Raw genomic sequence first — 55317 nt, 5'->3', positions numbered from 1 at the left:
GCGGTCGCCGATGAAGTACTCCACGGCCTTGACGTCGTGCACGGTCACGGCCTCGTACTCGGCGAGCTGGCGGATCGACTCGGCGTCGAACCCGGTGACCAGCTCCCGCAGGCCCTCCTTCTGCCGGTCCTCGAGGGGGGAGAGGCCGGGCAGCACCGAGCGCTCGCACAGGTAGATGAACCACTCGACCTCCACGTGCACGCGGTCGCGGTTCAGCGCGGCCTCGGAGAGGTAGTCCACCAGCGGGGCCGTCTGGGCCTGGTAGCGCCCGTCCAGCGGGCCGAGGGCGATCGCCGGCGACGCGGAGGCGAGGCTCAGCCGGCCGTTGGGGAGGGTCTGAGGGGGCGCGGTGGTGCTCTGTGAAGTGTGGGCCATGGGAACATTGTGACACGTCGCACCGGCGGCCTCCGAGCACGGGGGCCGAGGCGGCCGGCGGGGGAGGAGCAGGAGCATGGTCCAGACGCTCGAGGGGTGGGGGCGCCCCCTCGCGGGAGTGGCGGCCGCCGGCGGGTCCGCCCTGCGGCAGCTGCGCGCGCGGGGCATCGGGACGGTGCGCCTCGTGGGATTCGGGCGCGTGCCGCTGGAGTCGGCCGAGGACCCGGAGGCGCCCTTCCCCGTCCGGGCGGAGCCCACGGTCCGGTTCCTGGCGGGCGGCATCGACGCCGTCGACCGGGCCGACGACCGGCTGGACGCCGCCGGCGCGCGAGCCGACTCCACGGCCCACCTCTCCGTGGCGATCGCGACGGCCCCGGACGGCGCGCGGAGCATGGTGGTCTCGATCCCGGGCACCGACTTCGCCAGCCTGGGGAACCTCGCCGAGCCGAACGGCCTGGCCACCGTCGTGGACAACTTCGCCGTGGCCCCGGAGGTCCCGCTCGCGCAGACCTCGGCGCTCATGCAGATGGTCGACGCCGCCCTCCTCGCGGCCGGCTCGGACGGGAGCGCCCCGGTGCTGCTGGCGGGATTCAGCCAGGGCGGGATGGCGGCGCTGGCGCTGGCGGGGAACCGGGAGTTCCTCGCGCGGCACCGGCTGGCCGGGGTCCTGACGCTGGGGGCGCCCTCGCGCCACTACTCCGGCACGCCGGAGGTCCTGCCGATCCTCGACGTGGCGGACCGAGAGGACCCGGTCGCGGGGCTGGACGCCCGCGGGCCGGCGGGGGATGCGCAGGCGATTCTGCTGCGCACCGACGTCGGCGCGGGGATCCTGCGGGCGCACTCGATCAGGACCTACCTCCGGGCCGCGGAGGAGGCCGACGAGCGGCTGGGCGGGGAGCGCGGAGGCCCCGAGTACATCGCGATGCTCAAGGCGCTGCTGCCCCGGGACGCGCCGCTGGAGGTCCGGGTCTACGGCTCGAGCTCGCAGATCCGGGTGGGCGAGGAGCCGGTGGGGGAGGCCCACCGGCACGCGCCGGGGGAGGCCCACTCCGAGGAGGAGTGAGCCCGGGGTCGGCGGGCGAGCCCGCCGCCAGGCGCCCGGCCTCGGGCGGAGGGGACGGCTGCGGGCGGGGCAGGGCGGAGCCGGAAGCGGACCCCGGCCGCTGGGCCGGTCAGCGCCCCGGGCGCCCTCCGCCGGTCAGGAGGTGACGGTCTCACCGGTGGAGGCGTCGACGCGCACCTTCTCGGCGTCCGCGCCCTGGGCGTCGTCGAGGTCGAGCGACCAGATCAGCGTGCCGTCGTGACGGTCCAGCTCGGCCTCGTCCAGCACGCGGTCCGTGCGGCCGTCCAGGGCCGTGGTGATCGCGTCGGAGGCGCTGACCTGGGCCTCCCGGGCCTCGGCGACGTCCTCGGCGTCGTCGTCGGTGTCGGTCTGGCGGACCTCGCCGCCCCCGCTGGAGGCCTCGAGCTCGAGGACGGCCTCGCCCTCCACCAGGTCGATGTCGTACGTCATCCCGGCGTCGTCCCGGTCCACGGAGATCACGGTGGCGTCGGGGTGCTCGGCCAGCGCGGCGTCGATCGAGGCGAAGGCGGGGTCGTTCTCACCCGTCCCGCTGGCCGAGGCCGAGGGCGAGCCGGAGGCGGATCCGGAGCCGGACGCCGAAGCGGAGGCAGAGCCGGAACCGGATGCAGAGGCCGAGCCGGAGGCCTCCTCCGAGGGCTCGGCACTCCCGCCACCCGCCTCCGGGCTGGCGCTCCCGCTGTCCTCGCTCGAGGCGGATTCGGAGGGCGCGGAGGACTCCTCGCCGCCCCCGCCCCCGTCCCCGCCCTGCGCGCAGCCGCCCAGAGCCAGCAGCGCCGCTGCCGCCGTCCCCAGGACCAGCCACTTGCCGTTCCTCAGCCTGTCAGAGCTCGTGATGTGTTCCATGTCACCACTCTTGCACACCTCGAGGGCCCCCGGGAGGGGCGAGGGGACGAATCTCGCCGTTAGGCTGGATCCATGACCGATCAGCAGCCTCACCACCCCGACGCCCCGGAGGCCGAGCCCGGGCGTCCCATCCCCGCCCGGCACGTGTTCGGAGGCCTGCCGACGTACGCGGCCGGAAAGCCCCCGCGCGTCGTGGAGGGGCTGCGCCAGTTCAAGCTCTCCTCGAACGAGAACCCGCTCGGTCCGGTTCCCTCCGTCCGCAGGGCGCTGGAGGAGTTCGACGCCGCGACGCACCTCTACCCGGACCCGCTCGCCACCCGCCTGCGCACGGCCCTGGCCGGATCGCTGGGGGTGCCGGCGGAGGACATCGTCGCCGGCGCCGGCAGCTACGGGGCCCTGACCCAGATCATCAGCACCTTCGCCGGGCAGGCGGAGTCGGGGGAGCCGGACGAGGTGGTCTACGCCTGGCGGTCCTTCGAGGCCTACCCCATCATCGTGGGCCTCGGCGGCGCCAGGAGCGTCCAGGTGCCGTTCACCCCGGAGGGTGAGCACGACCTGGACGCGATGGCGGCGGCCGTCACCGAGCGCACCCGGGTGATCCTGCTGTGCAGCCCCAACAACCCCACCGGACCCGCGCTGACCGCCGACCGCGTGGAGGCCTTCATGTCCCGGGTGCCGGACGACGTCGTCGTGGTGCTGGACGAGGCGTACCTGGAGTTCTGCGAGGCCTCCGAGCTCACCGAGCGGGAGCGCGCCGAGGGCGGGCTGGCCGAGGGCGTGGCCCTCTACCGCCGCCACCCCAACCTGGTGGTGCTGCGGACCTTCTCCAAGGCGGCGGGCCTGGCCGGTCTGCGCGTCGGGTACTCGATCTCCCACCCCGCCATCACCCGGACGCTGCGGGTCGCGGCGACGCCGTTCTCCGTCAGCTCCCTGGCGGAGGAGTGCGCCGTGGCCGCGGTCGAGCACCCCGGGGAGATCCGGGAGCAGGTCTCCTGGATCGTCGCCGAGCGGGAGCGGGTCGTGGCCGGCCTGCGGCGGATCGGCTGGGAGGTCCCGGTCACCCGCGCCAACTTCGTGTGGCTCGCCCTGGGGGAGCGCACGGCCGAGTTCGCCGCCTTCGCGGAGGAGAACGCGCTCTCGGTGCGGGCCTTCCATCCCGACGGCGTGCGGGCCAGCATCGGCGAGGAGGAGGCCAACACGCGCCTGCTGGAGCTGTGCGAGCGTTTCGCCTCCCGGGCTGGGGGACAGGGCCCGGCGGGCAGGTAATGTTGTAGTGCGCGCGCGGGGCCCCGCCCCGCGTGCGCCCCGATGACCATTCACACTGGAGGAACGATGGCTGAGCAGCCGGAAACTCAGCACCCTGGGGCGGGCGCCGGACGCCTGCGCCGGGTGAGCATCCTGGGCGAGGACGGACGGCGGGGCTCGGACCCCGACTTCGACGCCTACCTCGAGGACGTGACCCTCGAGGATCTCAAGGCGTCCTATCGCAGCATGCTCACGGTCCGCCGCTTCGACGACGAGGTCACGGCCCTCCAGCGCCAGGGGAAGCTCGCCCTGTGGGCTCCGGCCCGCGGCCAGGAGGCCGCGCAGGTCGGGGCCGCCCTGGCGATGCTGCCCCAGGACCAGGTGTTCCCCTCCTACCGGGAGCACGCCCTCGCCTACGAGCGCGGCGTGGACCTGAAGGAGATGCTGAGCGTCTTCCGCGGCTACTCCGGAGGCGGCTGGGACCCGACCGCCCACAACTTCCACCTCTACACCTTCGTCCTCGCCGCGCAGATCCCGCAGGCCGTCGGCTACGCCATGGGCCAGCGGTTGGACGCGCGCCTGGGCCTCGGCCAGGATCCCGCGGAGGGCTCGGAGCCCCCGGCGACGATCGTCTGCTTCGGCGACGGCTCCTCCACCCAGGGCGAGGCCCACGAGTCGATGGTCTTCGCGGCCTCCTATGACGCCCCGGTCCTGTTCTTCGTCCAGAACAACCAGTGGGCGATCTCGGTCCCGTTCTCCACCCAGTCCCGGCTGCCCCTGGCCGAGCGCGCGGCGGGCTACGGCTTCGAGGGGATCCGCGTGGACGGCAACGACCTGCTGGCGGTCCGCGCGGTCACCGCTTACGCGCTGGAGAAGATCCGGCGCGGCGAGGGCCCCGTCCTCATCGAGGCCGAGACCTACCGCCTCGGCGCCCACACCACCGCGGACGACCCCACCAAGTACCGCACCCGCGAGGAGGAGGATGGCTGGGCGGCCAAGGACCCGCTGGTCCGCCTCGAGCGGCACCTCCGCGCGGAAGAGGTCGAGGACGCGTTCTTCGAGGCGGCGTCGGAGGCGGCCCAGGAGTACGGCCGCGAGGTCCGCGACGCCGTGCTGGCCATGGAGCCGCCGGAGTTCGCCGAGTACTTCGACACCGTCTACGCCGAGGCCAACACGCTGGTCGAGCAGGACCGGGCGTGGTTCCAGCAGTACGAGGCGGGATTCGACGACGCCGCCCAGGAGGATCCCCGATGAGCACCCACGAGATCGAGAACCTGCCGATCGCCAAGGCCCTGAACGCTGCGATGGACGACGCATTGGCCGCGGACCCCACGGTGCTGATGATGGGCGAGGACATCGGCACCCTGGGAGGCGTCTTCCGCGTCACCCAGGGGCTGAAGGAGACCTACGGGGCGGACCGGGTGATGGACACCCCGCTCGGGGAGGCCGGCATCGTCGGCACCGCGATCGGGCTGGCGATGCGCGGGTACCGCCCGGTGTGCGAGATCCAGTTCGACGGCTTCGTGTATCCCTCCTTCAACCAGATCACCTCCCAGCTGGCGAAGATCCATTTCCGCTCGGACGGCCGGATCAGCCTGCCGGTGGTCATCCGCATCCCCTACGGCGGGAACATCGGCTCCATCGAGCACCACTCGGAGTCCCCGGAGGCCCTCTTCGCCCACACGGCCGGCCTGCGGGTCATGACCCCCTCCAACGCCCAGGACGCGTACTCGATGCTCCGCGAGGCCATCGCCTCGTCGGACCCGGTGATCTTCCTCGAGCCCAAGCGCCGCTACTGGCTCAAGGGCGAGGTGGACCGCTCCGCCTCCACGACCGACACGCAGCGGGCCCAGGTGGTCCGCGAGGGGCAGGACCTCACGCTCGCCGCCTACGGGGCCCTCGTCCCGGTCGCCCTGGCCGCGGCCGAGGCCGCCCAGGAGGACGGCCGCAGCGTCGAGGTCGTCGACCTGCGCTCGATCTCCCCGCTGGACGTCGCGACCGTCGAGGCCTCGGTCAGCAGGACCGGCCGCCTCGTGGTCACCCACGAGGCCCCCACCTTCGGGGGCATGGGCGGGGAGCTCGCCGCGGAGATCGGCACCCGGTGCTTCTACCGCCTCGAGGCGCCCGTGATCCGGGTGGGCGGCTACCACATGCCCTACCCCGTGGCTGCCGTCGAGGAGGACTACCTGCCCAACATCGACCGCCTCCTCGAGGCCATCGACCGTTCCCTCAGCCACTAGCCGGCCCGCCCAGCACGAGGAGAAGCCACATGTCATCGATTTTCAACCTCCCCGACGTCGGCGAAGGCCTGACCGAGGCGGAGATCCTGGCCTGGAAGGTCGGCCCCGGCAGCACGGTGGCGGTCAACGATGTCCTCCTGGAGATCGAGACCGCCAAGTCCGTGGTCGAGCTGCCCTCGCCCTTCGAGGGCACCGTCGAGCAGCTCCTCGCCGAGGAGGGCGCCACGGTCGAGGTGGGGCAGCCGCTCGTCGCCGTCGCGGTGGCGGGGGAGCCCTCCGGGACAGCTGAGGCCGCCCCGGCTGGTGAGGAGGGAGCGCCGCCCGAGGCGTCCCGCCCCGCCCCCGAGGGGGCCGCGCCGGAGATCTCCACCCCCGCCCCCGAGGAGCCGGAGGGCCAGGCGGCGCGCAGCGGCTCCGAGGGCGGGTCGGAGACCGCGGCCCTGGTGGGCAGCGGACCCAAGGCCGACCCGGTCAAGCGCCGGGCCCGCAGGCGCACGACGTCGTCCCCCGCAGCAGCTGCTCCCCCCGCCGCCCAGCCGGCCGCCACCGCCCCGGCAGGGCCCGCCGCCACCGGCCTGGCCGGCCGCCTCGGCGGCGGAGGGCTCGGGGCGAACCTCGCCGAGCGCGCCCGGCGCCTCGCCGAGGGCGGTCGCGACGCGCTGAATCGCCTGCCGGGCCGTGCGGCGGAGGAGCCGATGCCCACCGCCTCGGCCCACCGCACCGTGCCCTCCGAGCCGCCCCGGCGCCCCGCGCTGGCCAAGCCGCCGGTGCGCAAGGCCGCCAAGGAGATGGGAGTCGACCTCGCCCACGTCCCCGCCACGGGCGCCCAGGGCCAGGTCACGCACCGCGACCTGCTCAACTACACCGCCCACTCCCAGGACCTCGGCGAGGCCAAGCCCGGCGACTTCTGGGTCTCCGCCTCGCAGCAGGCCGGGGACCGAATCGAGCGGATCCCGGTCAAGGGGGTGCGGAAGGCCACCGCGAAGGCGGTGAGCAAGTCGGCCTTCGAGGCGCCGCACGTGTCGATCTTCGTCGACGTCGACGCCTCCCGGACCATGGAGTTCGTCAAGCGGCTCAAGGCCTCCCCGAGCTTCGAGGGCGTCAAGGTCACGCCGCTGCTGATCCTCGCCAAGGCGGTCATCTGGGCGACGGCCCGGAACCCCCAGGTGAACTCGGCGTGGACCGAGTCCGAGATCCTCATCAAGCGCTACATCAACCTCGGGATCGCGGCGGCCACCCCGCGCGGCCTGCTGGTGCCGAACATCAAGGACGCGCAGGACCTCTCCCTCAAGGAGCTGGCGATCGCCCTGGACTCGCTGACCAAGATCGCGCGGGAGGGCAAGACCCAGCCCGCCGACATGACCGGCGGGACGATGACGGTCACCAACATCGGCGCCCTGGGCATCGACACCGGCACGCCGATCATCAACGCCGGCGAGGCCGCGATCATCGCCTTCGGCACGATCAAGCAGAAGCCGTGGGTCGTGGACGGCGAGGTCATCCCGCGCTGGGTCACCACGCTCGGCGGGTCCTTCGACCACAGGATCCTCGACGGCGACCTCTCGGCCCGGTTCATGGCCGACGTCGCCGCCGTGATGGAGGAGCCGGCGCTGCTGCTGGACATGTAGCGGCTCCGGCCGCGCGGCCGGACAGGGCCGCCCCGCTGTGAGGGGCCGTCCCTTCCCCGTCGGGGCCCGTCCCTCCCCGCCGGGGAGGGGCGGCCGTCCCCGAGGCGGGTTGGAGAGGCCCGCCGCCCAAGCGGCCGGGACGACGGAAGGACGCCGCCCCAGGGGCGGCGTCCTTCTCGCGTCGAGGGTCCCGGCCGGGGCGGGGCCGCTAGCGGGCCTCGAAGCCCAGGCGGTCGGCGCGCTGATGGAAGCGCAGGCCCCACAGCCCGCCGAGCACGGCCGCGAGCAGCCCGATCGCCAGCACGCACAGGGCGGCCAGGACGTTCCAGAGCAGGGACTCGGCCCCCATCGCCTGGACCGTGGCGAGGGCGGGCAGGCCCGGGACCTGGTCGGCGAAGATCATCGCCAGGACGGTGCTCACGGCGGCCCCCATGAGCTGCCACAGCCACACCGCGACGCCCTGCTTGGCACCGGCGAAGCGCGCCGAGCGCCCCGCCGCGTACCCGCCGAACAGGAACGAGACCAGGTAGACCGCCGCGAAGCCGATCGAGCCGGCCAGCCCCGCCGCGGAGCCCTCGGCGAGGTCCTCCAGGGCCCCGCCGGGCGCGGCCGCGGGCGTCAGTCCCGTCAGAGCGGGCAGCAGCAGGGCCGCGGCCCAGCCGAGGAAGCCCGCCATCCCGACGGCGGCCAGCCATCCGATCAGGCCGGGCAGCAGCTGGATGCGGCCGTACTCGACCCGCTGCCGGCGGGTCACCGCAGCGCGCAGCTCGGAGCCGGGGATGCCTGCGCCGGGCTCCGCGGGATAGCCGTCGGGCGCAGCCGAGCTGCCCGGGCCGCGCTGGGCTGTGGCACCGGCGGAGGCCCCGGCAGTCGCCCCGCCCACGGTCGGCATCCCGGCGGTGGGAGGCATCCGCGCGTCGTCGTGCTCCCGGCCCCCGCCGGCGCCGTATCCGTGCTCCGGGCGCAGCGGCTGCGTCGGCGCGGTCTCCGCCGGGCCCCGGGAGAGGCTCTCCCGGCCGTCCCGGCCGATCACCGCGGTGGGGTCCTCCGAGCCGGGAGGGACGGTGCCCAGGGGCAGGGTGCGGTTGTCCTCGAGGACCTCCGTGGGCTCGTGGTCCAGGCGCCGTCCGTCCCAGGGCTCCTCGCGCGGCTCCCCGCGGGCGGCCCCGTCGGAGCCGTCGAGCGGCACCGTCGCATTGGGGTCGTCGGACCGCCACGAGCCGGCGGGGAGGGGGACGGTCGCGTCAGGGTCCTCGCCGCGCCGGGGCTCCCGGGGGAGGGGCTCGGTCGGGTCGTCTCGGTCGTAGGGACGCTCGCGGCTCATGCCGACGCCTCCTCGTGCCCGGCCGGGCGCACGACGGCGTCCGGGCCCTCGCCGCGGACCTGCTCGCGGTACGCGGCCGGGTAGTTCTCCAGCGCGAACTGCCCCGAGCGCTCCTCGGGGTCGATGGTCCTGACCACGCGCGCCGGCGACCCCACGGCGACCGAGAGCGGCGGGACGTCGCGGGTCACCACGGCCCCGGCGCCGATCACCGAGTCGCGGCCGATCCTGACGCCCGGCATCACGATCGCGCCGCCGCCCAGCCATACGTTGTCCTCGATCGTGATCGGCAGGCCGCCCTCCCATCCGCGGACGCGGTCGGCGGGGTTGAGAGGATGGGTGGGGGTGAGCAGCTGGACGTTGGGGCCGATCTGCACGTCGTCGCCGATGCGGATCTCGCACACGTCCAGCGCCATCAGGCCGAAGTTCGCGAAGAGGCGGTCGCCGACGTGGATGTTCCAGCCGTAGTCGACGTGGAACGGCGGGCGGATCCGCACCCCCTCGCCCATCGAGCCGAGCAGGCCGCGCAGCACCTGGCCGGCAGCCTCGCGGTCCTCGAGGTCGAGCTGCTGGAATCGGGCGGTGGCCCGGGCGGCGTCGGCCGAGTCGGTGCTGGTCTCGCCGGCGCCCCGGTACGGCAGGCCGGCGACCATGCGCTCGCGCATGGTCATCTGCTCCGCGGGATCGTCCATCGCTGTGCTCCTCCTGATGCGGCTGGGGTTCCAGGCGATCATACAGGCCGTGACAGAATCGCTGGTATGGCTGAACCGGACCCCTCAGGCGCCCCGCCCACCGCGGGCCGTCCCTGGCTCGCGAACTACTCGCCCGGCGTCGCGCACGCCCTCCAGCTCCCCGAGACCTCGCTGGTGCACGTCCTCGAGGCGGCCGTGCGGGAGGCCGGCGCCCGGACCGCGCTCGAGTTCTTCGGCGCGCGCACCACCTACGCCCGCCTGGGGGAGGAGGTGGAGCGGGTCGCCGAGGCTCTGCGGGCCATGGGCATCCGGGCGGGGGACCGCGTCGCGCTGGTGCTGCCGAACTGCCCGCAGCACGTCGTCGCCTTCTACGCGGTGCTGCGGGTGGGCGGCGTCGTCGTCGAGCACAATCCGCTGTACACCGCCGAGGAGCTGCGTCACCAGTTCGAGGACCACGGGGCGAAGACGGCGATCGTGTGGGACCGGGCCGCGGGGGCGATCACCGGGCTGCCCGAGACCGCCCGCCCCCGGCAGGTGGTCGCGGTGAGCCTCCTCGCGGCCATGCCGCTGCGCACGCGGCTGGCCCTGCGCCTGCCGGTGCCCGCCGCCCGCGCGGCCCGGGGCCGGCTGCAGGGCCCGGCGCCCGGCACGATCCCCTGGGCGCAGCTGCTCGCGCACCCGCGCATCGACGCGCACCATCCCCGCCCGGGCGCGCACGACCTCGCGCTGCTGCTCTACACCTCCGGAACCACGGGGCGTCCCAAGGGCGCCATGCTGACCCACCGGAACCTGGAGTCCAACGCCGAGATGGGGCGGGAGTGGGTCCAGCCCGGGCCTGAGGAGACGATCTACGCCGTGCTCCCGCTCTTCCACGCCTACGGCATGACGCTGGGGATGGGAGTCGCGACCGCGATCCGGGCGCGCCTGGTGCTCTTCCCGACCGTCGACGTCGACCTCATCGCGAAGGCCCTCCGGCGCTCCCGGCCCACGATCCTGCCGGCGGTGCCCCCGGTCTACCGGCGCCTGCTCGAGGCCGCCGAGCGGCGCGGCATCGACCTGGTCGGCATCCGCTACGCCGTCTCCGGGGCGATGAACCTCCCGCCGGACCTCGTCGCGGCGTGGGAGCAGCGCTCCGGCGGCTTCCTCGTCGAGGGCTACGGACTGACCGAGTGCGCCCCGCTGGTGGCCTGCAACCCGCTCAACTCCTCGCGGCGGGCCGGCTCCATCGGGGTCCCCTTCCCCTCCACCGAGATCCGCATCGTGGATCCCGAGGCGGGCGAGGACGTCGCGGCGGGCGCGGCGGGCGCGGCGGGCGAGCTGTGGGTCCGCGGCCCGCAGACCTTCCGCGGCTACTGGCGGGACGAGGAGGCGACCCGCGCGGCGTTCAGCGCGGACGGGTGGCTGCGCACCGGCGACGTCGTGCGCATGGACGCGGACGGCTTCCTCTCCGTGGTGGACCGCCTGAAGGAGCTCATCATCACCGGCGGCTTCAACGTCTCGCCCTCCGAGGTGGAGGAGGCGCTGCGGGCCGACGACGCCGTGGCCGACGCCGCCGTCGTCGGCCTCCCCGCGGAGGGCGGCGGGGAGGAGGTGGTCGCCGCGGTCATCACGGCCCCCGGAGCCGCCTTCGACGCCGAGGCGCTGCGGGCCCGCTGCTACGAGCGGGTGACCCGCTACAAGGTGCCGCGGCGGATCGTGGAGCTCGAGGACTTCCCGCGCTCGATGCTCGGCAAGACCCTCCGGCGGGAGGTCAGGGAGCTGCTGCGGGAGCGGGAGGGCTGAGCTCTTCCGGCCATGGCCGGAAGGCGTGGGGCGTCCATGACGACGGCCCCGCGCTCCCTCCCCGCGGCCGGGGGAAGAGGGGAGCGCGGGGCCGGGCTCGTGCCGTCCGGGGCCGGCTCAGCGCCGCATGACCTTGCGGGCCAGGACGTTGCCGAGCAGCTGGACGAACTGGACCAGGACGATGATGATGAGCACCGCGACCCAGGTGACCTCCCAGTTGAAGCGGCGGTAGCCCTCCTGCAGGGCGAAGTCGCCGAGCCCGCCGGCGCCGATGTACCCGGCCATCGCGGACATGTCGACCACGCCGATCACGAGGAAGGTGTACCCGAGGATCAGGGGCCCGAGCGCCTCGGGGAGCATCACGGAGAACATGATCTTGGTCTTGGAGGCGCCCATCGCGCGGGCCGCCTCGATCACGCCGGGGTCGATCGAGACCAGGTTCTGCTCCACGATGCGCGCCACGGCGAAGGTCGCGGTGAAGACCATCGCGAAGATGGCCGCCTCGATGCCGATGGTGACCTGGATGGTCGACATCATCAGCGGGCCCAGGGCCACGACCATGATGATGAACGGGATCGGCCGGATGAAGTTGACCACGAAGTTCAGGATCGCGTTGACCCAGCGGTTCTGCAGGATGTTGCCCTGCCGGGTGGTGTACAGCAGGGTCCCGATGATCAGCCCGGCAATGCCGGCGATGACCATCGTCGCGGAGACCATGATGAGGGTGTCCACGACGGCGTCGGAGAGCTTGGGCCGCAGCAGCGTCCAGTCGGTGGAGGCCGCCGAGAGGCTGCCGGCGGCGAGGGTGGTGCTGGCGAGCGTCATCAGGCGCGCACCTCCTTGACGGTGGTCACGGTCTTGAGCTGCTCGACCACGGCATCGATCGCGGTGATCTCGCCGGTCAGCTCGAGGGTCAGGGTTCCGTAGGTGCGGCCCTGGAGGGTCTCCAGGCCGCCCTGGACGATGTTGAAGCTCACGCCGCGCTGGCCGATGTGCGCGAGGACGCTGCCCACCGGGGTCTGGTCCTTGATCTCGACGTTGACCAGGTAGCCGGGGTGGCGCCTCTTCAACTTGGCCGCGGCGTCGCCGGTGGGCAGCGTCTTCACCGCGGTGGAGACGAAGCGCCGCGCGGGCTCGGTGCGGGGGTTGGAGAAGACGTCGTAGACGGGCCCCTGCTCCACGACCCTGCCCTTCTCCATGACGGCCACGCGGTCGGCGATCGTGGAGACCACGTCCATCTCGTGGGTGATCACCACCACCGTGATGCCGAGCTCCTGGTTGACCCGCTTGAGCAGCCGGAGCACCTCCTCGGTGGTCTCCGGGTCCAGCGCGGAGGTGGACTCGTCGGCCAGCAGCAGGTGGGGCTCGGTGGCCAGGGCGCGGGCGATGCCGACGCGCTGCTTCTGGCCGCCGGAGAGCTGGTCCGGGTAGCTCTTCGCCTTGGACTCGAGCCCCACGAACTCCAGCAGCTCCTTCACCCGCGCCGAGCGCCTCTCCCGCGACCAGCCGGCGACCCCGAGCGGGAAGGCGACGTTGGCGGCCACGGTCTTGGAGTTCATGAGGTTGAACTGCTGGAAGATCATGCCGATGTCGGTGCGGACCTTGCGCAGCTCGGACTCGGAGGCCCCGGAGATGGTCCGGCCGTCCACGGTCAGGGTCCCGGAGGTGGTCGGCTCGAGCCCGTTGATGAGGCGGACCAGGGTCGACTTCCCGGCCCCGGAGTAGCCGATGATCGCGAAGATCTCGCCGCGGTTCACGGTGAGGTCCACCGAGTCCACGGCGGTGACCTCGGTCTTGCCGGTCCTGAAGACCTTGGAGACGTCGCTGAGGACGACCATCTCCTCGCCGGGAGCGCCGGTCGTCTCGCTCGTATTCTCGCTCATGAATGCTTCCCTTGCTGTGGGTGGTGGCCCGTCCCAATGACGGGAGCGGCACGACGCCGGCCCCCGCGTGTAAGCGGCGGGCCGGCGTCGTCGCGGGCTCTCGAGGCTCCTCCTGGCGGAGGCGCGGGTCAGGAGTCGCCGCTGAGCTCGTCCTCGAGGCGGCTCTGGGTGTCGCGCAGCTCCTGCACGTCGACGTCCACGGTCACCGCGGTGCCCTTGGTGTCATCGTCCACGACCTCCTGGACGGCGTCGCTGTGGTAGATGTCCACGATCTTCTGGTAGGTCTCGTTGTCCTCGTCGCCGGCGCGGGAGGCGAAGAGGTTCACGTACGGCAGCGCCGCCTCCTGCGAGGCGTCGTCCTCGAACAGGGCGTCCTCGGGGTTCAGGTCGGCGTCGGCGATGAAGTCGTTGTTGATGACCGAGCCGTCCACGGAGGACATGGAGACCACGGTCTGGGCGGCGTCGACGGGGGTCAGGCGGACCTTCGAGGCGTCGGTGTCGACGTCGTCGAGGGTCGGCTGGGCCTTGTCCTCCGTGAGCTGGACGAGGCCGGCGGACTGCAGCACGAGGATCGCGCGGGTCTCGTTGACGGCGTCGTTGGGGATGGCGATCTCGCCGCCCTCGGGGATCTGGTCCACGGAGTCGTGCTTCTCGGAGTACAGGCCCAGCGGGTAGATCACGGTCGGGCCCACGATCTGCAGGTCGTCGTCGGAGTTGACGTTGTAGTCCGCGAGGTAGGCGATGTGCTGGAACCAGTTGAGATCGGTCTGGCCCTGGCTCAGCGCCGGGTTCGGCTGGTTGTAGTCGGAGAACTCCTGGAACTCGACGTTGATGCCCTGCTTCTCCGCCTCCTCCTTCAGCTTCTGGTTGGCGGGGTCGGGGCTCACGACGCCGATCGTCACGGTCTCTTCGTCGTCCCCGCCGCACGCGGCGAGTCCGAGGGACAGGGGCACGATCGCCAGGAGGGCGCCAAGTTTCTTCACGGCTGTGGGTCTCTCTTCAGATGGGGCGAGGATCGAGGACGTCCGCCGCGGCCGCCGATGGCGGGCCGCGTCGGATGTGGCTCAATTACATCACGCGCCGCCGCGACGCGAGAAAGGCTTCCAGGTATGTCAGCATGCCCTTCACGCTATGTCATAAAAGGTCACAGAAGGGCGTCCTCCGCGATGATCCCGGGCTTCAGCCGGTCTGAAAGAACGTTCTGAACGCTTGTGCATTGCGCGCATCCTGGTCTACGCTGACCAGACGCCTGTGGCCCGCCTCACCATCGAGATGAGGGGCCGCGGATCGCGAGCACCGCAGGGCTCGTCGACGAAGACGCACGCACCGCCCCGGGAGGAGCACTCATCATGTCCAACGCCGCATCGTCCCCGGCCCCGCCGGTCGAGGGGACGTTCTTCGACCGCATCGGCATCCCGTCCGTCCTGAAGTGGGGATTCCTCGGGGTCCTCCTGTTCATGACGGGCCTCGGCGTCGAGTCGAACTTCATCACCCCGCACCTCGTGGAGAGGATGGGCAGCGAGGAGGCCACGATCTCGCTGATCATCAGCTCGTACTCCTTCGCCGTGCTGATCGCCAGCTACCTCTCCGGCGCGCTGGCGGACCTCTGGGGGCCCAAGAAGGTCATGCTCCTGGGGTTCATCATCTGGATGGTCTTCCAGGTGGGCTTCCTGCTCTCGATCGAGACGGACTCCCTGCCGCTGGTCGGCGTCATGTACTTCCTGCGAGGGTTCGGCTTCCCGCTGTTCTCCTTCGCCTTCCTGGTGTGGATCAACATCACCGCGCTGCCCTCCAAGGCGGGCACCGCGATCGGCTGGTTCTACGTCATGTTCACCGGCGGCCTGCCCACGCTGGGCTCGCTGGTGGCCATCGGGTCCATCCCCGCCTTCGGCGGCGGGACCGTGGGCGAGACCTGGTCCATGTGGGGCTCGATCCTGCTGATCGTCGTCGGCTTCTGCTGCGCCTGGTTCGGCTGCCACGAGGAGCGCGGCAAGCGCCGCATCGCCCCGCCGGAGGAGTCCGCGTCGTCTGTCATCTTCGCCGGTCTCCGGCTGACCTTCAGCAACGCCAAGATCCTCCAGGGCTTCCTGGTGCGCCTGATCAACACCGCCCCGCAGTTCGGCATGTTCATCATCATGCCGGCCGTGGTCTCGACGACGCTGGGCTGGGGCCAGTCCCGCTGGCTGCTCATGACCGTCTGCGTCTACGCCGGGAACATCCTCTTCAACGCCTTCTTCGGCGCGGTGGGGGACCGGATCGGCTGGGTCAACACCGTGCGCTGGTGCGGCGTCTTCGCCTCCGCGCTGGGCCTGCTGGCCTGGTGGTACGTGCCGCACATGGTCCCCGCCGGCTCCACCTGGGGCTACATCGTCTCGGTGATCGCGGGCGTGACCTTCGGGATCTTCCTGGCCGGCTTCGTGCCGATGGGGGCGATCCTGCCGGAGAACGCCCCGCAGCACCGCGGCGCGGCCATGGCGATGTACACCACCGCCGCGGGCGGGGCGACCTTCCTGGGGTCCATCACGGTCGCCGTGGTGCTCAACGTGACCACCGCCCTGGGCTGGGAGGATCCCTTCATGCGCAACTCCGCGGTGATCTGGACCTTCGTGGCCCTCTACGCGGCGGCGTTCATCATGGTGGGGCACCTCCGCACCCGGCAGGACGACCCGGAGTATCGCCGGGAGATCCGCGAGGCGGACACGCAGGCCATCGAGGTGCAGCACGCGAAGGACCAGCAGTCCCAGGTCACGATCAAGGACTGAGGGGCCGCCCTCCCGAGGGCTTCGAGCGCCGCGGTCCGGGACGTCCCGGACCGCGGCGCTCGCGCGTCTCCAGAGGCCTCGTGCGCGTCGGAGGGATTGGGTGCTTCCGGCAGGTCCGTGCGCTCCCGGCGCCTGACCCCGCCGTCGCGCCGGGTCCTAGCCCTCCCCGCCGCGGGCCGCGAGCATGAGCCGCGCCGTCGCCTCGTCGGTGACCAGGCGGCGGAACATCCCCATCGAGGAGGCGGTGAGGATCGACCAGACCTTCTCCTCGCCCACGGCGATCGCGGTGGAGAAGGGGATCGAGGCCAGGTCCTCGCGGGGGATGCGCACCGTGCGGTCGCTGCCCGGGAACTCCAGCTCCTGCCCCGCGCGGTCGTAGAAGTGGAGGCAGACGTCGCCGATCGAGGCGTCCAGGCTGTCCTTGGGGATCGCCGAGGCCAGCGAGGTCCGTCCCGTGGTCGGCGAGCCGATGCCCATGATCGAGCCCTTGGCGCGCTTCCACAGCTTGCGGACCTCGCTGAACGCCTCGTCGGCCTGGAGCGCCTCGTACATGAGCGGGGAGGGGATGGCCCCGGCGAAGATCGGCACGTAGGCGCTGCCGGTCCGCAGCGCCATCGTGCGGACGATCTCGTTGGTCTGGTGCCAGGCCTCGGGTTCGGCGACCCCGCCCACGGCCGGGGCCAGCGAGACGCCCTCCATCCTCGGCAGCTCCATGTGGGCGACCCCGTAGACCGCCATCCCCGAGGAGACCACGAGCGCGTCCCCTTCCCCGAGTTGCATGTCCTCCACGGCGCGCAGCACCGCCGGCTGCATGCCTGGGCCCATGCGGGAGGACTGCATGCCGTCGGCCAGGTAGACGGCGTCGAGCCCCAGGGTCAGGCACAGCCGCTCGGCGAGCTCGGGGCTGCCGCCGGCCCGGGGGCGGAGGACCTTGATCTGCACCATCCCCGTCTCGCGGGCGTAGGAGAGCATGCGGCTGACGGTGGGACGGGAGACGCGCAGCTGCTCCGCGATGCTCGACTGCCCCAGCCCCTCCTCGTAGTACATCCGGGCCACGGCGTAGAGCATGTCGACGTCGTAGAGATCCGCCGGGCGGGCCGGAGACGGGCCGGAGCCGCCGCCGCTCGCGGGTCGTCTGGGTCGTTGGGTCATGACGCGCCCCTCTCGTCAGAACATATGTGCTTGACATATGTTCTCACGGCTTCAAGAATGATGTTATCCGCGACACATAAGGAGTCAGCCATGTCAGCCACCGCCATTCCCGATCAGATGCGAGCAGTCGTGTGCAACGGCCCCGAGGACTACACCCTCGAGACCCGACCCGTTCCCGCTCTCGGCGCCGACGACCTGCTCATCAGGGTCGAGGCCACCGGCGTGTGCGCGTCGGATCTTAAGTGTTACCACGGTGCCCCGAAGTTCTGGGGCGGCGAGGGCAGGGACCAGTGGGCCCAGGAGGGCGTCACGCCGGGCCACGAGCTGGTGGGCGTCGTCGTCGCGGGGTCCCCGGAGGCCTACGAGGCGCACGGCGTCTCCGAGGGGGACCGGATCGTGTGCGAGCAGATCGTCCCTTGCTGGGAGTGCCGCTTCTGCGTGCGCGGGCAGTACTGGATGTGCGCCCCGCACGACATGTTCGGCTTCCGCAACTTCGACGGCGGCATGGCCGAGTACATGCTGGTCCCGCGCCGGGCCCGGGTGCACCCGATCTCGCACGACGTCGCCCCGCAGCACGCCGCCTTCGCAGAGCCGCTGGCCTGCTCGCTGCACGCCGTCGAGCGGGCGGACATCAAGTTCGAGGACGTCGTGGTGGTGGCCGGCGCCGGCCCGATCGGCCTGGGGATCATCGCCGGGGCGCGGGCCAAGAACCCGCTGAAGCTCATCGCCCTGGACATGGACGACGACAAGCTCGCCCTGGCCCGCAAGTGCGGCGCCGACCTGACCATCAACATCAAGGACGAGGACGCCGTCGCCCGCATCAGGGAGATGACCGAGGGCTACGGCGCCGACGTCTACATCGAGGGCACCGGCCACCCCTCCGCGGTGAGCCAGGGCCTCAACCTGCTCCGCAAGCTCGGCACCTACGTCGAGTACTCGGTCTTCGGCTCCGACGTCACCGTCGACTGGTCGATCATCTCGGACGACAAGGAGCTCAACGTCCTGGGCGCGCACCTGGGGCCGTACACCTGGCCCACCGCGATCAAGATGATCGAGAGCGGCATCCTGCCCCTCGACGAGATCTGCACCGACCAGTTCGGCCTCGAGGACTTCCAGAAGGCCCTGGACACGGTGGGCGACTCGGCCGGGGCCTCCGTCAAGGTCTCGATCCTGCCGCAGTCCTGACCCTTCCCATCGGAGGCCTCCGGGCTTCCGGCAGCCGCTCAACGAGGAGGAGCCGCCCGCATGACCCGACTTCACAACGACCCGTCAGAGTTCTCCGAGGACCAGCTCGAGGGCTTCGCCGACCTGTACTCGGACCGCCTCGCCGCGGTCCCCGGGGGAGTGGTCTCCCACCCGCCGCGCGAGCCGCAGGTCGCGGTGGTCGTGCTCGGCGGCTCGGGGCACTACCCGGCCTTCGCGGGCCTGGTGGGCCCCGGCTTCGCCAGCGGGGCCGTGGTGGGCAACATCTTCACCTCGCCCTCGGCGGCGCACATCTACTCGGTGGCCAAGGCAGCGGACCAGGGCCGCGGGGTGGTGCTGAGCTTCGGCAACTACGCCGGGGACACGATGAACTCCGGGATCGCGGCGAAGATGCTGCGGGCCGAGGGCATCGATACCCGGATCGTGGTGGTGACCGACGACGTCGCCTCCGCCCCGGAGCACGAGGAGCGCCGCGGCATCGCCGGCGACTTCGTGGTCTTCAAGGCCATGGGGGCCGCGGCGGCCGCCGGCAAGGACCTCGACGACGTCGAGCGCCTGGGGAACCTGGCCAACCGGCGGACCCGGACGTTGGGCGTCGCGTTCGCCGGCTGCACCATGCCGGGCGCGGACTCGCCGCTGTTCGAGGTCGCCGAGGGCCAGATGGGCGTGGGCCTGGGCATCCACGGCGAGCCCGGCATCCGGGACGAGGAGCGGCCCTCGGCCGAGGAGCTCGGCAGGATGCTGGTCGAGAGCCTGCTCGAGCATCTCCCGGAGGAGCCCGGGAAGCGGGTGGGCGTGATCCTCAACGGCCTGGGCACCACCAAGTACGAGGAGCTGTTCCTCCTCTACCGCACCGTCGCCCCGCTGCTGCGGGAGGCGGGCTGCGAGATCGTGGACCCCGAGGTCGGCGAGATCGTCACGAGCCTGGACATGGGCGGCGTCTCGCTCACGCTGGCGTGGCTGGACGAGGAGCTGGAGCCGCTCTGGACCGCGGATGCCTACGCCGCGGCCTACCGCAAGCAGCGCGCCCCGCTGGAGAGCATCGAGGACGAGTACCGCGGTCCCGAGGGCTCGGCGGCGGAGGATGAGGTCGTCGAGGCGAGCACCCGGGCCCGCGAGCTCGCGGCCGAGGTGCGAGCCGCGGCGGAGGACGTCGCCGAGCTGATGCGCCGGGAGGAGACCCGCCTCGGCGAGATCGACGCCTTCGCCGGCGACGGCGACCACGGGCGCGGCATGGTCCGCGGCGCCGAGGCCGCCGTGGAGGTGATCCAGAGCCTGCCCGAGCACGCCGGCCCCGCGAGCCTGCTGAAGGCGGCGGGCCGCGCCTGGGCCGCCCGGGCCGGCGGCACCTCCGGCGTCCTGTGGGGCGCCTCCCTGGAGGCGGCCTCCGCGGCCTTCGACGACGCGTCGGAGGAGCTCGGCCAGGAGCAGCTGCGCGAGGCCGTGCGCCGCTTCGCCGAGTCCATGCAGACCCTCGGCGGGGCCTCGGCGGGGGACAAGACCCTGCTGGACGCCCTGCTCCCCTTCAGCGACGCGCTCGCCGAGGCCGAGGACGCCGCGGCCGCCTGGAATGACGCCGCCGTCAAGGCCCGCGAGGGCGCCGAGGCCAGCGCCGACCTGGTGCCGCGGACCGGCCGGGCCCGCCCGCTCGCCGAGAAGTCGGTGGGCCACCCGGACCCCGGCGCGGTCTCCATGAGCCTGATCATCGACAAGGTCGGCGAGCGCCTCTAGCGGCCGCCGGCATCCCAGCCGAGACGAAGCACCGAAGCACGACCGGAAGGAAAGCGACATGGCAGAGAGCAGCGGACTGCGACTGATCGTCGGCGGAGACGACGCCGGCTACGACTACAAGGAGGCCGTGAAGCGGCAGCTCGAGGAGGACCCCCGGGTCGCCTCGGTGGCCGACGTCGGCGTGAGCGCCGACGAGAACACCCCCTACCCCTCCGTCGCGATCGAGGCCGCCGAGCGGATCGCCCGCGGCGAGGCCGACCGGGCCGTGCTGATCTGCGGCACCGGCCTGGGCGTGGCCATCTCGGCGAACAAGGTCAAGGGCATCCGCGCGGTCACCGCGCACGACTCCTACTCCGTGGAGCGCTCGATCCTCTCCAACGACGCCCACATCCTGTGCATGGGCCAGCGCGTGGTCGGCGAGCAGCTCGCCCTGCGCCTGGTCGGCGAGTGGATCGGCTACACCTTCGATCCCGAGTCGCCCTCCCAGGACAAGGTCCGGGTCCTGACCGACTACGAGGGGTGCTGAGCATGGCGCAGCGACTGACGCAGGCCGCCCTGGGCGAGATCGCCGAGTCCGCCCGTGCCCGCCTGCCCGAGGGCAGCTCGTTCTCGGTCCCCGGGTACGAGCGGTCCGGGCTGACGCCGGGGATCGTGCACTTCGGCGTCGGCGGCTTCCACCGCGCGCACCAGGCGCGCTACCTGGACGAGCTGCTCTCCGAGGGCGAGGCTCGCGACTTCGCCATCTGCGGGATGGGCGTGCTGCCCGGCGACGAGCGGATGCGCGACGCCCTGGCCGCCCAGGACCACCTGTACACGCTGATCGCCCGCTTCCCGGACGGCCACGAGGACATCCGGGTCATCGGCTCGATCGTCGACTACGTCTGGGCTCCCGAGGACCCGGAGGCGGCCGTGGAGCGCCTGGCCGGGGAGAGCGTCCGGATCGTCTCCCTGACCGTGACCGAGGGCGGCTACAACGTCAACCAGGTCACCCACGAGTACGACCTGACCAACGACGACGTCGCCGCCGACCTGAAGGACCCGGAGCACCCCCGCACGGTCTTCGGCCTGGTGGTCCAGGCGCTGAGGCTGCGCCGCGAGCGGGGGATCGCCCCGTTCACCATCCGCAGCTGCGACAACATCCAGGCCAACGGCGAGATCGCCCGGGGCGTCTTCACGGCCCACGCGCGCGCCCTGGACCCGGAGCTCGCCGAGTGGATCGGGGAGCACGTGAGCTTCCCGAACTCCATGGTGGACCGGATCACCCCCGCGACCACCGACGAGGACCGCGCCTACGTCCGGGAGACCCTCGGCTACGAGGACGCCTGGCCCGTGGTCACCGAGGACTTCATCCAGTGGGTCATGGAGGACGAGTTCGTGGACGGCCGGCCGCCCTACGAGGACGTCGGCGTCCAGCTGGTCGACGACGTCGGGCCCTACGAGAAGCTCAAGCTGCGCATGCTCAACTCCTCCCACCAGGGGCTGTGCTACTTCGCGCACCTGGCCGGGTACCACCGGGTGGACGAGGCGGTCTCGGACGAGCGCATCGCCGACTTTCTGCTGGCCTACATGCGCCGCGAGGCGATGCCGACCCTGGACCCGGTGGAGGGGATCGACGTCGACGAGTACGCCGAGACCCTGATCCGCCGCTTCACCAACCAGTACGTCAAGGACACGGTGCCGCGCCTGTGCGCCGAGTCGTCGGACCGGATCCCCAAGTGGCTGGTGCCGGTGATCCGGGACAACCTCCGCGAGGGCGGCGAGGTGCGGCTGTCCGCCGCCATCGTGGCCAGCTGGGCCCGGTACGCCGAGGGCACGGACGAGCGGGGCGAGCCGATCGAGGTCGTCGACCACCTGGAGGAGCGGGTCCGCGCCGCGGCCGCCCGCCAGGGGGAGGACGAGCTGGCCTTCCTGCGGGACGAGGACCTCTTCGGGGACCTCGCCGAGCAGCCGCGCTTCACCGAGGCCTACGTCGAGGCGCTGAGGTCCCTGCACGAGGTCGGCAGCCTGAAGACCCTGGAGCGGCTGCTCGCCGCCTGATCCGGAACGGGGTGGGAGGGTCCCGGTCCGCCCGGTCTCTCCCGCCCCGCCGCGCAGAGGGCGCCGCGCCGGGCGCGATACGGTGGGCTCACCACACTCGACGACGAGGAGAGACGAGGACCATGCCAGAGAAGACCTACGTCCTGGGGGTCGACTCCTCCACGCAGTCCTGCAAGGCCCTGCTGGTCGAGGCGGAGACGGGCCGCGTGGTGGAGACCCGCCGCGCCGAGCACCCCGCCGGCACCGAGGTGGACCCCGCCGCGTGGGTCTCCGCCCTGGAGGAGACCACCGCCGACCTGCTCCCGCGGGCCGCGGCGGTCTCGGTGGCGGGCCAGCAGCACGGGATGGTCCTGCTGGACGGGGAGGGCGACGTCGTCCGCCCGGCCCTGCTCTGGAACGACACCCGGTCCGCCGGCGAGGCGGAGGAGCTGACCGAGCTGCTGGGCGGGCCGCGGGAGGCCGCGCGCCGGATCGGCAGCGTCCCCGTGGCCTCCTACACCGCCACCAAGGTGGCCTGGACGCGGAAGAACGAGCCCGAGAACGCGCGCAGGACTCACAGCATCGCGCTGCCCCACGACTACCTGACCCTCGCCCTCAACACCGAGGACGAGCTGGTCACCGACCACGGCGAGGCCTCCGGCACCGCCTACTACTCGCCAGCCCGGCGGGCCTGGCTGCCGGAGGTCGCGGAGGAGGCGCTGGGGCACGCCCCCGAGCTGCCCCGCCTCGCCGGCCCCGGCGAGGCGGTGGGCCGCACCCGCGGGGGCGCGGTCATCGCCCCGGGGACCGGGGACAACATGGGGGCCGCGCTGGGGCTGGGGCTCAGGCCGGGCGACGTCGCCCTCTCGATGGGCACGAGCGCGGTGGCGATGACCGTCTCGGAGACCCCCGCCGAGGACCCCTCGGGCAGCGTCTCCGGGTTCTGCGACGCCACCGGCCGGTACCTGCCGCTGGCCTGCACCCTCAACGGCGCCCCGGTCATGGACCTGGGCCGGCGACTGCTGGGCGTGGAGCACGAGGAGTTCAGCGAGCTGGCCCTGGCCGGGGAGCCCGGCGCCGGCGGCGCGGTCTTCCTGCCCTACCTCAACGGCGAGCGGACCCCCAACCTGCCGGACGCGACCGCGCAGCTGGGCGGCGTGGCCGGCGACCTCTCGCGGGAGAACCTGGCACGGGCGATCGTGGAGGGGCTCGCCTGCTCGGTGCGCGAGGCCCTGGACCGGGTGCTGGGGCACGCCGGCGGGGAGGCCGGGGGAGGAGCCGGGCGGATCCTCCTGATCGGCGGCGGGGCGCGCTCGCGGGCCTTCCAGCAGATCCTCGCCGGCATCCTGGGCCGGCCCGTGGCGCTGCCCGAGGCGCAGGAGTTCGTGGCCCTCGGCGCCGCCCGGCAGGCGGCCTGGGCGCTCGGCGGGGAGGAGGAGCCGCCGCGCTGGTCGGTGGCCGAGGGCGAGACCGTGGAGGCCCCGGCGCGCCCCGAGGCCTTCGAGGCCTACCTGCGGTTCCGGGAGTCGGTGCACCCGGGGGCCTGAGGCCGGCGCGGAGGGGGCGGGTCCGGCCGGGGCGCCCCGGCCTCACACGCTGGTGAACCCGCCGTCCAGCAGCATGTTGCTGCCGGTGACCATCGCGGCGTCGTCGGAGGCCAGGTAGGCGACCATCGCCGCGACCTCCTCCGGCTGGGCGAAGCGGCCCGCCGGGATCCCGGCCCGGGCCCGCTCGCCCTTCTCCCCGGCCCACGCCTTCTTCCCCAGCGGGGTCTCCACCACGGTGGGGGAGACGGCGTTGACCGTCACGCCCCGAGGGGCCCACTCGAGCGACATCGCCTTGGTCATGCCCACGATCGCGGCCTTGGAGGCGCAGTAGGCGACGTGCTGGTCCAGCCCGATCACCGAGGCCTGCGAGGCGAGGTTGACGATCCGCCCCCAGCCGGCGCGGGTCATGGCGCGGCCGGCAGCCTGCGCCATGAAGAACGAGGCGTCGAGGTTGATGTCCATGGTCCGGCGCCAGTCCGCGGCGGGCAGCTCCTCCGCCGGGCCGAGGATCGCGACGCCGGCCGAGTTCACCAGCACGTGGGGCTCGCCGAGCTCCCGCCGGACCTCCTCGACGATCTCATCCGCCGCGCCGGGCTCGGTCAGGTCCCGCCGCAGGGCCAGGTGCCCCTCGCCGGGCAGGCCCGCCACGGCCTCCTCGATCGACGCGGCGACGTCGACGCCGGCCACCCGGGCCCCGCGGGCCGCCAGATGCTCGGCGATGGCCAGGCCGATCCCGCTCGCGGCCCCGGTGATCAGGACGTTCCTGCCGGAGAACTCGGTGGAGGGCTGCTGCTGATTCATGTGCTCGGTCCTTTCCCGTTCTGCACCGCGCAGAGGCGGTGCTGGATGTCGGCGGTCGCCTCGTACAGGCGCCGGTAGTCCTCGTAGAGGTCGTCGTAGACGGGCGTCGGCTCGGGCTCGATCACCCGGTCCACGGGGTTCCACTCGTCCAGGTCGTCGACGACGCCGAGCGCCCGGGCGACCATGAACGCGTCGCCGTACGCCGCGCCCACCGTGTTGCGGCGCACCGTCTGGGGGCGCCCGGTGACGTCGGAGACGATCTGCGGCCACAGCGCGGAGCGCACCCCGCCGCCGGCGCAGGCCAGGCTCCGGATGCTCGCCCCGGCGTCCTCCATCACCTCGATGTTGTGCCGCACCGCGAAGGCCGTGGCCTCCAGCAGCGCCCGGTAGAGGTGGCCGCGGCCGTGCTGGAGGGTCAGCCCCGCCATCACCCCGCGCGCGTCCGGGTCCTGGATGGGGGTGCGCTCCCCGGCGAAGTAGGGGAGCACCAGCAGGCCCTCGGAGCCGGGGGCGACGCGGGCGGCGTCGTCGATCAGCTCAGCGTAGTCCCGCACGCCGGAGATCGAGCGGAACCAGTCGGTCAGGGCGCCGGAGGTCGCGAGGCCGCCGGCGAGGTTGAAGGTGCCGGGGCGGGTGCCGGTGGTGCCCCACATGGAGGGGTGCCGGACGCGCCGGGAGGAGTTGGCGATGAGGAACAGCGTCGTCCCGTACATCAGGAAGAGCTCGTCGGCCCCGGTGGCGCCGACCGACTCCTGCTCGGCCCATGCGTCGATGGTCCCGTGGATCACCGGGATGCCCCCGGGCAGCTCGGGCAGGTCGGCGCGGGGACGGGTCTCGCCGCAGACCTCGGCGCTCCAGCCCAGGCGGGGCAGGCGCAGGCCGGGGGCGACCCGCTCGGCCATGTCCGGGTCCCACCCCTGCCGCTCCGGGTCGTAGAGGGGGGTGCACTGGCTCGCGGAGTGGCGGTCGAGCACGTACTCGCCCGTCAGATGCCGGACGATCCAGCTCGAGGGCATGTAGAGGCGCACGCCGGCGGCGAAGGACTCCGGGTGCCGGGCGGCGAACCAGGCGAGCTTGGGGCCCGCGGCCTGGGAGGTGAGCACCGAGTCGCGCTCCCGCAGGATCCGGTCCTCGCCGAGCTCCTCGGTCAGCCGGGCCGCCTCCTGCCGGGCGCGGTGGTCGATCCCGTACAGGGCGGAGGGGGCGAGGGGGAGGTCGTCGAGGTCGGTCACGGCGGCGCAGGGGCCCATGCCGGAGACGCCGATGCCCGCGACGTCGACGTCGTGCTCGGTCACCAGCGAGGCGTAGAGCTCGCGGAACTCCCGCCACCAGACGGCCGGGTCCATCTCCACCAGGCCGCCCGGCCCGCGGTCCACGGAGTGCTCCCGGGCGCGGTCCCCGATCACGGTGCCGTCCTGCCGCACGAGCACCGCCTTGGTGCTCGAGGTTCCGACGTCGAGTCCGAGGAATGCCTTCTGTGCCATGCCCCTCATTCTCGCGCACGACGGCGCCCGTGCGGCGAGGCACGCCCGGCGGGTCCGCGCGGGATCAGGCGCCGCCCCGGAACCAGTCCGAGTCGTAGTGGTCCTCGCCGCCCCGCCGCTGGTCGCGGCGCCTCCGCGGGGGGTCGTCGGCGAAGTCCGGGCGGCGCAGGATCGAGTCGTCCTCGTCCGGCACCGTCCAGAGCGCGAGCGCGATGAGCCCGGCGATCAGGGCCGCGAGCAGCAGGAGCACCAGCCCGATCTCGACCCAGAGGACGACGTGGGTGCGCACGGCCCCCTGCTCGTCGCTGGAGACCAGGCCCGGGCCGAAGTAGCTCACGACCAGCGCGCCCACCCCCAGCATCGCGATCCCGGCCGGCACGAGGAACAGCCGGTTGGCGGTGCGGGGGACCCGGGGCCCCTCGGCGTCGCGCAGGGAGGGAGCCAGGCGCCAGTGCACCGCGATCAGTCCGCCGAGCCCGGCCAGCAGCGGCAGGGCCCCCACCAGGGACCAGAACGGCAGGCCCAGGGCCATGAGCCCGGAGATGACCAGCACGCCCAGCATGCACATCGCGAACGAGATCCCGGCGACCATGCGGCGCATGGCCCGCGGCGGGGCGCCGGGCTCGGGGCGGGCCGGCTGGGGCGGACCGCGGCGTGGGTCGGGTCCGGGCGCGTCCGAGCCGTGCGGGAGCCGCTGGCCGAACCGAGGGCGCTCCTCCGGGAGGCCGGGACCTCCTCCGGGGTCCTCACCCGTGGCCATCGCCGCCTCCTCGCATCTCACGTGGACCAACTCAGGTCGCTCACTCCATCATATGCCCGTCGGCGGCGGAAGGCCCCCCTGTCATCGGGGTTTTCTCGAGGCGCTCCGCGGCCGCGGCGGTCCAGCGGCGCACCTGGGCGCGGAAGCCCGGATCGGTGAAGGAGGTGAGGGCGTAGTGCCCCCGCGGCGCCGTGGCGGGGTCCTCGGCGAGCACGACGACGCGCGTGCCGGCCGCCAGCGCCGCCGCGGAGCCGGGCGCCGAGTCCTCGACCGTCAGCGCCCGGCCGGGCGCGCCGCCGAGCCGGCGGACGGCCTCGAGGTACATGTCCGGGGCGGGCTTGCCCTCGGGGACGTCGTCGCAGGAGACCCAGGTGGTGAGGAAGGGCGTGTAGCCGGCGATCTCCAGCTTGGTGTCGAGGATCCCCCGGGCCGAGTTGGACGCCACGGCCACGGGCATCACGGCGGACAGCTCCTCGACGAGCTCCAGGGCGCCGGGGATCAGCTCCACACCGCGGGAGATCCGCTCGGCGTCGAGCTCGGAGAGCCGGCGCAGGATCTGGCGGGAGTGCGCGGCGAGCTCCCCCTCGGGGGCCTCGGCCGGCATCGACTCGCGGGCCAGGGCGTCGGCGATCTGACCGGCGGGCAGGGCCGTGAGCCTGTTCGCGATGTCGCGGGGACGCTCGATGCCCAGCTGGCCGCTGACGTGCTCGACGGTCTTGATCCACTGGCTCTCCGTGTCCATCAGGACGCCGTCGCAGTCGAAGACCGCGCACGTCGGGAACCATTCCCCGGCCGGGCCGGGGGCGTGCTGCTGGGAGGTGCTGTCCGTGAAGCTCATGCCCCCATCCTCCCTTAACCCCGGGCCCCTCCGCTCCTCGGGAGGCCGGGGGCGGTCGGGTAGTCTCGGGGGCACATCATCCGTCCCGAGGCCGAGCAGGAGGAACGCCGATGTCGGGAGCAGCGGAGCGCGAGGGGCAGCCGCGGGAGGGCGGCGGAGCCGGGGGCGGGGCGCAGAGCCGCCGCGCGCCCATCCGGTACGTCGCGCTGGGGGACTCCTTCACGGAGGGTGTCGGGGATCCCGACCCGGAGCGGCCCAACGGCGTGCGGGGGTGGGCCGACCGCGTCGCGGAGCAGCTCACGCTGCGCTTCCCGGAGACCACCTACGCCAACCTCGCGATCCGCGGGAGGCTGTTGAACCGGATCCTGGACGAGCAGATCGAGCCGGCGCTGGAGCTGGCCCCGACGCTGGTCAGCCTCTACGGCGGCGGGAACGACATCCTGCGGCCCAACGTCGACATCGACGAGCTGATGGCCGCCTACGACGACGCCTTCGCCCGTCTGCGCGCAGCCGGTGCGCAGGTGGTGACCTTCACGGGCTTCGACGTCCGGAACTTCTACGGCATCTTCCGCGGGACCCGCGGGCGGACCGCGATCTACAACGAGCTGCTGCGGGAGATCGCCGAGGACCGCGACGTCGTCCTGGTCGACTTGTGGCGCTTCTCGGACGAGTTCCAGGACGCCCGATACTGGGCACCGGACCGGCTGCACATGAGCACCCTCGGGCACGTGAAGATGGCGGGCAAGGTCCTCGAGGCGCTCCAGGTGGCCCCGGACGGCCTCGGGCTGGAGCCCCTGCCGCGGATGCGGGAGGTCTCCCGGGTGCAGACCACGCGGGCCAATGTGGAGTGGGTCAGGGAGTTCGCGCTGCCCTGGGTCGGCCGGCGGCTGCGGGGGACCTCCTCGGGGGACGCGCTCGCCCCGCGCTACCCGGAGGCGCAGTCGATGAGCGTCACCGAGGGAACCGGGGGATGAGCCCGGGATTCCGCGGTGATTAACGCCATGGGCCTTCGCGCCGGGTTGCGCTGCGGGGCTGAAATCACCTAGTGTTTAACGCTGTCGTAGTGGTGAGTCCACCTCTCGGCACCGAAGAAAGCTTCACCGTTATCCCGCGGCAGGGGCAGGGCCTGAACTCTCACGCAGGTTCCTTCTCCACACTAGGCCCGGCGAATAATCCGGTGCTCTAAGTAGGTGACGGAGCGCTCAAGACACGTTCCCGCGCGAGCGGGGCCGTCTGCTGCGCGTCGTCATTTTGTCAACATTTGGAGGAGAAACTATGGCAGCCGTCTGCCAGGTGACCGGAGCTGTTCCCGGCTTTGGACACAGCATTTCCCACTCGCACCGCCGCAACAAGCGCCGGTTCGACGTGAACGTTCAGAAGAAGCGCTACTGGGTCCCGTCCCTTCGCCGCAACGTCACGCTGACCGTTTCGGCCAAGGGCATCAAGGTCATCGACGCCCGCGGCATCGACGCCGTCGTGGCCGACATCCAGGCCCGTGGGGAGAAGATCTAATCATGGCATCGAAGAACGCCAAGGACGTCCGTCCGATCATCAAGCTCAAGTCCACCGCGGGCACCGGGTACACCTACGTGACCCGCAAGAACCGCCGCAACAACCCCGATCGTCTGGTCATGAAGAAGTACGATCCCGTGGTTCGCCAGCACGTCGATTTCCGTGAGGAGCGCTAAACGCTATGGCCAAGAAGTCCAAGATCGCTCGCAACGAGCAGCGTAAGGTCATCGTCGAGCGCTACGCCGAGAAGCGTGCCGCTCTGAAGAAGACCCTGGTCGACGAGAACGCGACCCCCGAGGAGCGCGAGGAGGCCCGCCTGGGCCTGCAGAAGCTGCCCCGCAACGCCTCGCCGATCCGGATCCGCAACCGCGACCAGATCGACGGTCGTCCCCGCGGCACCTTCCAGAAGTTCGGCATCTCCCGAGTGCGCTTCCGCCAGATGGCCCACCGCGGCGAATTGCCCGGTATTACCAAGTCCAGCTGGTAGTTTGACGCCCACGGTCAGCTAAGCTGATCTGAGCCGATACCGTTCAATGTCTCAGGAGGGACACAATAATGGCTAAGAACCGTAGCGAACTCGTAGCCGAGGTTGCCGAGAAGTCCGGCATGAGCCAGGCTGCCGTCAACGGCGTCCTGGACGCCGTCTTCCAGGTCTTCGAGTCCTCCGTCGCCGAGGGCGAGAAGATCACCATCCCGGGATGGCTCTCCGTCGAGCGCACCGATCGTGCCGCCCGCACCGGTCGCAACCCCCAGACCGGCGAGGCCATCGAGATCCCGGCAGGCCACGGCGTGAAGCTGAGCGCCGGTTCTAAGCTCAAGGCTGCCGCCTCCAAGTAGTCTCCAGACTGCACGGACCATCAGGGCCCCGCACCGGCGAACGGTGCGGGGCCCTGATGTCGTCCGGGGCCGGCCGCGTGGGTAGAATGGGCCTGCCCGCCGGGGGCGGATCCGCCGGCCGCCGGGCCTCTTTCCAACACCATCGCACCGAGCGGGACGGGGGTGACGCGGTGCGCCGTCACAGCGCCTCTCGCCGCGCCCGGACCCTTCTGCGGGGCTGGTCGATCGCGACCCTGTGCGTGGCCGCCGGCACGGCGTCGCACGCCGTGGTCTCAGGGCACGTCCCGGGGGCGGCCGCCGTCGCGGTCGCCTGGGCGCTGACCGGCCTGCTGTGCGTGCTCCTGGCCGGGCGGGGCCTCTCCCGCCTCCCGGTCGCCGCGGGGGTGCTCGCGGCCCAGGCCGCCCTGCACTGGCTGATGGACCGCAGCGCCCCCCTGCCGCAGACCGCCCCGACGGGCGGGCACGCCGGCCACGGCGTCGGGCTCGACTCCCTGGCCGGGGCCTCCCTGGAGGCCGCCCCCGCGCCGGTCCACGCGACGGACCCGGGCATGGTCGCCGGCCATCTCGCGGCGGGCCTGCTGACGTACGCCGCGATCCGGCGCGGCGAGGCCGCGCTGACTGCCCTCTCCCGCTCGCTGCGGCTGGCCGCGCGGTGGCTCTGCGTCCCCCGGCTGCGGCCCCTCCCGGCCCGGGCCCTCCGCCCGCTTCCCGTCCCCGCGGCCCTCCCCGCACCACGCAGGGTGCTGCTCCCCGGGACGGCCCCGGTGCGCGGCCCGCCCCTCGTCCTCGCCTAGCCACCGCGGCGGCCCGACCGGCCGCCCGCTCGACGACGACGAAAGAGAACCCATGAATCCCACCCCCTCCGCCGCGCCCGCGCGCGGCAGCCGACCCGCCGGATCCCTCCCCGGCACCGGCGCCCTCCTCGCCCTCCGGCCCGGCCCGCGCCAGGCAGGCCCCCTGCGCCGGCTCGGCACGGTCCTGGCGGCCGCGGCCCTGCTGCTCGCGGGCCTCTTCGCGACCGCCCCCGCGGCCCAGGCCCACGACGAGCTGATCGGCTCCGACCCCGCCGACGGCCAGGTGCTGGACGAGGCGCCCGAGGAGATCACGCTGACCTTCTCCGCCAACATCACGGAGGTCGGCAACGCCATCCGCGTCACCGACTCGCAGGGGGAGACCGTCAGCACCGGCGAGGTCCAGGTCGACGGCACGGACGCCGTCCAGCGGATCGACGCCGGCGCCGCGGACGAGACCTACCGCGTCGTCTGGCGCATCGTCTCCTCCGACGGGCACCCGATCGAGGGCAGCTACGACTTCTCGGTCGGGGCCGGCGGCTCCTCCTCGGAGGCCTCCGGCTCCTCCGCGGCGCCCTCCGCCGAGCCGAGCCTGTCGGGCTCGGCCGACGACGCCGCCCAGGACGCCCCCGACGACGGCCTGCCGACCTGGGTCGTGGCCCTGATCGGCGCCGTCGTGGCCCTGGTGGTGCTGGTGATGGTCTGGGTCGTCGTGGCCCGCGTCCGCGCCTCCCGCCGGGACTAGCGTCCTTCAGGGCCGGTGCCGGACGCCCCGACGAGGCGCCCGGCACCGGCCCGCCCAGCTCCGGCCCGCCCAACTCCGGCCCGCGCGGCCGGTCCCGCCCACCACATCGTCGAGGAACGCATGCCTTCATCCACCCAGCCGGCCGCCTCCCTCCGCGCCGCGGCGCCCGCCGGCCTCGCGCGCGGGCTGCATCGCCCGTGGCTGCTGGCCGTTCCCGCCCTGACCCTCGTGCTGACGGCGATCTCCCTCTGGATCACGGGGACCTCCGCCGGCACCGAGCTCAACGATCCCGGCGGCCTCGTCCGCTGGGGCCTGCCCCTGGCGGAGTCGATCCTGAACCTCTCGATGGCCGTGGCCATGGGCTCGCTGCTCTTCGCCACCTGCCTGCTCCCGCGCTTCGCCGCCGACGCCGCCGGGCGGCGCCGCGCCCCCCTCCAGTCCGAGGAGCCGGCGGGCAGGGAGGCCGCGGGGCGCCCCGAGTACCCGCCGTTCACCGCGGCCCTCAACCTCGGCGCCGTCGCCGCCCTGACCTGGACCGCCGCCTCCATCTGCACCCTGGTGCTGAGCTACGCGGACATCTCGGGGACGGCCCTGGCCGCCGACGAGACCTTCACGAGCCAGCTGCTCAACTACATGCAGAACATCCAGGCGGGGCAGATCCAGACGACGCTGGTGGTGGTGGGCGCCGTGGTGACCACCCTGATCTTCGGCGTGCGCAGCCTGACCGGGCTGCTGCTGACCCTGGGCCTGTCCTTCGTGGCGATCGTGGCGATGGCCCTGGGCGGCCACTCCTCGGGCGGCGACGACCACATGGGCGCCGTCAACTCGCTGGGACTGCACCTGCTGGGGGTCTGCCTGTGGTTCGGCGGGCTCGTGGTGCTGGCCTACCTCTCGCGCCAGCTGAGCGCCCCCGACGCCGGGACCGGCACCGTGCCGGAGAAGCGGCGCGGCACCGAGACGGCGCAGACCCGCCGGGTGCCGATGGCGGTCGCCGTGCTGCGCCGGTACTCCGCCGTGGCGCTGGCCGGCTTCATCCTGGTCTCCGTCTCGGGGATCCTCAACGCCGCCGTGCGCGTTCACGGCTGGCACGACCTCACCTCCACCTACGGCCTGCTGATCCTGTTCAAGGCATGCCTGACGGTGGTGCTGGGCCTGGCCGGCGCGGTGCACCGGCTGTGGCTGATCCCGCGCGTGGAGTCCGGCGCCACCAGCGCCTTCCGCGGCATCTGGCAGGTCATCGCGGCCGAGCTGATCATCTTCGCCGGGGTCTCCGCCGCCGCGGTCACGCTCTCGCGCTCGCCGCCGCCGGTCAACGAGGACCTGGCCCCGGACGCCTCGCCGGCCCGGATCATCACCTGGTACGAGGCCCCGCCGGAGCCCCAGGGCGAGCTGTGGCTCACCACGTGGCGCTTCGACTGGTTCTGGGTCGCGGTGGTGCTCTTCGCCGCCTGGGCCTACGTCTGGGCCTTCGTCAAGGTGCGCCGGGGCGGGGGCCGGTGGAACCCGCTGCGGCTCGCCTCCTGGCTGGTGGGGCTCGCGTGCCTGATGGGCGCGACGTCGGGCTCCCTCGCCGTCTACGCCCGGGTGCTGTTCTCGGTGCACATGATGGAGCACATGTCGCTGACGATGATCATCCCGATCTTCCTGGTCCTGGGCGCCCCGGTGACCCTGCTGCTGCAGGCGCTGGAGCCCCGCCAGGACGGCACGCGCGGGCCGCGCGAGTGGATCCTGAGGTTCCTCCACTCCACCTGGTCGAAGGTCGTCACCCACCCGATCTTCGTGGGCGTGAACTTCGCCGCCTCGCTGATCGTCTTCTACTTCACGCCGCTGTTCGGCGTCGCGCTGCGCTACCACGTGGGCCACGAGTTCATGATGGTCCACTTCCTCATCACCGGGTACCTGTTCGCGCTGGTGCTGATCGGGGCCGACCCGATCCCGCACCGGCCCACCTACCCGTTCCGGATCGTCATGCTCATCGCGACGCTGGGGTACCACGCGTTCGTCGGCATCGCCATCATGAGCTCGGACGCCCTGCTGCAGGCCTCCTGGTACGGCAACCTGGGGCTGGAATGGGCGGCCCCGGCCATCGAGGACCAGCAGAAGGGCGGCGCCTTCATGTGGGCGCTGGGCGAGATCCCGACCATGGTCCTCGCGGTCATCCTCGCCGTGCAGTGGTCCCGCGCGGACCGCCGGCTCGCGGCGCGGCTGGACCGCAAGGCGGACCGGGACGGCGACGCCGAGCTGGAGGCGTACAACGAGATGCTGGAGCGCATGCAGGAGCGCAGGGGACGGTGAGCGCGGGGGCGGCGTCGTGCCCCGGGCGAGCCGAGGGCCGTCCCGGCCGTGCCGAGAGCCGTCCCGGCCGTGCCGAGAGCCTATGCCGGCGTCGTCCCCCGGCTGACGCCGGCCCCTCGTCCACAGGACGCTCCGAGCCGGTTCCCGGCACGGCCGCCGTCCACAGTGCGAGGCCTCGGAAATACAACCCCGCGGGCGGTTGTTAGGCTCAAGGACGTAGCGATGCAGGTCTCCGTGCCCCTCGAGGAGGCCGCGCCGCCCCACGGACGAGTGAAAGAAGGCATCCATGGTTGACCGTTCCCCGCGCGTGCGCGCCTCCGAGCTGACGGGCCGCGCCTGGCTGAACACCGGCGGCAGGGAGCTGAGCTGGCCGGACCTGCGCGGCAAGATCGTGATCCTCGACTTCTGGTCCTTCTGCTGCATCAACTGCCTCCACGTCCTGGACGAGCTGCGCCCGCTCGAGGACGAGTACTCGGACATCCTCGTCACCGTCGGCGTCCACTCGCCCAAGTTCGAGCACGAGGCGGACCCGGACGCGCTCGCCGCCGCAGTGGACCGCTACGACATCCGCCACCCCGTGCTGGACGACCCCGAGCTGGGCACCTGGCAGGCCTACGCCGCCCGCGCCTGGCCGACGCTGGTGGTCGTGGATCCGGAGGGGTACATCGTCGCGCACCTCTCGGGGGAGGGGCACGTGCAGGGACTGGTCTCGCTGGTCCGGGAGCTCGCCGAGGAGCACGAGGCCAAGGGGACCCTGCACCGCGGGGACGGCCCCTACGTCCCGCGTCCGCGCCCCGAGGGCATCATGTCCTTCCCGGGCAAGATCACCGCGCTCCCGCCGGAGCTGCGGGCCCCCGGCGCCGAGGGTCCCACGCACCTGGTCACGGACACCGGGCGGCACCGCGTGCTGGAGCTCGACTCCACGCTGGAGCGCGTCCTGCGGACCTGGGGCGGGCCGGAGAAGGGCCACCGCGACGGCGTGGCCGATGAGGCGCTGTTCAACGAGCCCCAGGGCCTCGCCGTCCTCCCGGAGGCCGTGCGCGAGCGGGTGGGGTACGACGTCGTCGTCGCCGACTCGGTGAACCACCGCCTGCGCGGCATCCGCCTCGACACGGGGAAGGTGAGCACTGTGGCCGGCAACGGCGTGCAGCGGCTGCTCGACGCCGAGGGCGCCCGCACCGGGGACCCCAACGTGATCGACCCCGCCGCGGACCCCCTGACGGTCTCCCTGTCCTCCCCGTGGGACGTCGTGTGGTCCGAGCGCGCCGACGCCCTCATCGTGGCGATGGCGGGCACCCACCAGGTCTTCTCCTTCGAGCCGCGCACCGGCGCGCTCGCGGTGTTCGCGGGGACCGGCAACGAGGGCCTGCTGGACGGGCCCACCGGGGACGCCTGGTTCGCGCAGACCTCCGGCCTGGCCGTGGACGCCTCCGGCACCCTGTGGCTCGCCGACTCGGAGACCTCGGCGCTGCGCCGGATCGACTTCCGGGACGACGACGTCGTGGTGAGCACCGCCGTCGGCCAGGGCCTGTTCGACTTCGGCTTCCGGGACGGGGACGGCGAGCGCGCCCGGCTCCAGCACTGCCTGGGGGTGGCCGTGCTGCCCGACGGCTCCGTCGCCGTCGCGGACACCTACAACGGGGCGGTGCGCCGCTGGGATCCGGCCTCCGGCACGCTCAGCACGCTCGCCCAGGACCTCCGGGAGCCCTCCGACGTGCTGGTCGAGGAGCGCGGCGAGGGCGAGGACCCGTTGCTGCTCGTCGTGGAGGCCAACGCTCACCAGGTCGTGCGCCTGCCCATCCCGCGGGAGGCCCGGTTCGTGGACGAGGGCGCCTCGCAGACCCAGCGCCCGCCGTCGCTGATCGCCGGCGGCACGCTGGACCTCGTCTCGCGGTTCTCCGCGCCGACCGGCCAGAAGCTCGACGACCGCTGGGGCGACCCGACCCAGCTCAAGGTCTCCTCGACCCCGCCCGAGTTCATCGTCGAGGGGGCCGGCGCGGCCCAGGGCCTGCAGCGGACGCTGACCCTGAACCCGGAGATCAGCGACGCCGTCCTGCACATCACGGCCCGGGCGGCCGCGTGCGACGGCGAGCCCGGCGGCGAGATCCCGGACCACGCCGCCTGCCACCTCTACCAGCAGGACTGGGGCATCCCGGTCCGGGTCACCGGAGACCACGCCGATGAGTCGGAGATGGTCCTGGACCTGCGCGGCATCAACTAGGCCGCGCGGGGCGCGCGGTCAGCGGAAGGTGACGACGACGTCGTCGCCCTCCGGCCGCAGGTCCGCCCGGATCGTGAACTTCACGGTCTTGGAGACCTTGCTGACCTCGCCGGTGTAGAGGTCCATCTTCCGGAACTCCACGCGGGCGGAGCCGGAGGGGTTCACCAGCTCCCAGCTCCCGTCCGCCTTCACCTTGGCGCCGGCGTTGGGGTACTGGGTGATGCTCCAGGCGACGTCCCCGTCCACGCGCCCGTCGAAGTCGTACTCGAAGGGGCACCCGGCGGGGTAGAGGGAGTCCTGCTCCGCGCAGCGGGCCAGCTGCTCTCCCACCTGGGCCTTGACCGAGTCCTCGACGCGCTGGCTGGGCTCCACGGCGAGCTTGAGGGGGTCGGTCGGCTCCTCGGGATCGGTGACGGCGGTGCTCACCTCGGGCGCGGAGAGCAGGTCGGAGGCGTAGTCGGCTGCGTAGACGCCGGGGTAGAAGACGGGGAAGCTCTGCCCGCCTTCCGGGATGCCCACCTTCTGCTGGTTGAGCGTCGCGGCGCCGGTGGCCGGGGCGGTGACCTTGACGGTCGGGAGCTCTCCGGGGTCGATCTCCCAGGTCGGGAAGAGGCCGCCCCACGTGCCCGTGCGGTGCAGGGAGAAGTCGGTCGCGGCGTCGGCGTCGTTGATCCGGTAGCTCGCGCGGACGGTGGCCGTCTCCCCGCTCTTCTCGACGGTCTCGTAGCGGACGTCCTCGATGGTGCGAGAGGCCTGGCGCAGGGCTTTGCCGTTCATCACGGCGCCGTCGCCCTCGGGCACCTCGGCGTTGAGGAAGCTCAGGGCCCGGCCGCCCTGGCCGTCCTGCAGCGCCTCGAAGTAGGAGCGCACCGGCGCCACGGGCCCGTAGGCGAAGTGCGAGATCAGCGCCAGCGCGCCGCCGGCCGCGACGCACGCGACGAGCACGCCGGCGCAGAAGGCGGCGAGAACGCGGGATGGACGGGCGGCGGGGCTCATGGGACCACGATACCCACCAGGAGGCCCGCCCATCGCTTAGGCTGGACCCCATGGCTGAGCACCTGAAGGACGTCCCGGAGAAGTACGGCCGCCCGGTGGAGGGGTTCCACCCGCGGCTCCAGTCATACGGCCGCAGGTTCCTGGCGGTGGTGCCCGCGACGATCCTCTCGGTGGTGCTGGTGCTGCTGCTGGTCTACCGTCGCCCGGCGATCCCGTTCGTGGCCCTCTCCCTGGCGGTGATCGCCGTCTCGCTGGTGATCGCGTACTCCTATCTGCGGCCGGCCATCGCCGTGCTGACCGACACGCACGTGCTGCGCGGGCGGATGATCGGCTGGAGCGCGGCGCGTCGGGAGGACGTCGCGGACACCGTGTTCGTCGAGCGGCTGCAGCCGCGCGGGGCAGGGGCCGAGGGGCAGGGGGCCCTGGCGCGCTTCAGGAAGAGGGGCGTCCCGGCGCTGTGGTTCGTGGACGCCGAGGGGAAGCCGGCGCTGCGCTTCGACGGCCGCGTCTGGGACGCGAAGACCCTCCAGGCCCTCTCCTCCCGGGTCACGCCGCAGACCACGCGCTACTCCCGGATCGAGGTCGACGAACTCGCGCGTCGCCAGCCGGGCCTGATCGGATGGCAGGAGCTGCATCCGCGGCTGCGCTCCGGGCTGCTCACCGGCGCGCTGGTCCTCGTGCTGGCGCTGATCGCGGCCGTGAACCTCTGGCCCGAGTACTTCCGGCTCTGAAAGCGGGGCACGACGTCGGATGGCGGCTCGGGGCCAGGACCCCGGCCGCCCGGCCTCGGCGTCCTCATGCGGCCGCCCTCGGCGTCCCCGGCCGCCCGCGGGTAGAGTGGCCCCATGCGCGAACCCTCCCTCTGGGAACTCCAGGTCCAGAAGAACCCCGGCCACTCCCGCTGGTACATCCAGCGCTTCGAGACGATGCGGAGCAGCGGCGCGGACCTGCACGGCGAGGCTCGCTTCGTGGACGCCATGCTCTCCCGCGGGTCGCGCGTGCTGGACGCGGGGGCCGGGACGGGCCGGGTGGGCGGTGAGCTGGCCGCCCGCGGCCACGAGGTGACCGGCGTCGACGTGGACCCGGTGCTCGTGGAGCAGGCGCGCGCGGACCACCCGGCCTCCACCTGGATCGCCGGGGACCTCGCGGAGCTGCCCGACCCGCTGCCCCCGGAACGGCGCGGGACCTTCGACGCCGTGGTCTGCGCCGGCAACGTGATGACCTTCCTGGCCCCGGGCACCCGCCGCGCCGTGCTGCGGGGGTTCGCCGAGGCCCTGGCCCCGGGCGGCCGTGCCGCGGTGGGCTTCGGGGCCGGCCGCGGCTACCCGTTCGAGGAGTTCTTCGACGACGTCGCCGCCTCGCCGCTGGAGCTCGGCCTCGCCCTGTCCGCCTGGGACCTCCGCCCCTTCGCGGAGGACGCGGACTTCCTGGTCGCGATCCTGGAGAAGCCGGAGAACCCGGCGAACGCCTCGGGGACGCGCACCAGCCTCCTCTGAGGCCGGCGGGCCTGCCAGACCCTGCCCGCACGCGAAGAGCCCCGCCCGCCGGATGGCGGACGGGGCTCCCGTCGTGGAGCGGCTGACGGGAATCGAACCCGCGTATCAGGCTTGGGAAGCGTGCGCTCTACCATTGAGCTACAGCCGCGAGGCCTCCGTGCGGAGGCACTCGAATATCGTAGCGCATCCGCGGCCGGAGGTCGAAACCGCCGCCGGCCGCCGTGCCCTATGGTTAACACGTGCTGATTTCAGACCGAGACATCCGCGAGCAGATCGACAGGGGCCGCATCGGCCTGGACCCCTACGAGCCCTCGATGCTGCAGCCCGCCAGCATCGACGTGCGCCTTGACCGGTTCTTCCGCCTCTTCGACAACCACAAGTACCCGCACATCGACCCCGCCCAGGAGCAGCCGGAGCTCACCCGCCTGGTGGAGACCCGCGACGACGCCCCGTTCATCCTCCACCCGGGGGAGTTCGTGCTGGGCTCGACCTACGAGAAGGTCACCCTCCCCGAGGACGTCGCCGCCCGCCTGGAGGGCAAGTCCTCGCTGGGCCGGCTGGGCCTGCTGACCCACTCCACGGCCGGGTTCATCGACCCGGGCTTCTCGGGCCACGTGACCCTGGAGCTGTCCAACATGGCGACGCTGCCGATCATGCTGTGGCCGGGCTCCAAGATCGGCCAGCTCTGCTTCTTCCGGCTGAGCTCGCCCACCGACCAGCCCTACGGCAGCGGCTCCTACGGGAACCGCTACCAGGGCCAGCGGGGTCCCACCGCCTCCCGCGGCTTCCTCAACTTCCACCGCACGGAGATCCCCGAGTCCTCGCGGGACGAGGCGTGACGCTCCCGCTGCTGCCGTGATGCCCGCCGTCGCGGTCGCACCGGCGCTGATCCTCGCCGTCGTCCTGGCGGTCAGCGGGGCGGCCAAGACGCGCGCCCCGGAGGCGGTGCGGCGGGCCTTCTCCGACCTGCGCGTCCCGGCCCTCCTGGACCGACGCTGGATCCGGGTGGCCTTCCCCGCCGCGGAGGCGCTCCTGGCCCTCGCGCTCCTGGCCGCTCCGGGGGCCGCCGCACCTGCGGCCGCGACGCTCGCCGTGCTGCTCTTCGGGGCCTACTGGCTGCTGATCCGCCGGGCCCTCGGCTTCGAGGCGCCCGTGGCGTGCGCCTGCTTCGGAGAGGCCGACGCCGCCCCCGTCACCCGCCGCACCCTGGCCCGGAACACCGTCCTGCTGCTCCTCGCCGTCCTCTGGTGGGTCCTCTCCTGGATCGCGAGCGCGCCCGCCCTGCTGGCCCGGTTCGCCCTCGCCGACTGGCTGTGGCTCACGGTGGGCCTCACGGGGGCGACGGTGCTCCTGCTGGCGTGGCCGGGGGCGAGCGGCCGTTCGCGCCATGCGGCGGAGGGCGCTGACCGGCCCAGCGCGCCGGAGCGGGGGACGACGTCGCGCCCCGGCGCATCGTCCCCCCTCGACGGCGCCCGGGGCTTCCCCGAGTCGGTGCCGGAGGACGCCCGCCTGCTCCTCCACCTCGCCCCGGGCTGCGCCTCCTGCGCGCGGGTGCTGCGGCTGGCCCCCGGATGGGCCGGGCGGCTCGGGCCGGTGCGGCTGCAGCTGATCAGCATGGCCGCTCCCGAGGCGGTGCGGGTGGTCGCGCCCGAGGAGCTGTGGGAACGGATCCTGCCCGCCGCCGAGCAGCCGGAGCTGGCGGCCCTCGGGATCCCCTCGGCGCCCTCGGCCGTGCTGCTCGCCGGGAGCGGGGAGGCGCTCGCGGCGCCGGCCGAAGGAGCCGAGGCCGTCGAAGCGCTGGTGGGCCGGATCGCGGGCGCTCGGTCCTGACCGAGGCCCGCCGGGGTGGCAGCCTCCTACGCGCGGTCCGCCCGGTCCGCCCCCAGCCTCGGCAGCCGCAGGGTCAGCAGCAGGCCCGCCAGCAGCACGGCCATGATGCCCAGCACGCCCCAGATCTGCGCCCCGAAGATCCACACGGTCAGGGCGAACATCGCCGGGGCGAGGAAGCTCACCGCCCGGCCGGTGGTCGAGTAGAGGCCGAAGTACTCGCCCTCGCTGCCCGGCTCGGCGATCCGGACGAGGTAGGTCCTCGCCGCGGACTGGGCCGGTCCCACGAACGCGCAGAGGGCCAGCCCGCACACCCAGAACGCCAGCGGGTCCCGTAGGACGAGCAGGGGAGCGGCCGCGACGAGCAGCCCCGTCAGCGACGCGAGGATCACGGTCCGCGGCCCGAGGGCGTCGTCGAGCCGTCCACCGAGAACGGCGCCCAGCCCCGCGACGACGTTCCCGGCGATGGCGAAGACGAGCACCTGCTGGAAGGAGAAGCCGAAGCTGCCCGCGGCGAGCACCCCGCCGTAGGTGAAGACGCCGGCCAGGCCGTCCCGGAACACGGCCGAGGCCAGGAAGAACCTCAGCGTCGCCGGCTCTTCCCGGAACAGCCGGCGCAGGGTCCGCCACAGCCGGCGATAGGACTCGGCCAGGGAGTCACGGCGAGCGGCCTCCGGCGCCTCGGCGGGGCCGCGGGGGAAGCGCAGCAGCAGCGGCGCGGAGAGCAGGGCGGTCCACAGCGCGGCGAAGAGCGCGACGGCGCGGATGTTCAGGGCGTCGTCCTCCGGGATGCCCAGCACTCCCGGCGTGATGAACCCCAGGAGCACGATGAGCAGGGCCAGGATCCCGCCGAAGTAGCCCATCGACCAGCCGAGGCCGCTGATCCGGCCCAGGGTGCGCGGAGTGGAGATGGAGGGCAGCAGCGCGTTGTAGTGCACGGTGGCGATCTCGCTGAAGACGTTGCCGAGCGAGAGCAGCCCCACCCCGAGGAAGAGGTAGCCGGGCTCGGGGGCCACGAGGAAGCACGCCGCGCTGCACACCACGATGCCCCCGGTGTTCAGGGCCAGGGCGGAGCGGCGCGAGCCGGCGCGGTCCGCCCGCTGGCCGATGACGGGCGCCGTCAGGGCGATGACCAGCCCCGCGCAGACCAGCCCGGCCGAGAGGACCAGGGAGGTCCGGGTCTCGTCGCCGAAGTCCGAGCCGGTGAGGTAGACGGTGAAGACGAACGTGGTCATGACGGCGTTGAAGCTCGCGGCCCCCGCGTCCCACAGGGCCCAGGGGAGGACCGGGCGGCGCGTCTGCTCGCTCATGGCTCCACTGTACCCATTCGGGACAGCGGGTGTGGGTGATATCACCCCCGTTGCGTGTTCGCTCTGGAGGAGCGCCGACGTAAACCTCAGGGCGTTGACCATTCCCATTGGTAGCATTACGAAAGTACAGCACCTTCGAGGATCGAGGAGGCCGACCGATCACCGCCGTCATCCTTGTCCACTTGCTGGCTGCGATCGCGGCGCCGTTCTTCTTCCGCAGGTGGGGCCGCACCTGTTTCTACTATCTGTCCCTCGTCCCCGCCGCCAGCTTCGTCTGGCTGTGCACGCTCCTGCCGGGCGTGCTGCGCGGTGAGCACGTCCGGGAGAGCTACGAGTGGATCCCGCAGCTCGGAGTGGGCCTGACCTTCCGCATGGACCCGCTCTCGTGGATCCTGTCCGCCATGGTGCTGGGCCTGGGCGCCCTCATCGTCTTCTACTGCGGCAGCTACTTCAAGCACACCAACAAGTACTCCGGCGCCTTCGCAGCGCAGCTGATCGCCTTCGCGGGCGTCATGTTCGGCCTGGTCACCGCCGACGACATGATGGTCATGTTCGTCTTCTGGGAGATCACCAGCATCCTCTCCTACCTGCTCATCGGCTTCACCAACAACCGCCTCTCCTCGCGGCGCTCGGCCCTGCAGGCCCTGATCGTCACCACTGCCGGCGGGCTGGCCATGTTCATCGGCCTCATCATGCTGGGCGAGGCCAGCGGGAGCTACCTCTTCTCCGAGATCATCGCCCGCGCGCCCGAGACCATCGCCGACCCCGGCGCCTCGGTCTCCCTCCCGGCAGCGCTCGTGCTCATCCTCGTCGGGGCCCTGTCCAAGTCGGCGCTGTTCCCCCTGCACTTCTGGCTGCCCGGGGCGATGGCCGCCCCCACCCCCGTCAGCGCCTTCCTGCACGCCGCGGCGATGGTCAAAGCGGGCATCTACCTCGTAGCCCGACTCTCCCCGGCCTTCGCCGGCGTCACGCCGTGGACCGAGACGGTCGCCATCCTCGGCCTGTTCACCATGCTCTACGGCGGGTACGTCGCCCTGAAGCAGACCGACCTGAAGCTGATCCTCGCCTACGGCACGGTCAGCCAGCTCGGATTCATCTCCACCATCGTGGCCTTCGGGACCCCCAGCGCCCTCTACGCGGGACTGGCGATGATGGTCGCCCACGCCCTGTTCAAGTCGGTGCTCTTCCTGGTCACCGGCGTCATCGACCACCAGGCGGGCACGCGCGACATCCGGCGCCTCTCCGGCATCTACCGGCGCACGCCCCTGCTGTTCGTGATGAGCCTGATCTCGGCCGCCTCGATGGCGGGCCTGCCGCCGCTGCTGGGCTTCGTCTCCAAGGAGGCCGTGATCGAGCTGGTCTTCGACGGCGCCGCGGCGGGCGGCCTCGGCGCGCTCGGTGCGGGCGCCACCTGGACGGTGCTCGCCGCGGTCTGCGTCGGCTCGGTGCTCACGCTGGCCTACAGCGCCCGCTTCGTCTGGGGCGCCTTCGCCGTCAAGCCCACCAGCTTCGCCCACCCGGAGACCGTCACGGACGACCGGGTGCAGCCCACCAGCTTCCACCAGGTCACCGCGGCCTTCGGCCTCGCCCCGGCGATCGTGGCCGTGGCGACCGTGGTGCTGGGCCTCTGGCCGGAGCCCCTGCACCTGCTGGTCGGCGCCGCGGCCTCGGAGGCGGGGGAGACGGACAAGCACCTCGCGCTGTGGCACGGCCTCACCCCGGCCCTCGGCCTCTCCGCGGCGATCATCTGCCTCGGCTTCGCGCTGTTCGCGGTCCGGGCCGGCCTGGAGAGGGCGCAGAACGCCCTGCCCGCCCTGCCCGGGGGCGACGCCGCCTACCGCTACGTCATCGGCGCCCTGGACTACACCGCCGTCCGGGTCACCGGCGCGACCCAGCGCGGTTCGCTGAGCTTCTACCTCGCCGTCATCCTCGCCACCGCGGTGGTGATACCCACCGTGGGCCTGTTCATCGTGCAGACCCCGCCGCTGAACGCGATGCGCTGGTTCGACTCGCCCGCGCAGTGGGCCACGGCCCTGACCATGATCGCCGCGGCGCTGGTGGTCCTCACCGCCAACAAGCGATTCCTGGCCATCCTCATGGTCTCGGTGACCGGCTACGGCATGTCGCTGCTGTTCGCGCTGCGGGGCGCGCCGGACCTGGCGCTGACCCAGATGCTGGTCGAGACGATCTCGCTGATCGCCTTCGTCCTCGCCCTGCGGATGCTCCCGGCCCGCCTGTGGAACTTCCGCAAGCCGCGGCACAAGCCCATCCGGGCGCTGATCGCCATCGGCTTCGGCCTGTTCATGATGGCGCTCGCGGCCTTCTCGCTCTCCTCCCGCGTGGAGGCCCCGATCTCGCTGGATATGCCGCGTCTGGCATACGAGATCGGCCACGGCAAGAACGTCGTCAACGTGACCCTGGTCGACATCCGCGCCTGGGACACCTTCGGGGAGATCTCCGTGCTGGCCCTGGCCGCGACCGGCGTCGCCAGCCTGATCTTCATCGCCGGACGCCAGGACCGCGGGCCCCACCACAAGAGCCTGGACACCAGGAGCCTGCGGCAGGTGAGCCGACGCTACGCCGAGCGCACCGACCTCAGCACCGGCGCCCAGGTCGCGGGACGGTTCATGAACGTCCGGCGGGATCCGTTCCTCGTGGCGGGCCGCACCCTGGCCCCGGAGAACCGGTCGCTCATGCTGGAGGTCATCACCCGCCTGCTGTTCCACACCGTCATGCTGGTCTCGGTCTACCTCCTGCTGGCCGGCCACAACCTGCCCGGCGGCGGGTTCGCCGGCGGCCTGCTGGCGGGGCTCGCGCTGGCCATGCGCTACCTGGCCGGCGGCCGCTACGAGCTCGAGGAGGCGAGCCCGGTCAACGCCGGCGTCCTGCTGGGCTCGGGCCTGCTGGTCGCGGCGCTCTACGCCCTCTCCCCGCTGATGTGGGGCGGCGCGGTCTTCAGCTCCTACGCGATCGACGCCGACCTGCCGGTCTTCGGCGAGGTGCACTTCGTGACATCGGTGATCTTCGACGTCGGCGTCTACCTCGTGGTGATCGGGCTGATCCTGGACGTGCTCCGCAGCCTCGGCGGCAAGGTGGACGAGTCGCTGGAGAAGGAGCGCGGCAGCCGCCCCGCCGGCGGGCGCAAGCGCCGCCGCATCACGGTGCGCCGCACCGGCAACATGGCGACCCCCGCCGTCGCCTCGGGCCCGGTGACCGCGACCTCGGTCGAGGAGCCCTCCAACGGCTCCTCCGGTGACGACCGGTCCGCGGAGAGCACGCAACAGGAAGGGGACCGGGCATGATCGACGCCGCACTGCTGATCGTGATGGGCGTGCTCTACGCCGTCGGGGTCTACCTCCTGCTGGAGAAGTCCCTGACCAAGGTGCTGCTCGGCATCATGCTCATCACCAACGCGACCAACATCTTCATCCTGCACGCCGGCGGCATGCCGGGCCTCGCGGCGCTCTACGACCCGGACACCCCGGCGGAGGACTACCTCGACCCGCTGCCCCAGGCGCTGATCCTCACGGCGATCGTCATCTCCTTCTCCGTGACCGCGCTGATGCTCGGGATGATCTACCGCAGCTGGGTGCTGTCCAAGAAGGACGACATCCAGGACGACGCCGAGGACCGCCGCGTCGCCCAGCAGCCCGACTACGACCCCGAGGACGACGACGCCGCACCGGTCGAGCCCTCCGAGTTCGAGGGCAGCGAGGAGCAGCGCGAGGAGGCCTACCAGGAGCGCAAGCGCGCCGAGCGGGCCTCCGCGGAGGAGTCCCCCGGCTCCTACCGCATGCAGCACGAGCACCTTAACCGAGGCGACCGCGACCGAGGGGAGTGGGACTCATGAGCATCTTCGACCTGGCCCCGGCCGCCATCATCCTGCCGCTGCTGACCGCGGGGCTGAACTTCACCCTGTACCGCCGGCCCACCGTCCAGCGCCTGATCTCGCTGATCGCCATCATCGTGGTCCTGGCCCTGGAGTCCACCCTGCTCATCGCGAGCTGGGGCTCCGGCCCGGTCTCGATCAGCCTCGGCGGCTGGGCCGCGCCCTTCGGCATCGTGCTGGTGGTGGACCAGCTGTCCTCGCTGATGCTGGTCGTCTCCAGCGTCGTCTCCCTGGCGGTGCTGGTCTACGCGACCGGCCAGGGCCTGGCGGACGGCGACGACGACGCCCCCATCTCCGTCTTCTACCCCACCTACCTGGTCCTGCTCGCGGGCGTCTCCAACGCCTTCCTGGCCGGCGACCTGTTCAACCTGTACGTGGGCTTCGAGATCCTCTTGACGGCGAGCTACGTGCTGCTGACGATGTCCGGCACCGCCCCGCGCATCCGCGCCGGCGTCACCTACACGGTGGTCTCGGTGATCTCCTCGATGCTGTTCCTCATGTCCATCGGCATGATCTACGCGGCGGTGGGGACCGTGAACATGGCTGACATCGCGGCGAAGGTCCCGGACCTGCCGCCGGGCACCCAGCTCCAGCTGCACCTGATGCTGCTGGTCGCCTTCGGCATCAAGGCCGCGGTCTTCCCGCTGTCCCTGTGGCTGCCGGACTCCTATCCGACGGCGCCCGCGCCGGTCACCGCGGTGTTCGCGGGCCTGCTGACCAAGGTCGGCGTGTACGCGATCATCCGCACCGAGACCCTGCTCTTCCCCGACAGCCGGGTGGACGACCTGTTGACATGGGTCGCGATCCTGACGCTCGTCGTCGGGATCCTCGGGGCGCTCACGCAGGGCGACATCAAGAGAACGCTGTCCTTCATCCTCATCAGCCACATCGGCTACATGATCTGGGGGATCGCCCTGGCGACCCCGCAGGGGATGATGGCGGTGGTCTTCTACGTGGCCCACCACATCGTGATCCAGACCAGCCTGTTCATGGTCGTGGGCCTGATCGAGCGCCGGGGCGGGTCGGCGAACATGGACCGCCTCGCCGGGATGGCCAAGATCGCGCCGATCCTGGGCATCCTGTACTTCGTCCCGGCGATGAACCTGGGCGGCATCCCGCCGTTCTCGGGCTTCATCGGCAAGGTCGGGCTGATCGAGGCCAGCGTCGAGCTGGGGACCTGGCAGGCCTACGCGATGGCCGGCGTCGGGGTCTTCGTCTCGCTGCTGACGCTGATGACCCTGGCCCGGATCTGGAACAGGGTGTTCTGGCGCAAGCCCGAGCACGCCGAGTTCCCCGACCCGATCCTGCTGGCCACCGACGAGGACGGCAACTACGGGATCCGCACCTCCGGGGAGTCCGACGCCGAGTCCAGGCGCTACCGCGGCCGGGACGTCAAGCTGCTGCCGGCCTCGATGCTCGGCTCCACGATCGGGCTGGTCGCCGTGGGCGCCGCGCTGACGCTGGTGGCCGGGCCGCTGTTCGCCTTCTCCGAGCAGGCCGCGGAGAACCTGTCCGATCCGGACGTCTACATCCAGGAGGTCCTGGGGGACAACGCCCCCGGGGCCGCCGACGACGCGGAGAACGGAGGCCAGGAATGACCCTCTCGACCTCGGGCCGCCGGCCCCACGCCCGGCCCCGCAACAGCATCCGGACCGAGATCCCCCTGATCGTCTGGCTCGTCCTGGTGTGGGGGGCCATCTGGCAGGACTTCTCGATCGGCAACCTGGTCTTCGGCCTGATCCTGGCGCTGGTCATCGTCAACGTGTTCTACCTGCCCCCCGTGCGGCTCTCCGGCCGCCTGAACGTCCTCTGGGGCGCGTGGTTCCTGGTGAAGTTCCTGTGGCTGATCATGTTGGGCAGCCTCGAGGTGCTCTGGCTGGCGGTCCGGCCGGGGCCGCCGCCGCAGAGCGCGGTGATCTCGGTGCCGCTGCGGGTCGCGGACGACCTGCTGGTGACCAGCGTGGGACAGGTGGTCTCCCTGATCCCCGGCTCGCTCGTCATCGAGGTGGACCGCCGCAACGCCACGATCTACTTCCACGTGATCGACGTCGGCTCCGAGGAGGCCGCCGATCGGTTCCGCCGCAGCGTCCGCCGCATGGAGGAGCTGCTGATCCGCGTGATGGGCTACCGGGACGACTACCGTGCGGTGCGGGCCGGGACGCTCGACGAGAAGGCGGCCGAGGCCGCGCACGGGGTGATCGTCCACTACGACGGGGGCGACGAGGTACGCGACCAGAAGGAAGGTGGTTAGATGATCGGCGTCGTCATCGCCTGCGGTATCATCCTGTCCCTCGCGGTGGTGGGTACCATCTACCGCCTGGCCAAGGGCCCCTCGCTGCTGGACCGGGTCATCGCGACCGACGTCCTGCTGGCCATCGTGGGGGCCGCCATCAGCGTCGACATGGTCTACCGGGACAGCTACGAGAACCTGACCCTGCTGGTCGTGGTGGCGCTGGTGGGGTTCATGGGCTCGGTGACGGTCGCGCGCTTCGCCAACAACAAGCGCGACCCGGGCGAGGAGAGCCAGGACGCCGGGCGCGCCCGAGGAAGAGGAGGGGATGCGTGATGGAGCTGTTCCTCGAGATCCTGACCGGTTTCTGCCTGATCGTGGGCTGCCTCATGTCCCTCGGCGCGGCCTTCGGCATCGTCCGGTTCCCGGACGTGCTGGCCCGGCTGCACGCCGGCGCCAAGCCGCAGGTCTTCGGCCTGTTCATGCTGCTCGCCGGGATCGCCCTGGCGGCCCGCTCCTGGACCGTGCTCGCCCTGCTCTGCCTGATCTGGGTCCTGCAGATCCTGGCCATCCCCGTCTCCTCGCACATGGTGGGGCGCTCGGGCTTCCGGAACAAGCACTTCCAGCCGGGCTATCTCTCCCAGAACGACCTCGCGGAGCTGGTCGAGCGGATGAACGAGGAGAACGCGGAGGAGGACCCCGACGCCGTGCCGCAGCCGGGCCGCGGCGCGGAGGCCGCGGACGACTACAGCGACGGCGAGACCGGCGAGGCCGGGAGCAGCGAGGCCGCTCCGGCCCCCGAGCGGGGCGGCGAGGGCCGCCGGTAGCGGAGCGAGGGCGGCCGGAGCGTCCCGGACGCGGAAGGGGCCCGGGAACCGTACGGTTCCCGGGCCCCTTCCGCGCGTCCGCGCAGGCTCAGACCTCGGCCTGGCCCCCGGTCTCGACCTCCTGCTTGTCCTGGAAGCGCATCGCGGCGCGGGCGACGCCGACCTTGATCAGCGTGCCCACCAGGCCGGTCACGAGCGACCAGATGATGATGTCGCGGATCTGCTCGTCCGGATCGTCGTTGACCGTCGGGGGCTCGTCCCCGGTGACCTTCTTCCAGCCGGCGGTGAGGATCTTGTTGGCCAGCGCGACGCCGGCGAGCGAGGCGACCGTGGAGCCGATCTTGATGATGGGGTTGCTCATTGCGTGTTTCCTCCGTGGTGATCCCGGCGCGGGGGCCGGGCTTGGATGCGCGGTGTCATTCACCACCCTAGCGGCAGCGTCCGCACATCCGGGAGGGAAGCGGGCGGATTCACCTCGCGCGAACCATGGCGTAGACTGGTGGGCGTTCATCACGACAGGGGAGCCCCGCACGGGGCTGAGAGTGCGCAAGCAGACCCTCGAACCTGAATCCGGCTAGCACCGGCGTAGGAAGTCGAGCATCTCGGGGCAGCACCCGCGACCGCGGGCGGCGCCCACCCCTCCTGAAATCTGTCTGGGAGGATCACATGAACACCACCGCACATCAGCGCCGTCCCGCGCCCCGCCGCCGGATGTCCTGGCGCGTCGTCGACATCGTCACCGCCTCGGTCCTGGCCGTGGTCTGCGGCGTCGTCTTCTGGATCTGGTCCAACGCCGTGCACCCGGTGGTGGAGCTGGCCACGGTCGGCTTCCCGCCCGCCGTGGGCCTGATGGCGGGCGGCTGGCTGTTCGCCGGGGTCCTCGGCGGGCTCGTCATCCGCAAGCCCGGGGCGGCGCTGTACTGCGAGATCGTCGCGGCGGCCGTCTCGGCGCTGCTGGTCACCCAGTTCGGGGCCACCGTGCTGCTCTCGGGCCTCATCCAGGGGATCGGCGCCGAGCTGGTCTTCCTGCTGTTCGCCTACCGCCGCTTCGGCCTCGCCGTGACGATGCTCGCCGGGGCGTGCGCCGGCGTCTTCCTCTCGGTGAGCGAGAACGTCATGTACAACTTCGCCTGGTCGACGCCGTTCCAGGCGGTCTACGCGGTGCTGGCCGTGGTCTCGGGGACGGTGCTGGCCGGCGTCGTGCCCTGGGCGATGACGCGCGGGCTGGTGCGCACCGGCGTGCTCAACGGGGTCGCGGCGGGCCGCGACGCGCGCTCGCGCCGCCCGGCGGGCCCGCGGGTCGCGGCGTGAGCGGGGCCGGCGCGCGGGTCCGGGCCGAGGGCTTCGGCTGGCGGCACCCCGGCCGGGAGGAGCCGGCCTTCTCCGGGCTGGACCTGGAGATCCCGCCGGGGCAGAAGGTCCTGCTGCTGGGGCCCTCCGGCGCGGGGAAGTCGACCCTGCTGCACGCCCTGGCCGGGCTGCTGTACGAGGACGACGGCGACGAGCAGGCCGGCCTTGTGGAGGTCGACGGCGTGCCGCCCCGCGAGGCCCGGGGCCGGATCGGCCTGATGCAGCAGGACCCCGAGGCGTCCATCGTCATGGGCCGGGTCCTGGAGGACCTCGCCTTCGGCCCGGAGAACCTCGGCGTGGACCCGGCGCTGATCCCCGGCCGGGCCCGGGAGGCGCTGGCCGCGGTGGGCCTGGGGCTAGACGACGACCACCCCACCTCGGCGCTGTCCGGCGGCCAGAAGCAGCGCCTGGGCCTGGCCGGGATCCTGGCCATGCGCCCGGGCCTGCTGCTGCTGGACGAGCCGACCGCCAACCTCGACCCGGAGGGGGTCGAGGAGGTGCGCGACGCCGTCGTCGCCGCGGCCGAGGCCCGCGGCTCGACCCTGGTGATCGTGGAGCACCGCGTGCAGGTCTGGGTCGATCACGTGGACCGGGTGATCGTGCTGCGTCCGGGCGGGGGCATCAGCCACGACAGCGCCCCGGCGGAGGTGCTCTCCCGGGCCCGTGAGGAGCTGGTGGCCGCCGGCGTCTGGGTCCCCGGGCACATTCCGAGGGGTCCGGCGCCGGACGCGCGGACGGCGTCAGCGACGACGGCGGCGGGACCGGCCCCGGACGCACGGGCGGGGGAGACGGCGGGCTCCGGCGCCCTGCGGAGCGGCGCCCGCCTGCTCTCCGCCGCATCGCTGTCCGTGTCCCGTCAGCCGCCGGATCGGCGCTGGACCCGGGCCCGGCGCCGGGCCGTCCGGCGCTCGGGCGAGGCTGCTCCGGCCTTCGCGCCGGCACGGGGCGAGGCAGCGGCGGCGCTCCCGTGGGGCCGTCCCGCCCGCCTCGCGGCCGGCCCCGTGGACCTGCGCGTCGCGGCGGGCGAGCACCTGGCGATCACCGGCGCCAACGGCGCGGGCAAGTCCACGCTGGCCCTGACCCTGGCGGGCCTGCTCGCGCCCGCCGGCGGGATCGTCGCCGCCTCGGGGGAGCTGCGCTCCGGGGGCGGCGGCGCCGGGCGAGAGGTCGGCTGGGATCCCCTGTCCTGGGGCCCCGAGGAGCTGATCACCCGCGTCGGGGCGGTCTTCCAGGAGCCCGAGCACCAGTTCGTCCGGCCCACGGTGCGGGCAGAGCTCGAGCTCGGCCCGCGCCTGGCGGCCCGGGCCCGGCGGGAGGACCCGGGGGAGGGGCCGGCGCGGATCGCCGAGTCCCTGCTGCGGCGGCTGCGGCTGGACCACGTCGCCGAGGCGAACCCCTTCACGCTCTCCGGCGGGGAGAAGCGCCGGCTCTCGGTGGGCACGGCGATCGCCGCGCGCCCGCGGGTGCTGCTGCTGGACGAGCCGACCTTCGGCCAGGACGCCCACACGTGGGGCGAGCTGGTCGACCTGCTGCGCGAGCTGATGGCGGAGGGCACGGCGGTGGTCTCCGTGACCCACGACCTGGCCTTCGTCTCCGCCCTCGGCGGGAGCCGGCTCCGCCTCCCCGGCCCCGCGGGGCGGGCCGCCGCTCTCCCCGCGGACGAGGACCCGGCATCCGACGCCGCCCGCCGCGCCTCGGCGGGGGAGCGGGCCGCCGACGCCGGCCTCCGCCCCGCGGCCGGGCCTCGGTCCGCGGACCCCCGGGTCCCGGCGAGGGGAGGGCGGTAGGGATGGACGTCCTCTCCGAAGCCCCCGGCGCGCACTCGGCCCTGGGCCGGGTCGGCGCCGGCACCAAGCTCGTCCTGCTCGCCGTGCTCAGCGTCGTCTTCCTGCTGAGCGCCGACTGGGTCACCTCCGGCACGGGGTTGCTCCTGCTCGTCGTCCTGACGTCCGCGACCGGCCTGAACCCGGCGCGCATCGCGGTGCGTCTGTGGCCGGTCCTCACCGCCGCGCTGCTCGGCGGCTGGGCCACCGCCCTGCTCGCCGAGAAGGCCGGTGAGACGGTGGCGGACCTCGGCGTGACGGTGCTGACCACCGGATCCCTGGAGGCGGGCGCCGCCATCGCCCTGCGCAGCGGGGCGCTGGCCCTGGCGTCGGTCCTGCTGCTGCTCACCACCGACGCCTCGGAGATCGGCCAGGCGCTGGCCCAGACCTTCCGGTTGCCCGCCCGCTTCGTGCTCGCGGCCGTGGCGGCTCTGCGCCTGGTCGGGGTCATGGTCGTCGAGTGGGGCACGCTCGCCTCCGCCCGGCGCGCCCGGGGGCTCGGCGGCGCCGGCGGGTCCTCCGGTCTGCGGGGGCTCGCGGGCGCCTGCGCGGACTTCGGCCCGCGGACCTTCGCGCTGGTGGTCCAGGCGCTGCGGCGCGCCTCCCGGCTCTCGACGACCATGGAGGCCCGCGGGTTCGGGTCCGGCCCGCGGACCTGGCTCGTCCGGCCCCGCTACGGGCGGGCGGACCTCGTCGCGCTCGTGGTCGGGCTCGCGGTGCCCGCCGTCGCCGTCGCCGCCTCCGTGCTGAGCGGGCAGCACCGCCTGATCTTCGGGGGGTGAGGCGCGGGGCCGGGGCCCTGAGCCCGGCATCCGCAGATCCTCCCTAGTGGAGGCTGGAATGCCGGGTAGACCTGGCTCTACGGTCCGGATCATCCCCCGCCCCACTGACTCCTCCCCGCCGCAGCGGCAGACTCGAAAGCGTCATCATCCTTCCGAGCCTGTCAGGAGGCCCCCATGAGCCCCGAAGACCGCCAGCCGCCCGTACCGCGTCCCTCGGCGACGCCGCCAGGGGGCACCGACGTCGCCCCGCGCACGGTGGCCCGCGTGGAGGGGGTCGGGATGACCTACGGCACCGGCGAGGGCGCCGTCCACGCCGTCCGCTCGGTGGACCTGAGGATCCCCGAGGGAAGCTTCACCGCCGTTATGGGCCCCTCGGGCTCGGGGAAGTCGACCCTGATGCACATCATGGCGGGCCTGGAGGTCCCCACCCACGGCCGGGTGTGGATCGGGGGCCGGGAGATCACCGGGCTCGACGACGAGGCGCTCACGGTGGTGCGCCGCCGCCACGTCGGCTTCGTCTTCCAGGCCTTCAACCTGATGCCCGCCATGGACGTCATGGAGAATATCGTCCTGCCCTTCGAGCTGGACGGGCGCCGCCCCGACGGGGAGGAGTCGGCCTGGATCGAGGAGCTCGTGGGCCGGCTGGGGCTGGCCGGGAGGATGCGGCACCGCCCCGGCGAGCTCTCGGGCGGGCAGCAGCAGCGCGTGGCGATCGCCCGCGCGCTGGCCGGCCGCCCCGAGCTGATCCTCGCCGACGAGCCCACCGGCAACCTCGACTCGCGCTCGGCGCGGGAGGTCCTGGACCTGCTGCGGATGGCCTCGCGGGACCTGGGGCAGTCGATCGCGATGGTCACCCACGACCCCCGCGCGGCCGCCCACGCCGACCGCGTCGTCTACCTCGCCGACGGCGGCCTGGTCCGGGAGGACCGCGGCCCCCTCGGCGCCGACGCGATCGCCTCGGCCATGATCTCGCTGGAGGAGGGCCCCCATGCGTGACGCCCTCCGGGAACTGATCCGCTCCCCGCGCCAGCACGCCGCGACGCTGCTGGTGGTCGTCGTCGCGGCGATGTTCGGCACGCTGCTGATCGGCGGGACCGTGATCCTCAGCAACGTCGTGCTCGGCAACGAGGCCTTCTCCGGCTCGGGCACCGTCATCGTGATGCTCGCCCTCGTGGCGATCGTCTTCTTCGGCATCGCGCTGTTCGTCGCGTCGCTGACCGTCAGCAACACCTTCTCGATCGTCGTCGCCGGCAGGACGGGGCGGCTCGCCCTGCTGAGGCTCATCGGCGCGAGCGCCCGCCGGCTGCGCCGCTCGATCGCCTCCGAGGGCCTGCTGGTGGGCCTGCTGGGCGCCGTGCTCGGCACCGCGGCGGGTGCGGCGCTGTGCCTGGCGGGCGCGGCCTGGGCGGAGAGCGCGGGCGCCGGGGAGGACCTCTCGGCCGGCGTGGTCACCGGCTGGCTCGCCTGGCCCGGCCTGCTGACGGCCCTCACCGCCTGGTGGGCGGCCCACGTCGGGGCCCGGCCGGTCCTCACGGTCTCCCCGCTGGAGGCCACCCGGCGCAGCGCGGAGCCGGCTCTGAAGGCCGTCCGCTCGCGCCGCGGCATGCTGGTGCTCTCCGTCGCCGCGACCGTCCTCGGGGCGGTGCTGCTGGTGGCCGGGACGCTGCTGGGCTCCCTCAACCCGGTGGGGGTCCTCCCGGCCTTCCTGGGCGGGGTCCTCTCCTTCACGGGCCTGGCCCTGGGCGCCGGCTGGGTCATGCCGGCGGTGTTCCGGGCGACCTCGCTCCTCCTCGGCCGCGGGACCGCGGGCCGGCTCGCCGCCGCGGGCATCCGCCGGCACCCCCTGCGCTCGGCGCGGACCTCGATGGGGCTGGTCATCGGCGTGACGCTGGTGGTCATGTTCGCCACGGCGGGGGAGACCTTCCGCACGGTGATGCAGGAGATGCTCGACGCCGCCGGGGCGGACGCCTCCGCCGCCGTCGAGTTCAACCGCGGGGTGGACAGCGTCCTGCTGTTCCTCTACGCGATGCTGCTGTTCTCCGTGGTCATCGCCGCCATCGGCGTCGCCAACTCGATGAAGGCCACGATCATGCAGCGGGCGCGGGAGCTGGCCCTGCTGCGGGTCACCGGGCTGTCCCGGGGGCAGCTGTGGCGGATGATCGGCAGCGAGGCCGCGCACCTGACCGTGGCGGCCGCCCTGCTGGCCATCCCGCTGGGGGTCTTCTACGGCTGGTGCGGCGTGCTGAGCATGCTCTGGAGCGTCCAGGGCATCGGCTTCTTCCCGCCGGCGGTGCCCTGGGCGACGTTGGCCGTGGTGGTCGCCGGCTGCGTGCTCATCACGCTCGCCGCGACGGTGCTGCCGGCCCGCCGGGCGGCGGCGGCCCCGCCGGTCCGGGCGCTCGCCGTGGCCTGAGCGCCGCCGCGTCCGTCTCGCGCATCCGCCCCGCGCGGCCCCTCCGGGAGCTCCCGGAGGGGCCGCGCGGTCTGCGGCGCTCGACACGGCACTTCCGTCCCCGCCGCGAGCCGTGGCGGCCGCCGATGCCGCGCGTCCGAGCCCGGGCGGGCTCTGAGTGGCGAACGCCGCCGCCGGCCCTCAGCGGGACAGCAGGAAGCCCAGCAGCCGGTCGGTCAGCCCCCGGTCCACGGGCAGCGCCTGGTTGTTCAGTCGGACGACCGGGGCCAGCAGGCGCACGGAGGAGGAGAGCCAGACGCCGTCGGACTCCAGCAGGTCCGCGGGGTGCAGCGGGCCGAAGCCGAGATCCCATCCCGCGGCGCGGGCGCCGTCGAAGATCGCGCCCTGGGTGGTCCCGGGCAGGATCCCGTGGCTGGGCTCCGGGGTGAGGAGGGTGAGGGAGTCGCCCTCCCGGCGGGCGACGATGACCGAGCTCGTGGCGCCCTCCAGGACCCGGCGGTCCGAGGCCGTGAAGATCGCCTCCTGCGCGCCGAGCGAGCGGACGTGGCGCAGCACCGCCATGTTGACCGCATAGGAGAGCGTCTTC

The 55317-nt window shown here is 72.9% G+C and carries 52 protein-coding genes, 1 tRNA gene and 1 riboswitch (2 of these 54 only partly in view); of the genes, 36 read left to right on the top strand and 17 right to left on the bottom strand.

Annotated features, from left to right (window positions below; all coding sequences use genetic code 11):
- On the bottom strand, positions 1 to 375 hold the start of the coding sequence (gene purB, locus EWV39_RS02135; RefSeq protein WP_129656644.1) for an adenylosuccinate lyase. The gene continues 1077 nt to the left of window position 1, outside the view; only the first 375 of its 1452 coding nucleotides appear in the window; the start codon lies at positions 373 to 375; its stop codon lies beyond the left edge, outside the window.
- Between the two features lie 76 nt (positions 376 to 451).
- Here purB and EWV39_RS02130 point away from each other — a divergent pair, with 76 nt between their 5' ends.
- Positions 452 to 1438, top strand: a complete 987-nt coding sequence (locus EWV39_RS02130) for an alpha/beta hydrolase (protein ID WP_129656643.1) — start codon at positions 452 to 454, stop codon at positions 1436 to 1438.
- A gap of 135 nt (positions 1439 to 1573) precedes the next feature.
- Here EWV39_RS02130 and EWV39_RS02125 read toward each other — a convergent pair whose 3' ends face one another.
- Positions 1574 to 2302, bottom strand: coding sequence for a PepSY domain-containing protein (locus tag EWV39_RS02125; RefSeq protein ID WP_129656642.1), 729 nt, complete (start codon positions 2300 to 2302; stop codon positions 1574 to 1576).
- Between the two features lie 72 nt (positions 2303 to 2374).
- Here EWV39_RS02125 and EWV39_RS02120 point away from each other — a divergent pair, with 72 nt between their 5' ends.
- The 4 genes from EWV39_RS02120 to EWV39_RS02105 all read left to right on the top strand — a co-directional run bounded on the left by EWV39_RS02120 (position 2375) and on the right by EWV39_RS02105 (position 7415).
- A complete protein-coding gene (locus tag EWV39_RS02120) occupies positions 2375 to 3568 on the top strand; it encodes a histidinol-phosphate transaminase (RefSeq protein ID WP_129656641.1) in 1194 nt (397 codons plus the stop codon).
- A gap of 66 nt (positions 3569 to 3634) precedes the next feature.
- Positions 3635 to 4801 carry a thiamine pyrophosphate-dependent enzyme gene (locus EWV39_RS02115; RefSeq protein ID WP_129656640.1) on the top strand — a complete coding sequence of 389 codons (1167 nt, stop codon included), beginning with the start codon at positions 3635 to 3637 and terminating at the stop codon, positions 4799 to 4801.
- Positions 4798 to 5787, top strand: coding sequence for an alpha-ketoacid dehydrogenase subunit beta (locus EWV39_RS02110; protein WP_193554668.1), 990 nt, complete (start codon positions 4798 to 4800; stop codon positions 5785 to 5787). Before EWV39_RS02115 ends, EWV39_RS02110 begins: the two co-directional genes overlap by 4 nt.
- Positions 5788 to 5816: 29 nt before the next feature.
- Positions 5817 to 7415, top strand: coding sequence for a 2-oxo acid dehydrogenase subunit E2 (locus EWV39_RS02105; RefSeq protein WP_129656639.1), 1599 nt, complete (start codon positions 5817 to 5819; stop codon positions 7413 to 7415).
- Positions 7416 to 7623: 208 nt separating this feature from the next.
- Here EWV39_RS02105 and EWV39_RS02100 read toward each other — a convergent pair whose 3' ends face one another.
- Positions 7624 to 8739, bottom strand: a complete 1116-nt coding sequence (locus EWV39_RS02100) for a YrzE family protein (protein ID WP_129656638.1) — start codon at positions 8737 to 8739, stop codon at positions 7624 to 7626.
- Positions 8736 to 9428, bottom strand: a complete 693-nt coding sequence (locus tag EWV39_RS02095) for a sugar O-acetyltransferase (protein WP_129656637.1) — start codon at positions 9426 to 9428, stop codon at positions 8736 to 8738. Before EWV39_RS02095 ends, EWV39_RS02100 begins: the two co-directional genes overlap by 4 nt.
- A gap of 66 nt (positions 9429 to 9494) precedes the next feature.
- Here EWV39_RS02095 and EWV39_RS02090 point away from each other — a divergent pair, with 66 nt between their 5' ends.
- Positions 9495 to 11210, top strand: a complete 1716-nt coding sequence (locus tag EWV39_RS02090; protein ID WP_129656636.1) for a long-chain-fatty-acid--CoA ligase — start codon at positions 9495 to 9497, stop codon at positions 11208 to 11210.
- A 117-nt stretch (positions 11211 to 11327) separates the two neighbouring features.
- Here the strand turns inward: EWV39_RS02090 and EWV39_RS02085 are convergent, their stop codons facing one another.
- The 3 genes from EWV39_RS02085 to EWV39_RS02075 all read right to left on the bottom strand — a co-directional run bounded on the left by EWV39_RS02085 (position 11328) and on the right by EWV39_RS02075 (position 14076).
- A complete protein-coding gene (locus EWV39_RS02085) occupies positions 11328 to 12035 on the bottom strand; it encodes a methionine ABC transporter permease (RefSeq protein WP_129656635.1) in 708 nt (235 codons plus the stop codon).
- Entirely contained in the window at positions 12035 to 13093 is a 1059-nt protein-coding gene (locus EWV39_RS02080; RefSeq protein ID WP_238147970.1) for a methionine ABC transporter ATP-binding protein, read from the bottom strand. Before EWV39_RS02080 ends, EWV39_RS02085 begins: the two co-directional genes overlap by 1 nt.
- A gap of 128 nt (positions 13094 to 13221) precedes the next feature.
- Positions 13222 to 14076, bottom strand: coding sequence for a MetQ/NlpA family ABC transporter substrate-binding protein (locus EWV39_RS02075; RefSeq protein WP_129656634.1), 855 nt, complete (start codon positions 14074 to 14076; stop codon positions 13222 to 13224).
- 366 nt (positions 14077 to 14442) lie between these two features.
- On the opposite strand from EWV39_RS02075, the gene EWV39_RS02070 reads away from it, so the two are divergent.
- The gene (locus tag EWV39_RS02070) at positions 14443 to 15855 is read left to right on the top strand and encodes an RbtT/DalT/CsbX family MFS transporter (protein WP_129656633.1); all 1413 of its coding nucleotides are present in this window, start codon (positions 14443 to 14445) and stop codon (positions 15853 to 15855) included.
- A gap of 156 nt (positions 15856 to 16011) precedes the next feature.
- Here the strand turns inward: EWV39_RS02070 and EWV39_RS02065 are convergent, their stop codons facing one another.
- Complete coding sequence (locus EWV39_RS02065; protein ID WP_129656632.1) at positions 16012 to 17007, bottom strand: sugar-binding transcriptional regulator; 996 nt, start codon at positions 17005 to 17007, stop codon at positions 16012 to 16014.
- Between the two features lie 90 nt (positions 17008 to 17097).
- On the opposite strand from EWV39_RS02065, the gene EWV39_RS02060 reads away from it, so the two are divergent.
- From EWV39_RS02060 to xylB, 5 genes are all read left to right on the top strand, one after another.
- Entirely contained in the window at positions 17098 to 18192 is a 1095-nt protein-coding gene (locus EWV39_RS02060; protein ID WP_129656631.1) for a zinc-binding dehydrogenase, read from the top strand.
- Between the two features lie 60 nt (positions 18193 to 18252).
- Positions 18253 to 19941, top strand: a complete 1689-nt coding sequence (locus EWV39_RS02055; RefSeq protein ID WP_129656630.1) for a dihydroxyacetone kinase family protein — start codon at positions 18253 to 18255, stop codon at positions 19939 to 19941.
- A gap of 58 nt (positions 19942 to 19999) precedes the next feature.
- Complete coding sequence (locus EWV39_RS02050; RefSeq protein WP_129656629.1) at positions 20000 to 20467, top strand: ribose-5-phosphate isomerase; 468 nt, start codon at positions 20000 to 20002, stop codon at positions 20465 to 20467.
- Positions 20468 to 20469: 2 nt separating this feature from the next.
- Complete coding sequence (locus EWV39_RS02045) at positions 20470 to 21978, top strand: mannitol dehydrogenase family protein (protein WP_129656628.1); 1509 nt, start codon at positions 20470 to 20472, stop codon at positions 21976 to 21978.
- A gap of 122 nt (positions 21979 to 22100) precedes the next feature.
- Entirely contained in the window at positions 22101 to 23504 is a 1404-nt protein-coding gene (gene xylB / locus EWV39_RS02040; protein ID WP_129656627.1) for a xylulokinase, read from the top strand.
- Positions 23505 to 23546: 42 nt separating this feature from the next.
- Here the strand turns inward: xylB and EWV39_RS02035 are convergent, their stop codons facing one another.
- The 4 genes from EWV39_RS02035 to EWV39_RS02020 form a co-directional block, all read right to left on the bottom strand.
- Positions 23547 to 24305 (bottom strand): GolD/DthD family dehydrogenase, encoded by a 759-nt coding sequence (locus EWV39_RS02035; protein WP_129656626.1) that lies wholly within the window; start codon positions 24303 to 24305, stop codon positions 23547 to 23549.
- Positions 24302 to 25789 (bottom strand): FGGY-family carbohydrate kinase, encoded by a 1488-nt coding sequence (locus tag EWV39_RS02030; RefSeq protein ID WP_129656625.1) that lies wholly within the window; start codon positions 25787 to 25789, stop codon positions 24302 to 24304. Before EWV39_RS02030 ends, EWV39_RS02035 begins: the two co-directional genes overlap by 4 nt.
- Positions 25790 to 25853: 64 nt before the next feature.
- The gene (locus tag EWV39_RS02025) at positions 25854 to 26549 is read right to left on the bottom strand and encodes a hypothetical protein (protein ID WP_129656624.1); all 696 of its coding nucleotides are present in this window, start codon (positions 26547 to 26549) and stop codon (positions 25854 to 25856) included.
- A gap of 40 nt (positions 26550 to 26589) precedes the next feature.
- On the bottom strand, positions 26590 to 27387 hold the full coding sequence (locus tag EWV39_RS02020) for an HAD family hydrolase (RefSeq protein WP_129656623.1): 798 nt from the start codon (positions 27385 to 27387) through the stop codon (positions 26590 to 26592).
- 110 nt (positions 27388 to 27497) lie between these two features.
- Between EWV39_RS02020 and EWV39_RS02015 the strand changes: the two genes are divergently transcribed.
- The 9 genes from EWV39_RS02015 (at position 27498) to EWV39_RS01975 (ending at position 35788) form a co-directional block, all read left to right on the top strand.
- Positions 27498 to 28361, top strand: coding sequence for an SGNH/GDSL hydrolase family protein (locus EWV39_RS02015; RefSeq protein WP_129656622.1), 864 nt, complete (start codon positions 27498 to 27500; stop codon positions 28359 to 28361).
- A gap of 301 nt (positions 28362 to 28662) precedes the next feature.
- Complete coding sequence (gene rpmB, locus EWV39_RS02010; RefSeq protein ID WP_129656621.1) at positions 28663 to 28899, top strand: 50S ribosomal protein L28; 237 nt, start codon at positions 28663 to 28665, stop codon at positions 28897 to 28899.
- A gap of 2 nt (positions 28900 to 28901) precedes the next feature.
- Positions 28902 to 29075, top strand: coding sequence for a 50S ribosomal protein L33 (gene rpmG / locus EWV39_RS02005; RefSeq protein WP_129656620.1), 174 nt, complete (start codon positions 28902 to 28904; stop codon positions 29073 to 29075).
- 5 nt (positions 29076 to 29080) lie between these two features.
- On the top strand, positions 29081 to 29386 hold the full coding sequence (gene rpsN / locus EWV39_RS02000; protein WP_129656619.1) for a 30S ribosomal protein S14: 306 nt from the start codon (positions 29081 to 29083) through the stop codon (positions 29384 to 29386).
- Positions 29387 to 29454: 68 nt separating this feature from the next.
- Entirely contained in the window at positions 29455 to 29736 is a 282-nt protein-coding gene (locus EWV39_RS01995; protein ID WP_129656618.1) for an HU family DNA-binding protein, read from the top strand.
- Between the two features lie 170 nt (positions 29737 to 29906).
- On the top strand, positions 29907 to 30530 hold the full coding sequence (locus tag EWV39_RS01990; RefSeq protein ID WP_129656617.1) for a hypothetical protein: 624 nt from the start codon (positions 29907 to 29909) through the stop codon (positions 30528 to 30530).
- Between the two features lie 52 nt (positions 30531 to 30582).
- The gene (locus EWV39_RS01985; protein WP_129656616.1) at positions 30583 to 31272 is read left to right on the top strand and encodes a copper resistance CopC family protein; all 690 of its coding nucleotides are present in this window, start codon (positions 30583 to 30585) and stop codon (positions 31270 to 31272) included.
- 120 nt (positions 31273 to 31392) lie between these two features.
- Positions 31393 to 33567 (top strand): bifunctional copper resistance protein CopD/cytochrome c oxidase assembly protein, encoded by a 2175-nt coding sequence (locus EWV39_RS01980; RefSeq protein ID WP_129656615.1) that lies wholly within the window; start codon positions 31393 to 31395, stop codon positions 33565 to 33567.
- Positions 33568 to 33853: 286 nt separating this feature from the next.
- The gene (locus EWV39_RS01975) at positions 33854 to 35788 is read left to right on the top strand and encodes an NHL domain-containing thioredoxin family protein (RefSeq protein WP_129656614.1); all 1935 of its coding nucleotides are present in this window, start codon (positions 33854 to 33856) and stop codon (positions 35786 to 35788) included.
- 18 nt (positions 35789 to 35806) lie between these two features.
- Here the strand turns inward: EWV39_RS01975 and EWV39_RS01970 are convergent, their stop codons facing one another.
- Positions 35807 to 36784: a hypothetical protein gene (locus tag EWV39_RS01970; RefSeq protein WP_129656613.1), complete on the bottom strand. Its 978-nt coding sequence runs from the start codon at positions 36782 to 36784 to the stop codon at positions 35807 to 35809.
- A gap of 50 nt (positions 36785 to 36834) precedes the next feature.
- Here EWV39_RS01970 and EWV39_RS01965 point away from each other — a divergent pair, with 50 nt between their 5' ends.
- A complete protein-coding gene (locus EWV39_RS01965; protein WP_129656612.1) occupies positions 36835 to 37515 on the top strand; it encodes a hypothetical protein in 681 nt (226 codons plus the stop codon).
- A 114-nt stretch (positions 37516 to 37629) separates the two neighbouring features.
- Positions 37630 to 38280: a class I SAM-dependent methyltransferase gene (locus EWV39_RS01960; protein ID WP_129656611.1), complete on the top strand. Its 651-nt coding sequence runs from the start codon at positions 37630 to 37632 to the stop codon at positions 38278 to 38280.
- A 74-nt stretch (positions 38281 to 38354) separates the two neighbouring features.
- On the opposite strand, the gene EWV39_RS01955 is transcribed toward EWV39_RS01960, so the two are convergent.
- Positions 38355 to 38428: transfer RNA gene (locus tag EWV39_RS01955), tRNA-Gly, on the bottom strand.
- Between the two features lie 91 nt (positions 38429 to 38519).
- On the opposite strand from EWV39_RS01955, the gene dcd reads away from it, so the two are divergent.
- Positions 38520 to 39119 (top strand): dCTP deaminase, encoded by a 600-nt coding sequence (dcd, locus tag EWV39_RS01950; protein ID WP_129656610.1) that lies wholly within the window; start codon positions 38520 to 38522, stop codon positions 39117 to 39119.
- 19 nt (positions 39120 to 39138) lie between these two features.
- A complete protein-coding gene (locus tag EWV39_RS01945) occupies positions 39139 to 40110 on the top strand; it encodes a MauE/DoxX family redox-associated membrane protein (RefSeq protein WP_129656609.1) in 972 nt (323 codons plus the stop codon).
- A gap of 26 nt (positions 40111 to 40136) precedes the next feature.
- On the opposite strand, the gene EWV39_RS01940 is transcribed toward EWV39_RS01945, so the two are convergent.
- Positions 40137 to 41534, bottom strand: coding sequence for an MFS transporter (locus EWV39_RS01940; protein WP_272947817.1), 1398 nt, complete (start codon positions 41532 to 41534; stop codon positions 40137 to 40139).
- A gap of 65 nt (positions 41535 to 41599) precedes the next feature.
- Here EWV39_RS01940 and EWV39_RS01935 point away from each other — a divergent pair, with 65 nt between their 5' ends.
- Genes EWV39_RS01935 through mnhG form a run of 6 tightly spaced genes read left to right on the top strand, consistent with a single transcriptional unit; the run spans position 41600 to position 48363 of the window.
- Entirely contained in the window at positions 41600 to 44719 is a 3120-nt protein-coding gene (locus tag EWV39_RS01935) for a Na+/H+ antiporter subunit A (RefSeq protein ID WP_238147969.1), read from the top strand.
- A complete protein-coding gene (locus EWV39_RS01930) occupies positions 44716 to 45267 on the top strand; it encodes a Na(+)/H(+) antiporter subunit C (protein ID WP_129656608.1) in 552 nt (183 codons plus the stop codon). The genes EWV39_RS01935 and EWV39_RS01930 overlap by 4 nt, the downstream gene beginning before the upstream one ends.
- On the top strand, positions 45264 to 46904 hold the full coding sequence (locus tag EWV39_RS01925) for a Na+/H+ antiporter subunit D (RefSeq protein WP_129656607.1): 1641 nt from the start codon (positions 45264 to 45266) through the stop codon (positions 46902 to 46904). Before EWV39_RS01930 ends, EWV39_RS01925 begins: the two co-directional genes overlap by 4 nt.
- Complete coding sequence (locus EWV39_RS01920) at positions 46901 to 47557, top strand: Na+/H+ antiporter subunit E (RefSeq protein WP_129656606.1); 657 nt, start codon at positions 46901 to 46903, stop codon at positions 47555 to 47557. The genes EWV39_RS01925 and EWV39_RS01920 overlap by 4 nt, the downstream gene beginning before the upstream one ends.
- Complete coding sequence (locus EWV39_RS01915; protein WP_129656605.1) at positions 47558 to 47872, top strand: MrpF/PhaF family protein; 315 nt, start codon at positions 47558 to 47560, stop codon at positions 47870 to 47872. It abuts the gene before it with no gap.
- A complete protein-coding gene (gene mnhG / locus EWV39_RS01910) occupies positions 47872 to 48363 on the top strand; it encodes a monovalent cation/H(+) antiporter subunit G (RefSeq protein ID WP_129657297.1) in 492 nt (163 codons plus the stop codon). Before EWV39_RS01915 ends, mnhG begins: the two co-directional genes overlap by 1 nt.
- A gap of 88 nt (positions 48364 to 48451) precedes the next feature.
- Here the strand turns inward: mnhG and EWV39_RS01905 are convergent, their stop codons facing one another.
- Positions 48452 to 48724: a DUF4235 domain-containing protein gene (locus EWV39_RS01905; RefSeq protein WP_129656604.1), complete on the bottom strand. Its 273-nt coding sequence runs from the start codon at positions 48722 to 48724 to the stop codon at positions 48452 to 48454.
- Between the two features lie 146 nt (positions 48725 to 48870).
- Positions 48871 to 48972, top strand: a riboswitch (TPP riboswitch).
- Between the two features lie 57 nt (positions 48973 to 49029).
- Between EWV39_RS01905 and EWV39_RS01900 the strand changes: the two genes are divergently transcribed.
- The 5 genes from EWV39_RS01900 (at position 49030) to EWV39_RS01880 (ending at position 54731) form a co-directional block, all read left to right on the top strand.
- Complete coding sequence (locus EWV39_RS01900; protein WP_129656603.1) at positions 49030 to 49674, top strand: ECF transporter S component; 645 nt, start codon at positions 49030 to 49032, stop codon at positions 49672 to 49674.
- On the top strand, positions 49671 to 51500 hold the full coding sequence (locus EWV39_RS01895; RefSeq protein ID WP_129656602.1) for an ABC transporter ATP-binding protein: 1830 nt from the start codon (positions 49671 to 49673) through the stop codon (positions 51498 to 51500). Before EWV39_RS01900 ends, EWV39_RS01895 begins: the two co-directional genes overlap by 4 nt.
- 2 nt (positions 51501 to 51502) lie before the next feature.
- Positions 51503 to 52318: an energy-coupling factor transporter transmembrane component T family protein gene (locus tag EWV39_RS01890; RefSeq protein ID WP_129656601.1), complete on the top strand. Its 816-nt coding sequence runs from the start codon at positions 51503 to 51505 to the stop codon at positions 52316 to 52318.
- 279 nt (positions 52319 to 52597) lie between these two features.
- Complete coding sequence (locus EWV39_RS01885; RefSeq protein WP_238148071.1) at positions 52598 to 53314, top strand: ABC transporter ATP-binding protein; 717 nt, start codon at positions 52598 to 52600, stop codon at positions 53312 to 53314.
- The gene (locus EWV39_RS01880; RefSeq protein ID WP_129656599.1) at positions 53307 to 54731 is read left to right on the top strand and encodes an ABC transporter permease; all 1425 of its coding nucleotides are present in this window, start codon (positions 53307 to 53309) and stop codon (positions 54729 to 54731) included. Before EWV39_RS01885 ends, EWV39_RS01880 begins: the two co-directional genes overlap by 8 nt.
- A gap of 180 nt (positions 54732 to 54911) precedes the next feature.
- Here the strand turns inward: EWV39_RS01880 and EWV39_RS01875 are convergent, their stop codons facing one another.
- Positions 54912 to 55317, bottom strand: the end of a protein-coding gene (locus EWV39_RS01875) for an aminotransferase class IV (protein ID WP_129656598.1). It continues 476 nt past the right edge of the window; 406 of the gene's 882 nt are visible here — the last part of the coding sequence; its start codon lies beyond the right edge, outside the window; it ends in the stop codon at positions 54912 to 54914.

Source organism: Rothia halotolerans (assembly GCF_004136635.1).
Classification (GTDB): Bacteria; Actinomycetota; Actinomycetes; order Actinomycetales; family Micrococcaceae; genus Rothia; species Rothia halotolerans.
Note: the sequence above shows the minus strand (reverse complement) of the source record. Positions and strands in the feature narration are given on the sequence as shown.

Coding starts and splice junctions, on each gene's coding strand:
- EWV39_RS02130 (WP_129656643.1), top strand. CDS start 452: ATGGTCCAGACGCTCGAGGGGTGGGGGCGCCCCCTCGCGGGAGTGGCG.
- EWV39_RS02125 (WP_129656642.1), bottom strand. CDS start 2,302: ATGGAACACATCACGAGCTCTGACAGGCTGAGGAACGGCAAGTGGCTG.
- EWV39_RS02120 (WP_129656641.1), top strand. CDS start 2,375: ATGACCGATCAGCAGCCTCACCACCCCGACGCCCCGGAGGCCGAGCCC.
- EWV39_RS02115 (WP_129656640.1), top strand. CDS start 3,635: ATGGCTGAGCAGCCGGAAACTCAGCACCCTGGGGCGGGCGCCGGACGC.
- EWV39_RS02110 (WP_193554668.1), top strand. CDS start 4,798: ATGAGCACCCACGAGATCGAGAACCTGCCGATCGCCAAGGCCCTGAAC.
- EWV39_RS02105 (WP_129656639.1), top strand. CDS start 5,817: ATGTCATCGATTTTCAACCTCCCCGACGTCGGCGAAGGCCTGACCGAG.
- EWV39_RS02100 (WP_129656638.1), bottom strand. CDS start 8,739: ATGAGCCGCGAGCGTCCCTACGACCGAGACGACCCGACCGAGCCCCTC.
- EWV39_RS02095 (WP_129656637.1), bottom strand. CDS start 9,428: ATGGACGATCCCGCGGAGCAGATGACCATGCGCGAGCGCATGGTCGCC.
- EWV39_RS02090 (WP_129656636.1), top strand. CDS start 9,495: ATGGCTGAACCGGACCCCTCAGGCGCCCCGCCCACCGCGGGCCGTCCC.
- EWV39_RS02085 (WP_129656635.1), bottom strand. CDS start 12,035: ATGACGCTCGCCAGCACCACCCTCGCCGCCGGCAGCCTCTCGGCGGCC.
- EWV39_RS02080 (WP_238147970.1), bottom strand. CDS start 13,093: ATGAGCGAGAATACGAGCGAGACGACCGGCGCTCCCGGCGAGGAGATG.
- EWV39_RS02070 (WP_129656633.1), top strand. CDS start 14,443: ATGTCCAACGCCGCATCGTCCCCGGCCCCGCCGGTCGAGGGGACGTTC.
- EWV39_RS02065 (WP_129656632.1), bottom strand. CDS start 17,007: ATGACCCAACGACCCAGACGACCCGCGAGCGGCGGCGGCTCCGGCCCG.
- EWV39_RS02060 (WP_129656631.1), top strand. CDS start 17,098: ATGTCAGCCACCGCCATTCCCGATCAGATGCGAGCAGTCGTGTGCAAC.
- EWV39_RS02055 (WP_129656630.1), top strand. CDS start 18,253: ATGACCCGACTTCACAACGACCCGTCAGAGTTCTCCGAGGACCAGCTC.
- EWV39_RS02050 (WP_129656629.1), top strand. CDS start 20,000: ATGGCAGAGAGCAGCGGACTGCGACTGATCGTCGGCGGAGACGACGCC.
- EWV39_RS02045 (WP_129656628.1), top strand. CDS start 20,470: ATGGCGCAGCGACTGACGCAGGCCGCCCTGGGCGAGATCGCCGAGTCC.
- xylB (WP_129656627.1), top strand. CDS start 22,101: ATGCCAGAGAAGACCTACGTCCTGGGGGTCGACTCCTCCACGCAGTCC.
- EWV39_RS02035 (WP_129656626.1), bottom strand. CDS start 24,305: ATGAATCAGCAGCAGCCCTCCACCGAGTTCTCCGGCAGGAACGTCCTG.
- EWV39_RS02030 (WP_129656625.1), bottom strand. CDS start 25,789: ATGGCACAGAAGGCATTCCTCGGACTCGACGTCGGAACCTCGAGCACC.
- EWV39_RS02025 (WP_129656624.1), bottom strand. CDS start 26,549: ATGGCCACGGGTGAGGACCCCGGAGGAGGTCCCGGCCTCCCGGAGGAG.
- EWV39_RS02020 (WP_129656623.1), bottom strand. CDS start 27,387: ATGAGCTTCACGGACAGCACCTCCCAGCAGCACGCCCCCGGCCCGGCC.
- EWV39_RS02015 (WP_129656622.1), top strand. CDS start 27,498: ATGTCGGGAGCAGCGGAGCGCGAGGGGCAGCCGCGGGAGGGCGGCGGA.
- rpmB (WP_129656621.1), top strand. CDS start 28,663: ATGGCAGCCGTCTGCCAGGTGACCGGAGCTGTTCCCGGCTTTGGACAC.
- rpmG (WP_129656620.1), top strand. CDS start 28,902: ATGGCATCGAAGAACGCCAAGGACGTCCGTCCGATCATCAAGCTCAAG.
- rpsN (WP_129656619.1), top strand. CDS start 29,081: ATGGCCAAGAAGTCCAAGATCGCTCGCAACGAGCAGCGTAAGGTCATC.
- EWV39_RS01995 (WP_129656618.1), top strand. CDS start 29,455: ATGGCTAAGAACCGTAGCGAACTCGTAGCCGAGGTTGCCGAGAAGTCC.
- EWV39_RS01985 (WP_129656616.1), top strand. CDS start 30,583: ATGAATCCCACCCCCTCCGCCGCGCCCGCGCGCGGCAGCCGACCCGCC.
- EWV39_RS01980 (WP_129656615.1), top strand. CDS start 31,393: ATGCCTTCATCCACCCAGCCGGCCGCCTCCCTCCGCGCCGCGGCGCCC.
- EWV39_RS01975 (WP_129656614.1), top strand. CDS start 33,854: ATGGTTGACCGTTCCCCGCGCGTGCGCGCCTCCGAGCTGACGGGCCGC.
- EWV39_RS01970 (WP_129656613.1), bottom strand. CDS start 36,784: ATGAGCCCCGCCGCCCGTCCATCCCGCGTTCTCGCCGCCTTCTGCGCC.
- EWV39_RS01965 (WP_129656612.1), top strand. CDS start 36,835: ATGGCTGAGCACCTGAAGGACGTCCCGGAGAAGTACGGCCGCCCGGTG.
- EWV39_RS01960 (WP_129656611.1), top strand. CDS start 37,630: ATGCGCGAACCCTCCCTCTGGGAACTCCAGGTCCAGAAGAACCCCGGC.
- EWV39_RS01945 (WP_129656609.1), top strand. CDS start 39,139: ATGCCCGCCGTCGCGGTCGCACCGGCGCTGATCCTCGCCGTCGTCCTG.
- EWV39_RS01940 (WP_272947817.1), bottom strand. CDS start 41,534: ATGCTACCAATGGGAATGGTCAACGCCCTGAGGTTTACGTCGGCGCTC.
- EWV39_RS01930 (WP_129656608.1), top strand. CDS start 44,716: ATGATCGACGCCGCACTGCTGATCGTGATGGGCGTGCTCTACGCCGTC.
- EWV39_RS01925 (WP_129656607.1), top strand. CDS start 45,264: ATGAGCATCTTCGACCTGGCCCCGGCCGCCATCATCCTGCCGCTGCTG.
- EWV39_RS01920 (WP_129656606.1), top strand. CDS start 46,901: ATGACCCTCTCGACCTCGGGCCGCCGGCCCCACGCCCGGCCCCGCAAC.
- EWV39_RS01915 (WP_129656605.1), top strand. CDS start 47,558: ATGATCGGCGTCGTCATCGCCTGCGGTATCATCCTGTCCCTCGCGGTG.
- mnhG (WP_129657297.1), top strand. CDS start 47,872: ATGGAGCTGTTCCTCGAGATCCTGACCGGTTTCTGCCTGATCGTGGGC.
- EWV39_RS01905 (WP_129656604.1), bottom strand. CDS start 48,724: ATGAGCAACCCCATCATCAAGATCGGCTCCACGGTCGCCTCGCTCGCC.
- EWV39_RS01900 (WP_129656603.1), top strand. CDS start 49,030: ATGAACACCACCGCACATCAGCGCCGTCCCGCGCCCCGCCGCCGGATG.
- EWV39_RS01890 (WP_129656601.1), top strand. CDS start 51,503: ATGGACGTCCTCTCCGAAGCCCCCGGCGCGCACTCGGCCCTGGGCCGG.
- EWV39_RS01885 (WP_238148071.1), top strand. CDS start 52,598: ATGACCTACGGCACCGGCGAGGGCGCCGTCCACGCCGTCCGCTCGGTG.
- EWV39_RS01880 (WP_129656599.1), top strand. CDS start 53,307: ATGCGTGACGCCCTCCGGGAACTGATCCGCTCCCCGCGCCAGCACGCC.